The organism is Enterovibrio qingdaonensis, from assembly GCF_028683135.1.
Lineage (GTDB): Bacteria > Pseudomonadota > Gammaproteobacteria > Enterobacterales > Vibrionaceae > Enterovibrio > Enterovibrio qingdaonensis.
Genome location: NZ_JAJUBB010000002.1, coordinates 57,672 through 115,342, shown reverse-complemented (window position 1 = coordinate 115,342; position 57,671 = coordinate 57,672). Strand labels below are relative to the sequence as shown.

Here is a 57,671-nt window from a genome sequence, read left to right as displayed (position 1 = left end):
TTTGCGCCATGGTAGAAGCTCACTTGCGGCTGCATACCTTCCGCAATGCCTTCTGCCACTACGTAGTAAAGCGTCATTAAATAACCAACAACGGCAAACGCAGCGACGCTGACATTGGAGCCATACTCAGCAAACAGCTTGTTGTGAAACGCCACAAGCACGCCGTAGTACATGAACATCGCAAGCGAAGAGCTACCCAATACCACTGTCTGTTTGGCATCACTAATGCTGCTTCGTAGAGGGTGTTTAAATATCTCAAGGTAGGAGTGCTTTGACACCAAATACCCCAACGCCATGACAATGCTCATTAGTTGGGCGACGACAGTACCGATAGCTGCACCTTCAAGCCCCCAGCCAAGCACACCAATAAACACATAGTTCATTGCTATATTGGTCAAAGCACCTGCAACCATCATGCTCGTGGCAACAATTGGACTGTCATCATTTCGAATAAGAAACGGCAGGGCTGACGCCGCGACTGTCGCGATCGAACCAAAAATGAAAACGCTCAGGTAATCATTCGCAAAGCCTTCAGCGAGGCCCGTAACACCCTGAACATGAACCAGAGTTTTACCAAAAAGAAGAATGTAAATGGATGACAATGCACCAAAAACCGCCGTCAACAATAAACCCGTTGTCATAGCTTTGCGTGCTGCCACGAGTTTCCCTTCCCCGCGATAGATAGAAATAAGGCTACCCGCCCCCATTCCAATCATTAAGCCAGAGCCGCCAATGATTGAAATGACAGGCCACGCAATGTTTATCGCTTCTAGTCCTTCCGCACCGACGAAGTGGCCAATAAAGATCCCGTCAACCAAGTAATACAGGCCGTTTACGATCATGGCTGCAATCGCGGGAATGGTGAAACGCCAAAACGTTTTGGTTATTGAAGCAGTAGGATTTACATCAAGGGTGTGCATATAAAGTGTCGTATAGAAAAATCTCGCGATATTATCTTCAGATTCCAGATAGAATAAAGATTATAATCATCCTAAATTCGGATAGGTAACGAAACGATGCAGTGGACTCTTGAACAGCTCAAAGCGTTTGTAGAAGCGGCGGACAGCGGATCTTTCTCTGCTGCGGCAAGAAAATTGGGAAAGGCACAGTCTCGCGTCAGCACCGCCATTGCAAATCTTGAAATAGATTTAGGGTTTGAGCTTTTTGACCGCTCAGCAAAACTCCCTGTTTTGACAGAGGCAGGTCAGGAGATGCTGATCGACGCCAAAGCCATATTGCAGCAATGCCAACGCATGAATGCGCGAGCAATGGCAGTGACTGAAGGTGACCCTGTTGCCTTCACCGTCGCGATCGATGAAGCGGTGCCAATGCAGACCTTCGAAATGCTATTTGAAATGTTGGCAGACACCTTCCCTGACCTTAAGCTCACGATCCTTAATGGTTCGCAAGACGACATCGCGACCTGGGTGAAGGATGAACGCGCTGACATTGGCTTCATCTTCCGTGTTAAGCCGATGAAAGAAACACTAGATTGGTATGACGTAACGACGGTCAACCAAGTACTGATTGCAGCAAATGATCACCCGCTCGCGAAGATTCAACACCCAAGAGAAGACGATTTAGTTAACTACCGCCAACTCGCTATCGTCGACAGCTTAGGTGTATCAAGAGAATTGCCAATATCCCCAAGATACTGGTACGTAGACAGCTATTTCTACATCTCCAATATGGTAATGCGTGGCGTTGGTTGGGCCTTTGTTCCTCAACATATTGCACAAATGGACTGGGTAGATGGCTCGGTGAAAGTCCTCTCGACCAGTGAACTGTCCAGCCCACCATTGCTCACGTTGAGTGCCATCAAACGCAAGGCTAGAGGATGGGACAAAGTCATGCAGTGGATTGATAGCAAACTCACGACCCTGTTTCCTGAGCCATAAAAAAAGCACCCAATGGGTGCTTTTCTATTATTCGTCGTCGTAGGGCTGTAATTTGACACCTTCAAGCAAATAGCCAGCCTGAGCAATGTCGTGAGACACAGTTTGCGTTTTCAGCGTACCTACCACATAAACAACGTCCCACAACTCCTGAACAGGGGCACCTTTATCAAACTTCACGTAGACGATTTGATTCGGCGGTGGTGGGGGAACATGAATGCATGCCCCAAAAAATGGGACCAATAAAAACTCGGTCACCCTATTCGCATCACCTTCCAGAGGAATAACAAACCCCGGGATTCTCACCTCACTGTTGTTAAGTTCAGGACGAACTTTGCCAACCATACTTTGCAATGGCTGATCATTGTTATGATCGATCACGGGCATACCACGATCATTAAATTGATTACGTTCTGATTCTGGGATCAAATCCATCCAATCCAATGTCAGCGCATCTTCAGCAAGCACCAATGTCGGCAAACAAAGGGTCAGTAATAAAAACCATTTTTTCATATTAAATCCGTATGGTCATTCCGTCAGAAAGAGACTGACGGTAAGCACGAAGTGCCGGGACACACCCAACAACAAATCCAGCCACCAGCACAATGCTTAATAGCATCCATTCATATTGGGTCAAAAATCCGAACGAAAGTTGCAATCCATATTGGCTGAGTACAAACGGGGATACCATCTCTACCAGTAAAAACAGTACTACGACACCCGCCACGATACCACATAGCGTCAGAAGTAAGGCTTCACTTACCAACAAAAGGAATACATGCAGCGGCCTGGCCCCTACCGCCCGTAGAATCGCCATTTCACGTCGTCTTTCGTTTAAGCTTGTTAGCAAGCTCGAAAGCATGCCCAACAACCCCGCTACCACCACAAACCCTGACACTACCAACAGTGCTTGCTCTGCTACTGACATCAACCCCCACAATTCATGCAAGGCGATGCCAGGCATAATCGCAGTCAGTGGCTCTGCTTTGTATTCGTTAATGGTTCGCTGCAATGCAAACGTTTGTATACGGCTTTTCAATCCCACTAAGACTGCTGTGATTTGCTTAGGCTGAAGCAAGCTCACATCAATATCTTCTGCGTTAACTTTCGCACCGAAGTTTGCCCCACTCTCCCAGCCTATATGAATCGCTTCAATCGCGGGAAGAGAGACATGGACACTGCGATCCACGGGTGTACCTGTTGGCGCAAGAATGCCAGTGATCACAAAGGGTAGGTTGTCATGTCGACTGAATTTCCTGTCTGCCAAACCGTGCGCAATAACAACCTGATCACCCAGCTTATAACCCAATTTCTTCGCGACTTCTGAGCCAATAACCGTATCAAACAAACCCTCAAAAGGTTTTCCTTCCTTAAAGGTGAGAGCTTGTTTTTTGCCGTATTTGTAATGCTCAAAATAGGCATCTGTTGTTCCCAAGACACGAAATCCTCGGTGTGAATCTCCTAAAGAAATCGGAATAGACCACGCAACTGAAGGGTGTTTTTGGATGTCCTCTGCACTTCGCCAGTCGATATTGTTCGTTGCATTCCCAATACGAAACACAGAATAAAGCAACAGGTTCACCTGCCCAGAACGGGCCCCCACGATGAGATCGGTGCCTGAAATGGTATTAGCAAAACTGTCTTTTGCTTGCGTTCTCACCCGTTCGACACCAATCAACAACGCCACTGAAACCGCGACAGTGAAAACAGTAAGCAATGCGGTGGCTTTTCGGTTCTTGAGACTTTGGATGGCCAATTTAAAAATGGTCATGCCGCATCCACTCCCAATCCGCTTGCAGCGTTGATATCACTCAACGCGACACTGCGATCAAAATGTGATTCCAGTGAGTGGTCGTGACTCACAAATAGCAACGATGCCCCTGCCTTCTCACACTCTTTCATTAACAAAGAAACAAACGTATTTCTTGAATCAAAGTCCAGTGCTGACGTCGGCTCATCAGCCAACACCAAGGCAGGCTTTCCAATCAAGGCTCTTGCAGCCGCAGCACGTTGCTGCTGACCGATACTTAACGACGTCACTGGCTGATGTAAGCACGCTTCAGGCAGCGCCAATCCCAATAAGAGCCTTTTGGCCTCGCCTTCGATATTCCCTCCCGCTTTCTGGGCACGAGATGAGGAAAAACGGCATGGCAAAATGACGTTGTCGATGACTGACAGATAAGGAAGCAAGTTAAACTGTTGAAAGATATAGCCCAGATTATCGGCCCTGAAAGCATCTCGTTCAGCGTTTTTCAATTGGGTAATATCGGTATCTAACATCCTCAACTGACCAGATTCCGCCACATTAATGCCAGAAACCAAGCTAAGCAGCGTTGACTTTCCACTTCCGCTGGCACCTTTGAGAAACACTTTTTCGCCTTTCCCAACCGCAACGTTCGCGATATCAATTTGCCACTCGTCCTGACCTGGCCACCTGAAACGCAAGTTTTCAATTTGCATCATAAAGATAAACAATGGCCTCACTAAGAGGCCTCCAATCAGAATGTAAACGAACGTGCAGCAGGAGAAAGATCGCCAGCAACCACACCTTTATCAGTCAATGCCTGAACGGTAATCTTCTCAGTATTACCGAATGTATCGAACCAATCTGTCGTTACCGTCTTTATTTCAGAAGGGTGACGACAATTAAAGGTGTACTGCGCCGAAAACTCGCCATGCGATGACTCTTTTCCATGGTCATCGTGGTGCTCATGTCCTGCATGATTGTCATGGTCATCGTGATGTTTATCATGGCTATCGTGGTCGTCATGATGTTCATCATGACCATGCTCACTGTGGTCATGGCCCTCATGCTCATCGTGCTCTTCCATCAGCGTTTGTGTCACATTGTGTTCACTTAGCTTACAGCCCGCTGATTTGTTAATTGAAAACAAGCCTGCGACTGCTTCCAGCTTTTCTTCCGCTTCATGAATCAAGTGCGCTTGTTCTTTGTTCTCTGGTGCATGTTCAAAGCCTACGATATCTGCACCTGGTGCCGTGATTTCTACCATCAGCAAATCACCATCCTGCGCAATGTGCCACTCAACCACACCATGTTGGTGCGCATCATGCTGGCGATGAGACGTGTCCTCTGCTGACACTACCGCTGCCATACCCAAAGAAATCGCACTTAGGGCTACTAATCCTACTTTTTTCATAAATACTCCAAAAAAATTAATACGTTAACCATAGAAAACATTATTTCGTTTATTCGGAGGGTCACGCGCATTTGCGATAGGATTACGAAGTGAATAGGAGGAAAACGTATACTCAAACGTTTCAAAATTCCCAATTAGCGGCAAGATTTGTGTAGACGTAGGCGGCGATGTTGAAGGCAAACCGAGTGCACAAAGCACACAGTGGTGGTCAATAGACGTTTCGTGATGGTGGGAACCTTTATGCTCCGCAAACGCAACGCCTTGCCAGCCGATCAATATGGCAAGCAATAGTGGCATTATGTTACGAAGCAGTGTCGACATGTTCCATCAATTCGATAAGACCGTAATGTTATAATATAACATTACATTCCTCTCATTTTGAAGGGCTTATAGGCAGTAAAGGATAATGCTGATAACTCAGAAGAAAAACGAAGTCTAAGAAATGAAAAAGGCCTCGTCATTCGACGAGGCCTTTAGAATTTGGCTCCCCCTGCAAGACTTGAACTTGCGACATACGGATTAACAGTCCGCCGTTCTACCGACTGAACTAAGGGGGAATTGCATGTGTTCCTAGGAACGAAACAGATATTATGGAATGCTCAGGGTGCTTGCAAGCACTAATTTGCCTAAAACGGTGTTTTTCTTGTCAACTGAACAATTTACAATCAAAAATGGCATTCAAACAGCCACTATCCACCTAGCCAGCTAAGATTTTCTCCATCGCCCATGTCGTATTTCTGCCGCTTCCCCCTAAGCTTGGGTGTGCTTTTCCGCCTTTCAAATGTGCGATCAAATTTTCGACGTGATAAAGCTGAACAGCTTCTGGATTAACAATATTGCTAACGAGTGATGTTTTGCCTTCCAAGGTAAATGCCGCTTCACCAAAGACTGAGCAGACGATCTTCCCCTCGCTACCAATGATTTCAACCCGATCCTCCCTTTCTGACGCAGCAAAGTTCCAGTAACCCGATCCCATCACCCCGGACTGAAATGAAAAACACGCTGACACTGCATCTTCCGCTTCATAGTATCCCTGCTGGTTAGCGGCGATGCCTTTTGCATCTGAAATGTCGCCAAACCATTGTTGGAACAAATTCAATCCATGGCTGGCCAAATCGACAAAGTACCCACCACCCGCAATGTCCGGGTTAACCCGCCAATTCGGCATTCCAGCTACATCATCAGGATTGGGGGCTCGATGATACGTCCAGTGTACATGCCTAACCTTGCCAATAAGGCCTTCCGTCAACCACTCCTGAACTACCGCAAACCTCGGTAACGAACGGCGATAATAGGCGACAAACAAGGGAACGCCGGCTTTTTCAAAAGCGGAGAGCATGATGTCACACTCTTTGGTGTTCAGTGCCATTGGCTTTTCTACCACGCACGGTTTACCGGCCTCTGCTGCCATTAAGGCATACCCAAGGTGACTATTAGGCGGCGTTGCGACATAGACTGCATCAACATTTGGATCGGATATCAACGCCTGTGCATCTGATGTGTAACGCGCGATCCGATGACGTTGGCAATAATCTTCGGCTTGCTCTTCACGTCTCGCCATCACCATCTCGAGTGATGAGCCTTCAGCTTGCCAAAATGCGGGACCGCTTTTCCTTTCTGTGACACTGCCACATCCGATCATTCCCCAACGAACCGTTTCATTCGCCATGCATTAATACCTCGTGTGCTGCACCGACTCTGCGCCTGTAAATGAAAAATTAGCCAAAATATCATTTTTGATACAGAAGAAAATATACCATTCCGCTAGCATCTCCAGTCCACTTTTTCATCAGCCCCCAGCTTGGACGCATTGAATAGGCCCTGTGACGCATTTCTTGGATGAAAGGTCTGTTGAATTTAAGCGTTAATGATTCTTGGGAGTACATCAATGCCGTCTCGCAACAACCAAAGCAATACTATCTTTAAAGCTCTCTGCCATTTTTTCTCTTTGGCACTTTTGGTTGCCTTGCCTGTTCTTGTTGTCCAAATCGACATCAACGTCCTTCACAATGGCCTTTCTGAACAGTCTTTAACGGAGTACTTAGAAAATGTCCTCCTGTTATCAACCATAGCGTGCTACGTGTTAATTGCCGTTAAAAAGCCCGATTTTCGCCATTTCGGCGTACTGGTTGCTGGCTTCTTCCTTTGTCTGTTTATCAGAGAGTTAGACAAATGGTTTGATGATAATTTTTGGCACGGCTTCTGGGTTTATCCCGCCGCTATTGTCGCTTCTTCCGCGCTTATATACGCCTTAACCAACAAACTGGCGATGTTGAACAGTTTTGCGCGCTTTGTAAAAAACCGAAATTTCACATTTTTGTGTCTCGGCCTTGCCATTCTTCTCGTGTTTTCACGCTTGTTTGGGATGGGTGAACTTTGGCATAGCATTTTGACTGATGGATATGTCCGAACCGCGAAAAATGTAGCCGAAGAAGGGTTAGAATTACTGGCTTATTTCATCATTCTCTATGCGTCTGTGCGTTATGTTTACGACTACTGCTACCATGGGCAGCATTGCCACGATGCGACTCATCGCGTATTGAGCAAATAGGATATAGGTCACCAGCAATCTATTACCCGCCTTTCCTTAAACGCCTCATGCACTGCGTATGGGGCTTTTTCTTCCTCGCATCGAATTCATAGTTTTTGAGACGATCGAAGCATTCACGATAATCTCAGTTTTGACAACGTCCCTCCGTATTCATCCGTTTTTATACTGACATTTTCTCCAGTGATTTAAGGAAGATATATGAAGTGGTTACTTCCTGTCGTTCTCTTCTCTGCTGTTGGTTGTACTGAAGATGTAAAAAATGAGTACACACAATGCCCTACCCTTCAGAATTATTCTGATGCATTTCTTAACAGCGACTTTTTCCTTGGCTGGCAGCAGTTAGAAAAAGGCAAACACCCTAGGCAGTATTGCGAACATGCATTGCCGTATTTTGAAGCTGGCGTAAAAAACGAAACTGTCTTCGAGTTATCAACGCTTTACCTTGATTTCTGCAGCAATGAACTCACACCATCTCGACTGGATGAAAGCAGTATCTATACCAATCAGCGAATGCCGACCGGCGTTGATTATGACGAATTCAAATGGGTACTGGATCTCGCTTTATGCCACAGCCCTGTAGAGCAATATGCGCTGGGCAGCATGCTATATAACGGCTTCATCACTGATAAAGACACAGAGAAAGGCATCTACTTTTTAACACTCTCAGCAAAACAAGGTCACTTTCAGGCTCAACGTTTGCTCGCTGATGCATTAGATGCCATTGGTGAAAGTGAAATTGCCATGCATTGGCGAGAAAAAGCGACCAAGGACAACGTACGAGCAAGCGATCTTACTGATTAATCACATTGCCCACTACAATTCGTGTGCTTTCGGACGTAAAGTGATGGTATAGACAGAAAAATTAGAGATTCGCATGCCATCTTCTTTGCCCCTTTTCCTTGCGGGGCCGATTCTAAGACGTACAACGAAAAATGAAATTTGTCTGTGGGCGATAACGTCAGAGCCGCTGTTGGCCGATTTTACGGTATTTCACCCAGATGATGACGAACCGTTTTTTTCCCAGCCTTTCAAAGATGCTCACCAACTCGAGTTGGGGAACCAATGCTACGCTGTCCTTGCTGAATTTAAAGCGGAAGGAGCCGTGCCGGTAGACGTCCCCTGTAGCTATGACATTCTATCGGGTGACAAATCGCTGATCGAAGATCTTGAGCAGTTTCTTTATCCAGGGGAAAAGCGGCCTACCTTCACAATCTCTTCGAAAGCAACCAATATTGCGCACGGTTCATGTCGCCATCCGCACCACCATTGCGAAGATGCGCTGGCGGCGTTAGACAGAAAGTACGCCGAGCTCGATGTCTCTCAACGCGCTGACATGCTGATCATGAGTGGTGACCAAATATATGCCGATGATGTCTGCGGACCGTTAATGTATGCTATACGCCAAAGTATCGCGTTACTTGGCTTACACGACCAAGCATTTGACGGTGAAGTGATTAATCACTGCAGCGACCTCGCAACGCACAACACTCCTCTTTATTCCCGTGCGTCTATATTGCCTAAAACACAGGTCAATCACGGTTTCATCAAACGCTTTTTTAAAGCGGCCCCTGAACCCGTTTTTAGCTCGCGCACGGTAGATAACCACCTCATTAGTTTCAATGAATTCGTGGTCATGTATATGCTGGTCTGGTCACCGGCACTATGGCAAGTATTGGCCCTTCCATCCGCACTGGAGCTTGACCTTACTGACGCCAAATTACGAACCCGATGGGACGCCGAAAGCGAAGGGTTGAAACGGTTTTGCGCTACTTTGCCACATGTACGTCGGTTAATGGCGCATATCCCAACGTATATGATTTTTGATGACCATGACATAACAGACGACTTCAATCTCACGGTAGGGTGGGAAAAAGGCATAAGCAGCTCCACGCTCGCACAAGCCGTTATTAATAACGGGATGCTTGGGTATTTTCTCTGCCAAGGCTGGGGAAATGACCCTGCGGCATTCGATGACAAATTCATGGACATCGTCGGTCGCTTTGTTAGCCACCCCGATTTAGAAAATTTTTCACACGTCTCTCAGCTTCTACAGCATTTTGAGCAATGGCACTACACGGTGCCGACCACACCCAAAGTTGTGGTCATCGACACGCGTACTCGTCGATGGCGGTCTGAATCCAGCGATAACAAACCTTCTGGATTGATGGATTGGGAATCACTCATGGACTTCCAACAGGACGTTTTCAACAATGAAGGCGTCGTGGTCGTGTCTCCAGCCCCCATGTTTGGTGTGAAATTTATAGAGACGCTACAACGAATTGTCACCTTTTTTGGCCATCCGTTGGCAACAGACTCTGAGAACTGGATGGCCCACCCAGGTTCCGCGAATGCGTTGCTCAACATTTTCAAACACCCCAAAACGCCGAAGAATTTTGTCATCCTTTCTGGCGATGTTCATTACTCATTCGCCTATGACATTCGATTACGTTTTCGAAAAGGCAGTCCGAGAATTTGGCAAATCACATGCAGTGGTTTTCGTAACCAATTCCCTGAGCCGTTTCTTTCAGTATTTGAATGGTTTGATAGAAAGCTATTTTGGCCTGAATCCCCCTTAAATGTATTTACGCGCCGTAAACGCATGCGTATTGAGCGAAGAAGGCCTGACAACGGCAGCAAGCAATACCTCGTGAATGCATCTGCTGTCGGAGAAGTAAGGTTAAACCTTGATGGCTCTCCTGCAGCCATCGGTTTATTGACAGGTCATGGCGAGCAAGTGACGTTTCTACCTATTGAAAACACGCCACACACGCAGGAAGAGACGTCCCTTGGATCCCTGCCACAGGATTGACTTCGATAGGCGGCTGAGAAATACTCCGCCCTTCGAAATTTGAAACAGGTGCCGCTATGTCTCGTCAACTTCAATACATTTATAAAGGTGAAACGAAAGTCATCACATTTTCGTTCCGCGAATACCACTCAGCACATGAGGCTGCGGCAGCCGCTGAAGGCATCGATCTCAGCGAGTTCTTGAAAATGGAACGTCAGTTGGAAGTCATTGCAGATGGTAAGGCAGTCAAAAACCATCGTGATAGCTACTTTAACAAGCTGGGCTTTGGCAAAATTGTGCTTTTGAAAAAAGAAGCCGAGTCAATCAAAGACAAACGCTAATCCCGACACCAAGCTCAATGGTGACATCATCTATTGGGCTTGGTCTGTTTTCCGCTCTACCTCGCAATAGATATCTCTCACTACCATCCAGTCCCACCTTTAAGAACACGCTACAACTTCTCTTTTTCGCTTCTGTAAAACGGGCAACCGCATCAGTATTTTAGTAAATGGTTTTGTACGCTTTTACTCCAAACATTCGCTGATATCAGTTTGCATAAATGACGTGTCTAGCATCTGTCTTCTTTGAACGTACGTTCGGCATGCTAAAACGTAAGCGCATTAAGGTACGAAGATTAGGCAACAGTGAAAAAATAATCATCACTAACTACGCTTAAACACAACAGATTTCCTATCGCGTCCAAACATGAAATCGGCAGCTTAAAATGTGTTGGACAGAAAAAATTACCAAAACAATGAATCTGGTATCACATCGTCAGGGAAGCTATTTCAATGTGTAAACGCGCTATTAACCTTTTGATTTTACTGTTTGCTTTCATCCATGCCCCGGCAACCCTTGCCTCTGTAGAAAAAACCCAGTCTTTTGAGAAAACGTTAAACGGGGTTCAGTCCATCCTCTATTCGGTGCCCATAAAGGCCAAAGCATTGCTCACGGAATTGGAGAAAGTAGAACTTAAACAGAACCAGCCATTACCTTTGCTCGTCAGGTATTACCTACAAAAATCCACCGTTGAGCTGCTTCTGAATAATCCCGACGATGCGATTGAATCTGCCACGCAAGGTATCGAACTGGCTAAAGGCGACCCACTTTTAAACTCAGACCGCTACTTGATGCAGCTCCGCCTGAGCCAAGCGCGTATTCTAAAAGGCGAAGAGGCCCTGGTACTCGATCAACTTGATCAACTTCTTTCCGAATCACAAGCGTTAAACGATCCCGCAATAACCGCCGAGATCCTTCTGGTCAAAGGACAGGCATACAAAGCTCAAAATGATTACGACGTTTCAATGGCCGCATTAATGAGCTCTTTAGAAGCAGCCAAAAACACGGAAGATCAGATACTCATAGAACGCATCGCCTCTAACCTTGGTGGGATACTGGTACAACTGAATGGATTCGATAAAGCCTCCTTGCTGTTAGAACAATCTTATCAGTTCTTCCAAACACGCAAGATGTCGTTTAACCAGCTTCTCGTGAAGCTCGACATGGCAGAATTAGCGCGAAAGCAGGGCAACAATAAACAAGCCCTTCTGGAATACAAACAAGCCCTTCAAATTGCACAGGTGCTTGGTGATGGTTCTCACCGATTTCGTATTAACCTCCAGATCGCGGACCTTCAGCTTCAGGCTGGTGATACCAAAAACATGATGCGCTATCTGAAATCCACAGATAACCTCAGAGAGCGAGAAACGATCCGTTTTTACATCAGTAAATACAATTACCTCAAAGCCAATGAAAGCCTGATTAATGGCGATTATCCGGCAACCATCGAGATCATTACGCCGCTCATTGCCGATCTCAGCGAGCTCCAACGGCTATATCGCTCTGAGCTTGCTTTGTACCTTGTCGCGTCAAAAGCCTATTTTGGCCTCGAAGACTACAAAAATGCGTATCTGACACTGCTTGATTACCAAAACCGCTTTAATACATTTAGTGCCGATGAGCAGGTCGACAATCTTGGACGGCAGCAAATGCTGTTTAACCTTGAAAAGCTAAAAGCCGAAAACCAGCATTTGAGCTGGAGCAATGTTTTACAGACACTTGAGCTGAAAACGAATGAGCAAAAAGTGGAGTACCTCAATCTGCTTGTGGTTCTCGGTATTGCCGCAACTGTTATCGCGTCATTGATAGCACTTTGGATAAATCGCAGACGCATTCGCTGGGGTAAAATCGCCAATACTGACAGCCTGACTGGCCTGCACAACCGCCGCTACCTCGCAGGTCAACTAGAACGACTGCAAAAGGAGATGGAGACCAACGACACACCTATCGGTTGTCTATTGCTAGATATCGATTACTTCAAAGTCGTCAATGACACTCACGGCCATCCTGTTGGTGACCAAGTGCTAGTCGGCATCTCCGAGCTATTCAAAAACAACCTCAGGCGTGACGATATTTGTTCACGCGTCGGGGGCGAAGAATTTATGATCCTGCTGCCAACAAGTGGCATAGAAGAGACCAACTCCATCGCAGAAGATCTTCGCCAACGCATCAGCGAAATAGCATTCTCCTCAGAAAGCGGTAGCAGTTTTAACGTTACTGCAAGTTTTGGCTCTATCGCTGTCGAAAGTACACAAACGTTGTCTGAGCTATACAGTACCGTCGATAAACTCTTGTATCGTGCAAAGCAAAACGGTCGGAACCGAATTGAAACCTATGCGGCGGCTGAAGATAACAATGCATCGCAATCAACCACGGATGAACCAATGACAATCAATGCTCGATTGTCACGCCGTGTAAGACGATTAAAATTTAGAGTGGCACAACATTTTAGCTGATCAGGCAAAGCGATAACGGCGTAAGATATGTAAAAGTCTGTCGGTGTTAAGCGCACCAATGACCCGCCAAGGAAAGGAGCCATCATGATCAAGTCATTCTTGATAGCGGCAGCATTGACCGCCTTATCCACCAGCGTATTCGGTGATGTCATACAATCAGACAAGCACACATTTAAGGTCGACACGGTGGCTAGCGGACTAAACCACCCCTGGTCACTGGTCTTTCTGCCCGACGGTGACATGCTGGTTTCAGAACGCAATGGCCAACTGGTTAAAATCAATCAAAGTGGCACCAAGACAGCGATAGACGGTTTGCCTGAAAATCTGGTAGCACGGGGACAAGGCGGCTTGTTAGGTCTTGCTTTGGCTCCTGATTTTGAACAAACGGGGACAATTTATATCGCGTTCAGTGAAAGCGGCGAATATCGTAAATCAGGGACATCAGTCGCGAAAGGCACTCTTTCCGGTACAACACTCACCAATATTCAAACCATTTTCCGTCAGTTTCCAAAGCTAGGTGGCGTGCGCCACTTCGGTGGACGATTGCTGGTGACGGATGATGCACTGTATGTCGCATTAGGTGACCGTGGGAACCAAGACAAAGCACAGCAAAATAATTCACACGCAGGCACCCTCGTCCGTCTTAATCTTGATGGGACCGCACATGCCGGCAATCCCTTCTTGGAAGATGCAGATGTATTGCCGGAAATCTACAGTTTCGGCCATCGAAACATTCAAGGAATGACCCTCAGTAACGATGGCAACATACTTTGGACACATGAGCACGGACCGCAAGGCGGTGATGAATTAAATGCCATTAAGCCGAGCACCAATTATGGATGGCCCACCATTACTTATGGTGTTAATTACGGCATTGGAACATCGATTGGTATCGGGACTAAAGCAGAAGGTATGGAGCAACCTCGTCATTATTGGGTGCCTTCCGTTGCACCTTCAGGCATGGAAATGGTTAAAGGTAGCCAGTTTACCCAGTGGACCGGCGATATTTTGCTGGGTTCGTTAAAATTCGGCTTGCTGATTCGCCTAGACATGGAAGACGGTAAGGTTGTAAGTGAAGAGAGGATACTAGAAGGCATGTATGGCCGTATTCGCGATGTCGTTGAAGCTCCAGATGGATCGCTGTTTCTTCTTACCGACAGTGCCAATGGAAAGGTGCTTCGATTAACAACGTTAAATTAGCCTTTATCCGCACAAGTGTAAACATTTATGTACAAGCATAGATTTCCAATTTTGCTGCGAATTAAGTGTGAAATTGGAAGTGCATCTCCAAGAAATTTTTGTAACATCAAAAGTTGCACTCTAAAAGTGATGCTTAGCCCACTGTTTAATAAAGGTTACTCAAGTTTTATTCAACTCGTAGACACCGCATTCTCGGATGGCTATAGTCTCACCATACAAATAAAAACAAAGTCATCTTTGCTTGCTGAAAATGAACAAACCCCGCATTTGCGGGGTTTAGTTCTTTCTGGGGATTGAAAAATTTAACAGCCACCACCTCGAAGAAGATCGCTGAAAACCGACAATAAAAAACACCGCCAAACGGCGGTGTTTTTTGATCTCGCTATCGTGACTATTTCTTCGCTGTTTTACTCTGAAGAACCTCAGCCATGACGGCAGAAAGCTCGTCGTTTGGATCGCCAGAAAGCTCCCAAGTGAACACACCTGCCAAACCTTGCTGTTTCGCCCACTCTGCTTTTGCTTCGATAGACCGTGCATCTTCAAAAGAGATAAAGACTTTCTTCTCCGGGTTCCAAAGATAAGGGGCTTCTGACTCTTCATCGTATCCGTATTGATAGCCCTGAGCCTTGCCGTAGTTCTTTTTCAGGTCCCAGTACATGAAATACCCAGGTTCACCCGTACCAAAGCTTGCGCCTTTCTCCGAAGAAAGATCAGCACTGGTCGTCGTGCCATCAAATTGAGAACCTTCCCAGCCACGGCCATAGAATGCCGCACCCAACACCAGCTTCTCTTTTGGAATACCCAGGTCGATCATCTGCTGAATAAATACGTCAGCCCCCATGCCCCACCAGCTGCGCTCAGTGGCATGCAAGTTGGTCAAGTGACCCGTTTGCGGCCCCCAGCCACCAAGGAAGTCGTAAGTCATTGCGTACATGTTGTCCATCAATGGCGCAACGGTTTTCCAATCCATGTAGGCCGCTTTCTGTCCCACACCAACGGCGGTAGAAAGCTCGTAATCTTTACCTGTCTTCTCAGACAGTGCATTTAATTCTGCTCTTAATGAAGTCACCAAAATCGTAAACGCGTCTTTTTCTGCGAGCTGCTGCTCTTCACCCATTTTGGTTTCTGGGTTCCAAGGTGACGTTGTCAAGCCACCGCCGCCAGGGTATTCCCAGTCAAGATCAATCCCGCCAAAGAAGTCATACTTTGCAATAAGCTCGACGGCTGTTTTCGCAAAGTGCTTAATTGATGCTTCGTCTTTTGCCATAGCATGGAAAGGCTCTGACATCGTCCAACCGCCAAAAGAAGGCAGAATGGTGACGTGAGGGTTTTCTGCTTTCAAATCCGCTAGCTGAGCAAAGTGACCTTCATACGGCACTTTTGAACGGACGCGACCAAAATCTTTCTCAAGTGCTGATTCTTTGTCCACCACAATGGCAGTAAACGGCTCCTTGCCTTTACATGCCTCTCTTACTTGCTCTTGAACGAGCTCTGAAGCTCCAGTGTGAGGTCCACACATGCTTAGGAAAGCATAAATAATGTGCGTTAAATTCTCTGCGGGAATATCATCAACCACATATGGGTTATCTTTGTTTGCGTATTGCCAGTCCGCGAAATAACCACCAACAACGTGATTTTCAGCAAAAGCTGGTGCTGCCAAACAGGCAGTCAATGCTGCACCTGCTATTATCTTTTTCATACAATCTCCTTGTGCTATACACCTAGTAACCGTCTAATTATTAAACGCTTTTACATTGAGAAAACTTTACGGACCCTAGGATTAACAAATTCATACTCATTGCGGTGCTAAGTTTGCGACCACTTAGGTTATTCGCACTTGAAATAGATGTAACAAAAAGAAAATTTGGACTGAAACGCACATTTCTGCCCTGCGTGTCATGATTTGTAATGCGCTTCGACGGTAACAACGATTCCGTTTTATTCATTGAAGCGGTATTCTTTTCGCTCTTTCTGGTTAAACGAATATTGTAGATAGCTGGCAGTATCGACATTCAAGGACAAAACATTGAGTAACCCACTCATTAGCATTGATATTTTTTACGTTATTGAAAGGCTATTGCCAGGAAAGCGGACGGTCGAACTTTTCCGTAACAACACGAAGCACCTTCCTGTCACCACATTGAAACTCGAGCATTGTGATTCGGCATCTGCCCTGCAACTCGCTTTGTATAAATACTGCAAAAACTACGCTTCGTTCTCTCAAGGTCAGCCACTCTCAGACAGCTATGCCATTGACGGAAAGGACGACGAGATCCAACCTGCAACCAATATCATCGCGGGGTTTATACGTGGTGCGTATTGGTGGGTAGAGCATTATCTGGAAATCTATCGAGAAGATTGGAGCGAAGACCAAAAAGCGCGATGGCTGAGAGATTTAAAGTTGTTAGTACAAGTCATTATCGGTATCGGAAATGCTAAAAAGGCGGAGTGGATCATCCGAAACCATAGTGCTATCAAAGCACTTACCTTCAACACACATATCAGTCCCTTCCTTCAGCATTACGACTAGTTTTCCAAAAGCACAATCCTATGTGGATTGTGCTTCATAGACTCTCTGACTGTCGTCGATTCGTCATCATTGCCTTCTATACTTCTGATCTTTGCATCAAATAAGTGCTGAACACACAGGTGAAACGGCTTAAACGCTACCAATACGAACGCTACGCTATCCTTTGTCGAGATGCGTACCCCAAAGCATTTGATCATCTCCAATACGGTTTTTCGCCAAACGGCAGAAAAGACATTACGAACCGTTGGGGGCAGACCATTATTCGCGTTCTATGGCGTGAAGACGGAGATGTTGTCGTCGTGTTTAAAGGCTCACAAAGCGTTTGGGATTGGTTATTAAATTTAGTGTTCGTTCCCAGTCGCGTAGACGCGCCTCAAGATGTCGGACACGTTCATTGGGGCTTTCACTTTCTATTACGCCAGCGCAGCCGCGTTAAACGTCGCTTCTTACACCAAGATTTTGTAAAACTCTCCACCAGCCAACAAGCTGAACTTGAGCAGTCAGTGCAAGGGGGAGACTTTCAGGGATACACCGTCATGGAGTCGATAGAATCAACCGTGCTCCCTCTTTTAAAGCAAGGTAAACGGCTGTCATTAACGGGGCATTCTTCCGGGGGCAGCATGGCTATTATCGCTGCAGAAATACTGGAACAAAAATACCCTAATGCAGTTAAGCGAGTAGTTACCTTTGGCCAGCCTGCTACGGGGTATTGGAACTTCAAGCGTCTGTACCGCCTTCAAAACAAAACTTACCGTATTTGCTGCGACGTCGACATTGTGACATTTCTACCCGGAATTCCGCTGCTGTTTTGGCACGTGGGCGACCTCCTTTGGCTTCATAACGATCGCATCTATCGCAACATGCCTTCTTTTGTTCGCATCATTAGAGTGCTCACCAGTTGGCTAATTCGCCCAATTGCTTATCATTTCATGGACAAGTACATTCGCCGCAAAGACTATTTTGATAAGCATTAACCCATGAGCGCGTATCATATTTGGACCATTGCGCTCAGGTTTAATCCAAAGCATGACGTACCACTTGCCAGCCATCTTTTTCCACGCAAGTCACCTAGCGATAAGAACCTTTCTATTCCGGCGATCTTTCATTTCTCATTCTTTTTTAGTCCCTGTATTCATACTATCCATGATTATGTCTAGTTTTCGATTCACCTGTTTCTAACCCGTATAGTCTTTGAGACTTATCGTGTTTTAATTAAAAAACACCAAAAATCCATATGTCTCATTTGTGAGAAAGACATTCATCCCATCCATCAATACTCTCAAGTCAGTTGTAACGTAGTTTCATTTACTTACTTAAATTTGTCTTACGCAACCAAGAACTATAGCCGGATGATATCGGCAAGACGGTAAGGCGCAGTAACTCTTAAGGGTTCCTAATTTAAGAGTAAGGTTCGCTAACTGGAAAGGATTAAGGTATAGCCCATGATGAAGAAGACGCTGCTTTCTGCTGCAATCCTCGCAGGCACAATGACATCCATGCAAGCAATGGCAAATTGTGCAGGGAACATATATTCCATGAATGCTGGCCGCGGTCATGTTGGTTTATTGATGGATATTCAAGAGCTCAAAAAAATGGGTTCTAACTATTTTGGTGACTCTTCAACACGAGAGGAATATCACTCCCGTGCACTGTTCAGCGCATCATCAATGTCCTACGACCGTATTACCGATCGCCTCTATTACACAAGCGCACCACAGCCAACGTCCTACCATATCGACGACCCAAAAGCCGATGTAACCGCTGATGAATATAAGAGTCTCGATCTTCACGCCAGAACGCTAAAACCCTATCAGCTAGCCTACATGGATCCCGCGACAGGCAACCATGTTGCAGGCCCTACAGTAAACAAACAAATCCTGAGAATGGCGTTTAATCCAGACTCAAGCGAGCTCTATGCATCTGACTCTCAAACCATTTTTAAAGTGGATCCTTCAACCGGTGCAATTACACATATTGGCAACTTTCCGCAAGATTTAAAAAATGGCGGTTTTACTAACTGGGGTGACTTTGTATTCCAAGATGGTGAGCTTCTATTTGTCACCAACAACCGTACGTTTTCGGTGAATACCACCAACGGTTCGTTGACAATGAAAGCCTTCCACTTCATTGACTTTGTCACAACTGCAACCTTGGATCAAAACGGTCAAATGATGGTAGCGGCAAAGAACCAGAACGTATCAGGCAACGTGAATAGCAATATGCTGTTCCGCTTGAAGCCATCTACGGGTGAAAAAGTCTTGGTCGGTCTGTTTCCTAGCCGCATCAGTGCGATGGGTACGGTAACATCAGAAGACCACACCTGTTATGACAAAACGGTATTCCCAAGCGATGAGAAATCCGAGGTGTCGGGTATTTCCGCCAATGCAAGCTCTGTGAATGAGGGTTCTACGGCTTATTTCACTGTTTCGTTTGATAAAGCGACAGCCAATGACACAACCAAACTGACCTTAGCCTTGGTCAACGGCAGTGCGGTGCTTAACAGCGACTACCGCAATACGGTTGCCCTGCTTTACTCTGACAATACGACAGGCTCAGCAACCCTCTCTTCTACTGGAACACAAATTACCCTTCCGAAAGGCGTGACTAGCGTGCGGGTCGGTGTACCTACGGTGAATGACTCAACACATGAAAATAACGAGTACTTCACCATGCAAGGCTGGATCAATACCGATAAGAGTGACCAAGGCTCTGCAAACGTCACCATTATTGATAACGACCCAGATGTGCATACTCTGCTAACTCAAGCAGCACAAAACAGTGGTGTCTGGTGGCATGGTAGCCGTGGCGGGAATCTATTTACGAAAGATCAATGGATTCGAGGCGTACACGCCAGAATTAACGGTACGATCCCAGCAGGCACAACCTTGGAATTCTATAAAACTAATGGATTCCTTCGTAGCTACACCATTAATGGCGGTGGCCTGTACTATGAACAACATAGTAATCATGAGCGTTACTACTATGCAGGCGACATCGCATGGGCACGTTTGAAAGGGCCAAATGGTCAATACTACAACGTGAAAACAGGACACCGAGCGCAGTTGCATTGGAACAAAGACGTTAACTGTTCAAACGGTTGTTGGTCTCGCATTTATAACTAAGCAGACACATTGATTAAAAAAGGAGCGAAATATCGCTCCTTTTTTTTTTATCGTTTTGACTTGCTGCGCTGCAGAAACTTATCGAGTTCATTCGCGAACATTTGGCGATCCTGTTGGCTTATTGCCGCTGGTCCACCCGTTTGGATACCGCTCGAACGCAGCGTATCCATAAAATCACGCATATTAAGACGCTGGCGAATGTTTTCTGGGGTGTACAATTCACCTCGCGGATTCAAAGCAACACCTGACTTCTCAATAACCTCAGATGCCAAAGGAATATCCGCCGTAATCACAAGATCACCCGCTTCTACACGACGTACGATTTCGTTATCAGCAATATCAAAACCCTTTTCAACCTGCACGCTACGAATGAAGCGAGAAGGCGGAGTTCGCAACGCCTGATTCGCCACTAAAACCAACGGTGTTTCCGTGCGGTCTGCCGCACGATAAAGGACTTCTTTAATTACTGTTGGACACGCGTCAGCATCCACCCAAATCGTTGTCATAATGGTCTATCTCAAAAAAGTTTGAACGAACAGTATCAGCGAGGGCTTTTTAGCGCAATCAAAGCCTGTTATTCAGGCTTGCCCGCCGGTTGAGACGCATAGAACGCTGCGATGTCCGCCATGTCTTGTTCAGACAATACCGTCATCTGTTGTTTCATCATCAACCCCAATGCGTTTGTACGCTCTCCGTTTTTGTAGGCCAGCATGGCGTTATAGAGGTAAACAGCATTTTGACCGTTGATGTGAGGGTAAGCGTCAACGTTTGTATACCCCGTCGCACCGTGGCAAAACTGGCAAGTATACGCTTTTTGTTGACCCAATTCGGCATCGCCTTTTGGTGCTGCAATCGCAGTTCCTGTTGATAACACCAGAGCAAAGAATGATAACGTTTTTAGTTTATTGAGCATGCTTGTTTCTCCTTAAAGCACGCCTAGCATGTATCACATGTGCCGTCTTCACCTTGTGTGGGATCAATCAAACGCTGTTATTCATTCCTAACCACATATTTTCCGAGCTAGCGCAAAGGTCATATCCATCAGAGTGCGCATGAAATCTTGTTTTATGTCGTTTTTTTAGCGTATGTCGTCCATATGACATCTTTTCTTCATTCCGTGTTCACTAACATTTAACAATGAAGCACCAATATTTGCTTCCGTATTGCATACCCAAACACGCTGAAGTAACTCGGTTTTAGAAGGAGTCATCATTCTCTTAACCATCGAGTCCTCACAGCATGAGCCATTCTATATTATTGGCCCTCGATGCCTAACTGGATGCATTGGCACATTCCCTATGGGCAAATCGAATACTGCATCTTCTCGCTGTTTGGGAACGTAGAAATGTCGTGTAAATAAAATAAAGGAAGATACCGTGAGCGAACATACTCAACACAACGATCAGCGTGAATTGGACCACGAACCCGAATTTAACCGCTTCATTGATGCAGCCATGAACCGTCGAAACTTCCTACGCACCGCCAGTGCAGCGGGTACGGTTGCTTTTTTTGCAACGGCTCCCGTTGCTAAAGCTGTGGCTGAATCCATGGACAACAGCAAATTAATGGGCTTTACCGCTATTCCTGCTTCAACCGCAGATACGGTTATCGTGCCTGAAGGGTACGTCGCGGAACGCGTTGTCTCTTGGGGCGACCCGCTGTTTCCTACCTCACCAAAATTTGCACAGAGCAACGATTCGAAAGCACAAGAAATGCAATATGGTGACAACACAGACGGCATGACCTTCTTCCCATTGTCCGAAGATCGCGCCGTTCTCGTTGCGAACAACGAATACACCAACAACGAATATCTCTATAAACACCAAGGCAAAAACATCACCGCTGATGACGTACGTAAGTCTCAAGCTGCTCATGGTGTCTCTATTATCGAGTTGGTTAAAAAAGACGGAAAATGGCAAGCGAATGTGGATGGTCGCTTGAATCGAAAAATCACCGCATACACGCCGATGGAAATGACCGGCCCCGCTGCAGGCCATGACCTGCTAAAAACAGCCGCGGACCCATCAGGTAAGAAAATCCTTGGTACGTATAACAACTGTGCAAACGGCCAAACGCCTTGGGGCACGTACCTCGCGTGCGAAGAAAACTTCAATGGATATTTTGCTGCCTCTAAAGAGGTAGAGCTCAATGACGAATACAAACGTTATGGCGTGAAGAACAAAGATTGGGGTTACGACTGGTGGAAACACGATGACCGTTTCGATATTTCCAAAACCCCGAACGAGCCGAATCGCTTTGGTTGGGTCGTTGAAATCGACCCGATGGACCCAAATTCAACACCAAAGAAACGCTCCGCACTAGGACGCTTCAAACACGAAAACGCTGCGATGACAATCAATGGCGACGGGCATGTTGTGGTCTATCTGGGTGATGATGAACGCGGTGAACACCTTTACAAGTTTGTCTCCAAAAATAAATACACTCCAGGCGACTTAGCCGCTAACCGCAACCTGCTCGAAGACGGTACCTTGTATGTTGCCAAATTCACCGGCAAAGAAGGTGACCTAAACGGTCAGGGCGAATGGGTTGAACTGTCGTTTGGCCAAAATGGGTTGACGCCAGAAAATGGCTTTAACAGCCAAGCAGAAGTCATGATTTTTGCGCGCAAAGCAGCGTCTCACGTTGGGGCAACAACCATGGATCGCCCTGAGTGGGTGGCGGTACACCCCGACAACAAAACTGCGTTTTGTACGTTGACCAATAACAAATACCGCGGTGCGAAAGAGACGCAACCACTCAATATCGCTAATCCTCGCGAGAAAAATCCGTACGGTCATATCATCCGTTGGGCACCAAAAGGTGGCGATCACACCGCGTCTGAATTTGATTGGGATATCTTTGTGATGGCCGGTAACCCTGAAGTACAAGAAGGTCTGATGGCAGGTACGCCGAACGTGAACAAAGACAACATGTTTAACAGTCCGGACGGTATTGGATTTGACGCGGCAGGTCGCCTTTGGATTCAGACTGATGGTAAATACTCAAACGAAGGCAAGTTTGCTGGAATGGGTAACAACCAAATGCTCTGTGCGGACCCAAGTACAGGGGAGATTCGCCGATTCCTAACCGGCCCTATCGCATGTGAAATTACCGGCCTCGCGTTCTCTCCAGACTACAAAACCATGTTTGTCGGCATTCAACACCCCGGAGAAAGCCTTGCGCCCTCACACTTCCCTGATGGTGGCGATTCCATTCCACGTTCAACAGTGATGCGCATTACACGGAAAGATGGCGGTGTTATCGGGGCTTAAGCCTGTATCAAAATCTACGCCCCGACATGTCGGGGCTTTTTTGTCGCTATGTTTCACTCTAAGCGGGATTGAAGCCTAACCGAACGCATACTGGTGCTGCCATGAGATAAACCCAGCACAGGGAAGTCCAGCATGTCGTCCTCCTGACGCATGCCGAGTGTATACAGCAATGGCCAAAAGTGATCGGGGGTAGGAATCCCCATTCTTACCTCTTCTCGCATTGAGAGATAATCAAGTAACGATGCAATGTCTCCTTGCACAAGACAATGTGCTATTTGGCTGTCAGCCACGAGTGCCCACGGATGTGCCATTGATTCTTGTCGGTCAAACAACGCAAGGTTATGAACGACATTTCCACTTGCAACAACGAGGATATTTTCGTCTCTCAAAAATCGAAGTTGTTGTCCGCGCTCATAGTGCTGCTCTTCAGTTAAAGTCAAATCCAAGCTCAGCTGAAGCACTGGGATTTCGGCATCCGGATACATATGCCTTAAGACTGTCCAACTGCCATGATCTAAGCCCCATCGTCTGTCCAAGGACAGTTCGAAAGGCACGTTTTCGGCTATTTGCCTTGCGATGTCAGGAGCCCCTGGCGCAGGGTAATGAATATTTTCCAATCTCTCATCAATGGGTCCAAAATCATGAAGCGTGTGAGGATTAGCTAACGCGGTGATCCGCGAACCATTCGTTACCCAATGAGATGATATACAAAGGATTGCTTTGGGTACTGGAATGTCTTCGGCAATGGCCTTCCATGCCTGAGTGTATCTATTGCCCGTCAACGTGTGCGTTGGTGCGCCATGACCAATAAAAAGCGCGGGCAGTGGTGCATGTCGATCAAAAGACATACGCATCTAAACGTCCTCGTTTAAGAGTGTAAACCTCGATGCATGTGACAACGTCACATTTATTATTTAGTTTCTCCTATCCCACACTAATGATCTGGTCTTTATAAAAAAACAGTTTCTGCCGAAATGACTATTCGTCAAAATAGAACAATCCAACATAACGCGTTTTCGTTCATCACTCGTACTGATCACTATCAAGTCGTACTAAATCTACCTGCGACTGTCTTAATTAGTCCTTGCTTATGCACCTCGACTCGCTTCGAACCCTCTTACTTTGTCGCTATTGCAAGATTCCAACGAATATTCATATGCATACAGCGGCAAAATATCCCACACCTGTTAGCGTTATTTCTGGACAGTGATTCGTACGGTAAATCTGACGGATCACGTCCAACGATTTACTCACACAAGTACACCAAATAGGTATCTGAGCCTTACTACCCAGAATCTTTAATTTAAGAGGTTAGCAATGAAAAGGACATTACTTGCAACACTCATGTTGGCTGCCGGAGCGTCTGCACCTGCGATGAGCGCGCAATGCGACGGCGATCTGTTTACCATGAATGCAGGCCGCGGTGCTGTCGGCGTTCTGGTCGATGTCGACGAAGGAGCAGCCCGAGCAGGCGGAAGCTACTTTACTAACGCGGTGCTTCGGGCCGAACTCAATTCTCGTGCCTTATTCGCCGCGTCAGCCATGGCGTATGACAGTTCAACTGACCGTATCTATTACGCCAGTACACCGACCCCCCAAAGCTACCATATTGCAGCGACAAACAATGGTGACTTCACCGCTGAAGAGTTCCAAGCTCTCGGTTTGCATGCAAAAGGGCTAAAGCCTTTTCGTCTAGCTTACTATGACGTTCAACTGGGAACGCATCATGATGTCGGAACAACGCGCTTTGAAATCAAACGCATGGCATTTGACCCGGATACAAACACACTTTATGGCTCAGATCGCGCAAGGCTATTTACCATCGACGCATCGAGCGGCACACAAAGCCAGATCGGTCTGCTTGATGCCAGCCTTCGAATTGCTGGCTTTACCAATTGGGGGGACTTTATATTCTCTGATGGAGACCTATTGTTCGTCACCAATACCCGTGCATTTTCTATCGACACCGGTGACGCAAGTAGCCAGTTGGAGTTCTTCCATAAAGTCGACTTGGTTACCGCAGCAACCCTCGATCAGAATGGCGAAATCCTCGTTGCAAGCAAAAACCACAATGTTTCAGGGTCACCGAATACCACCAACCTTTGGCTACTAGACCCGCCTGCGATGCCAGGTGATTTTGCGGCTGAAGCTTATGGTGGACTTGTCCCTATGCGTGTAGATGCCATGTCAATGACGGACTCAGGTACTAACGACTGTTACCCACCTCAGTTTGTTGATTAGCCCAATTTTGGCGACACTTGTACGCCTTTCCGGTTTTCACCAAACAGGAGCCAGCCTAACGGCTGGCTTTTTTATGCATTGTCGTGGGGAGTGAGAGGGAAAAAGAAGTGGAAGACCCATGCAGGCCCAATGAGAAGAAACTGAACATCTTTAAAAAAAGAGGGCTTTTTCCCTTCAATATGATGTCCGACAAATTGCAATATCCACAGCACGACAAACATGGCGATTGAGAGAACAAGAATGTCGATGTTTGCACTTTGGAGCTCTACCAACACCATGGTACAAAACGCAGAAAATGCGGCCATAACAACAAACGCTTTGAATGACAACACCAGATAAAACACCAAGACCATTGCCAACACAATGAAGTACGGTGCTATCGCTATGTCCGAGAAATGCGATGAGGGGATCTCCCAAAGCAGGCCAGCGACAGAAAAGAAAATTCCCGGCACTGCCACTTTGTGGATTTTTTGATTGATGGGGTTCTGATGACTTTCCCCATACTCTTCAAACCATTCTTCGAGTGATTTCATCCTTGACGCCCCTCGCGCAGTTAATCGTGTTCTCGCACCATATAAACAAAGTGCTCGTCCTCGCGTACATACTCAAACCCAAACGCACGGTAGAGCACTTCAACACGGTTTCCTTGCAAATAGCATAAGCGAACTGGCTTGCCCATTTCCTGCGCGATAGCGAGATTTTCTTTCAAGATGTGACTGCCTATACCTTTTCCCTGATAGGCAGGCAGAATGAAAAACCGAGAGAAATAACAATGGTCTTCATGAACCTCAAAGAGGAAACAGCCAATTGGTTGGCCATCATGTTCAATAATTTGTGGTAATGCGGCAGCGAGTTCTTCCTGATGGATGCTAAATTGCAACGCTTCGTCCCAGCCCCAAATCCGCGCAACAGAATCACCTTCAGCCGCTTTTTTAAGATCGAAGAGAAAATCAAAATCGTCATTAGAGGCAAGACGATGTGAAAGGATATTCATTTGGATAAATCACGAGAGTGTTGAAAATATATCAAGAACAACTGGTAGTACCGACAAAACCAACAGACCTGACATGGCGTAATTAAACACCGCCCTTCGCGTTGGCGATGTCAGCACCTTCTTGAGTGCCGAGCCGAATAATAGCCAAATGCCGACGCTAGGAAAGGAAATGAGGAAAAAAGTTATCGCGATGGTCAGATTTTGCGCGTAATAGCTCTCACCAAGGGTTGTAAACGCCGCAATAGCACCGGTAGCCACCACCCATGCCTTGGCATTTACCCATTGAAAAAGTGCACCTTTAAGGAACGATAGCGGTTTTGCTTCACTGCCGACGGAAGAAAGTTCTCCAGAGCGGGCAATGAGATACGCAAGATAAAGGAGATAGGCAGTTCCCACGCATTTAATGATGAAATGCAACTCAGGAAACGTTTGGAATATTTGCCCAAATCCAACACCGACGAGAAAAAGCATCAGCGCGAACCCAAAACAGATCCCGCACATGAGTGGTAAACTTCGTCGAACGCCATAATTCGCGCCCGACGACATTAATAGCAGGTTATTCGGCCCAGGAGTGGCTGACGCAGATATGGCAAATAACGTAACCGCAACAATGTACTCCATGAACAATCCTCCCTGACCTTAAGATCAGATGGAGTGCGGTTGGTCGGTTTTCAAGGAGGATGTAAGCGCAATATCAAAAAAGGCACAGTAACTGTGCCCTTCATCAATCTTGGGGTCGATTACGCAACGCCATGACCTTTTGACGCTACCCAAATGCGATACCACTGTTCGTGAGACAGGCTGATTTTAGTTGCTTCAACCGCTTCCGCGACACGCTCAATTTTTCCGCTTCCAATAAGCGCAACAGGTTTTGAAGGTAACGCCATCACCCATGCATACGCAACCTGATCGATGCTGCTTGCGCCAACTTCGCCGGCCACTTGTTCAAGTGCCGTTCGCACTCGCAAGGTTTGCTCATCGGTACCATTGAACAGGCGACCACCGCCAAGAACCGACCATGCCATAGGTCTAACACGCGCTTGCTGAAGCATATCTAATGAGCCGTCTTCCAACGCACTCAAGTTAAATGGATTGATTTCGATTTGGTTGGTCACCAACATATCCGGTACGCGAGATTGCAACAATGCCAATTGAGAAGGCGTAAAGTTTGACACACCAAAGTGTGCGACTTTTCCGCTTTGTTTAAGTGCATCAAACGCGTCAACCACTTCATCAGCATCCATCAGCCAATCTGGGCGATGGATCAGAAGCACATCGATGTTCTCAATGCCCATGCGAGACAACGACAAGTCAACAGAATCCAAAATGTGCTGTCGGCTCGAGTTGTAGTGAGACACTTCTGGGCGACCATCAACCGGAGGGACTGGCACAATGCCACATTTAGTGATGATTTCAATCTCATCACGAATGCTTGGCTGAATCTTAAGTGCTTCACCAAACAAGGTTTCACAAGGTGGTCTGCCGTAAACATGCGCATGATCGACAGTTGTAATGCCTAAATCCATGTGAGATTTCAAAAAGGTCAATCTTTCCTGAGGGCTCATCCCCCACTCAGCCATACGCCAGTAACCCTGCACAAGTGCCGAGAAAGAAGGCCCCTCTGGTGACATAAGAACGTTTGAAACTAGGGACATAACAACTCCAATTTGCTAATTACGAATCTGGTCGAGTAAAAAATTTGCGGTTAACCGCTTTCTCGCGCAGATAAAGGTAGAACGGCAATCCAAAAGAAACACCAATGACGAGTGTACCCGCAATAGCCAGCGTTCGGTAACGGATCTGGTGCCGATCACCATCGGTGATAATGAATACTATCAGGGTGATAGCAGCAATAACAACATCGACCCAAGCAAAGATGCTAACCGGATTTCGTGTGAGATCGGCAATAAATTGGGACGGATTTACACCATTTTCGATTAACCACGGCAAAAAGGCTGCATAAGGAAAAATCGCCCCCATAATTGCAACAGTCAAATAGAAAAATGGCATCCTTCCCTCCGGAGTTTACCGTGGTTTCGTTAATCCATAGATCGCGTGGTCAACAATCCGTCCATTGAGGTTTTCTGCCTGAGTGATAACCCCCTCAAGAGAGAACCCTAACCGCTCGCATAGTCGACGACTTGGCGTATTTCCCGTTGCTACGGCTATCTCGATTTTCGTCAGCTTTAACTGATTAAATGCAATATCCGTCAGTGTGGTGACGCAACGTGATGCGATGCCTTTTCCTTGAAAGTCCTTACTTAGCCAATAGCCAATCACCACTTTCTTCAATGATTGAGAAATCACGTTAAAACTGACGTTTCCAACGACTTCGCCCTTATATAACATGGCACAAGTCATCGACTTACCTTCCGCATACCCTTTTAGCGACGACTCGATAAACGCGCTAAAAAACGCCTCACCATCTGCATGTGGCGGCCACGCCAGCCATTCTGCCAAATAGTCTCGCTCTCGCTTTACAATCGAAAAGTAGGACTTTGCAAAAGAAGGCTGAACCAACGCCAGAGCAACATCTTCATCGACTTGGGAAATAAACACAGGAAACCCCCTCATAACGCTATTGAAACTCACGATAGCAAGTCTCTATACCCAAACAACTTGAACCCTGCATCTTCAGGTTGTTTGGGTATATATGTTCAATAAAAACGCGACAAACAGAACACCAAAATGACTAAAACTTGCCTCAACACCAAAAAACAGCACTCAGGTGCAACTTTTTTAGTTTAAGACCAAATAAAACATGATATTTATCATGTCGTTAACGAAAAACCACACATTTCATTAAGAAAAGTGTTTCTACTTAAGCACATCCGAAGATAGTATGACGGAAGTCACAAATTGTCTCTTAGCGAAACACGTCATCTTTCACTCAATATTGAGTGCAATAAGTTAGACAAAAACAAGCAAGAAAGCTTATCACCTCAGTTTTTCGCACTCAGCGAGCCATTTTCGATATCTTTTCTTATTTTGTTTTGGGTTAACACTTACGATGACTTTAATTGATTTTGCGGACTCCGCTTGGTCCGTTGTCCCGCCATTCTTGGCGGTTGTCCTTGCCGTAACAACGCGCCGCGTACTCCTGTCTTTAGGCGTAGGTATCTTGTCTGGTGCCTTCATGCTCAGCGACAACTCCGTCCTTGGCGGGTTGCACTACCTTGCAGGAAAACTACTTAACCTTGTTTGGACCGACGGCGCAGTGAACGCTGACAACGTAAACATGATCATTTTCATGCTACTGTTGGGTTCGCTGATCAGCTTGATGAGCATTTCGGGTGCCACACAGGCTTTTGCAAATTGGGCCGAGAGAAAATGTGCAACACAACGAAGTGCAAAATCTCTGACCGGATTGATGGTCTTCATCTTTTTTATCGATGACTTTTTCCACTGTCTTTCTGTTGGTGCGATATGTCGCCCGATCACCGACCGCTTTAAGATATCTCGCGCAAAACTTGCTTACCTTCTTGACTCAACGGCGGCACCAATGTGTGTGCTTATGCCGATCTCTTCCTGGGGCGCATATATCATTGCCCTGATTGGTGGCGTGCTTACCGCTTTAAGCATCACTGATATCAGTCCTATTGGTGCATTTGTCTCCATGGTGCCGATGAATTTGTACGCTATTTTCACCCTTATCATGGTTGTCAGCGTCATCGCATTCAAACTTGATATCGGTGCAATGAAAAAGCACGAAGACATGGCGATGGAAGGACAGCTTTGGGATGAATCTAAAGGCCGCCCTAAAGGATTAGACGTTCAAGTAGAAAATGCGGGTAACGGTGGCATGATTGATATGGTGCTGCCAATCCTGACACTGACAGGGGCAACCGTGTTCTTCATGGTGCAATCTGGTGCGGAGTACCTATCCAGTCACCATCTGCCATTCGCGTTAATCGCCGCATTGGAGCATACCAATATTGGTTCTTCACTGGTGTACGGCGCATTAAGCAGTCTTGCGGTGTCAATTCTGTTAGCTCTTCGTCTAAACCTAAGCACCAAAAACTGGCTTCAGGCGTTGCCTAAAGGCGTATCTGCGATGATGCCAGCCATTATTATCCTGTTCTTTGCTTGGACAATTGGTGCCGTCGTGCGCGACATGAAAACAGGTATGTACCTCGCGTCTCTGTCTGAAGGAAACCTGCCATCCGCCTTGCTGCCAGCGGCAATCTTCCTTCTCTCTTGTGTCATGGCATTTGCGACGGGCACCAGTTGGGGTACGTTTGGAATCATGTTGCCTTTGGCAGGTGATATTGCGGCAGCAACAGACATTGCAATGCTTTTACCGATGATGTCCGCAGTGTTGGCTGGCGCGGTATTTGGTGACCACGCATCGCCTATTTCCAGTACCAGTATTCTGTCGGCGACAGGTGCGGGTTGTCACCATATTGACCACGTGATGACGCAACTTCCTTACGCCGCCACCGTGGCGTTCGGCGCGCTGTTGGGCTATCTCGCTATCGGGTATACACACTCAGCATGGATGGGCTTCGCTGTTAGCAGCATTTGGTTTGCTGTGTTCTGTGCATTTGCACTGAGAAAACAAAAAAGCCGAGGTTCGGAACCGGTTCTGTCTTAAGATAAAAAAGTGTTGCTAAAAAGGGCGTTTATACGCCCTTTTTTATTCTCAATCATAGGTAATTGGCCACTTCAATCAGGTTACCGTCAGGGTCACGAAAGTATATAGATAGGATATTTCCAACGGCCCCTGTTCTTTGCACTGGTCCTTCTTCAACAACGACACGCTGACGAGCAAGGTGGGCCTCAATATCATTTAGCGGGGTTTCGCTGATAAAGCATAAATCGGCACTGCCGGCTTGAGCATGTTGCGCATTCGGCTTGAATTCTTTGCCTCGTTGATGAAGATTAATCTTCTGGCTACCAAATTTGAGTGCTTTTCGACCATCGCCAAACGAAACAACCTCCATGTTCATTACACGCTGATAAAACGACAGCGATGTTTCAATGTCATTAACCGTCAACACCAAATGATCCAACCGAGAAATCTGCATTTTTAACTCCGCCTAGCCATAGGATGATCTGAATTCAACTCAAGCAAGTCCCACAAATTTCCGTACAAATCTTGGAAAACGGCAACCGTTCCATAATCAGCTTGCTTGGGCTCTCTAACGAAGTGAATCCCCTCTTTCACCATGCGCTGATAATCTCGCCAGAAGTCGTCGGTGTTCAAAAAAAGGAAAACACGACCGCCAGCCTGATTACCGATGAAGCTAACCTGTTCCGGCTTAGACGCTCTTGCTAGTAAAAGCGTAACGCCTTGAGAACCCGGAGGAGACACGACCACCCAACGTTTGTCCTGCTCAGGCTGATAAGTGTCTTCTACCAAGTCAAATTGAAGCTTATTAACATAAAAATCAATTGCTTCATCATAGTCTTCAACCACGATTGCAACATGGACGATGGCTTGTTTCATCGGTAATACTCCACCACTAGGACAAACAGAGAGTGTAAAAAAATCCGCAACCTTATTCTGTCTCTTTTCGCTGAAAGCATCTCAACTATTAAACAACGAAATAAAATTCATATCTATTAACGGCATCACTAAAAACGGTTTAAAAGAATTAAATTAGCACTAAAAAATTCACATCCAATTCAAAAGAAAACCTCATGCGCGAATTATATTAACCTTCAATATTAGTGAGTTAATACACCATCACAAAAAATTATCACTAATACCATTATTTTTTCCAATCATAGCAATCGAAATATTCCTTTATATGTTTTTCACATCCTATTTCTATACTCACCCCAATGAGAGGAGAAACAGCCACAGAAGTAAAAAACACCAATGAATCATAACCGTAAGATTTTCCGACTCGTCATGACCTTATTTGATTATGAGGTAAAATTACGTCACCCAATAAATAACGAGGGATTTAGTAATCTCTAATAAAAGTAAAAGCCCCTTTCAATCGTTTAATTATCACCGATATTACGTTCGGAAAAATCGAACAAGTTTCACAGTTACATCAATTAAAAACATAGTCGCAATGTAGAAAAAGGAAATATACACATGTTTAAACAAACACTTTTATCTATCGCATTGTCGAGTGCGTTAATTTCAGCCCCATCTATGTCAGCTGGCGACCCAAAATCAAATCAATTTTGGTGGCCAGACCAACTGAACCTCGCCCCACTTCGTGATCATGGGCAAGCGTCAAATCCAATGGGCTCAGACTTTGATTATGGGGCAGCATTTGAAACCCTCAATCTTGCTGATGTTAAGAAAGATATCGCCACTGTGCTTACCAACTCACAAGATTGGTGGCCAGCCGATTACGGCCATTATGGTCCCTTTTTCATTCGAATGGCATGGCACGCTGCAGGGACCTACAGGGTCAGTGATGGACGTGGTGGCGCAGGCGGAGGACAACAACGTTTCGACCCCCTTAATAGTTGGCCCGATAACGGTAATCTCGACAAAGCGCGTCGATTACTTTGGCCCGTTAAGCAAAAATACGGGGCTGCCCTTTCGTGGGCGGATCTGATGGCACTGACGGGTAACGTAGCCCTCGAGTCTATGGGATTCAAAACCTTTGGCTTTGCGGGTGGCCGAGAAGATGATTGGGAACCAGATTTTGTCTATTGGGGTCCCGAAGAAGCCTGGCTTGATGACCAACGCCGTGATGAAAAAGGCAATCTGATTCAGGGGCTAGGTGCAGTCCAAATGGGCCTTATTTACGTGAACCCTGAAGGCCCAGGCGGCAACCCTGATCCAATCGCTGCAGCGCGCGACATTAGAATGTCCTTTGGCAGAATGGCGATGAACGATGAAGAAATTGTTGCGCTAATTGCCGGTGGCCACACCTTCGGGAAAGGTCACGGTGCACACAAACCTGAAGAGTGTTTAGGCGCGGCACCTGCCGGTGCGCCGATTGAAGAGCAAGGCTTTGGTTGGAAAAACACGTGTGGTGAAGGTAGCGGTAAAGACGCGATCACCAGCGGGCTAGAAGGCGCGTGGACAGTGACCCCTACTCAATGGACAACGAATTATCTTGATAACCTCTTCACGTTCAATTGGGTTCTTTCAGAAAGCCCCGCAGGTGCAAAACTGTGGGTTCCAGATACCGACGCGGCGGCTCAAATGGTGCCCGATGCGCATGACCCTAACAAACGCCACGCACCTATCATGTTCACCACCGATTTAGCCGTCAAAGAGGACCCACAATTTCGAGAAATCGCAGAGAATTTCCGTAAAAATCCTGACGCCTTCGAACTTGCATTTGCAAAAGCCTGGTTCAAACTTAACCATCGAGATCTGGGACCACGTGCGCGCTACATTGGTGATGAAATCCCCGAAGAGATCCTTGTGTGGCAAGACCCCATTCCTGATGTGAATCACCCATTGATTTCTGATGCGCAAGCCGAGCAGATTAAATCTCAAATCCTTGCTTCCGGATTGAGTGTTCCAGAACTTGTTCGCACAGGTTGGGCGTCAGCCGCCAGCTACCGAGGAACTGACATGCGGGGCGGGGCAAATGGCGCACGATTAGCCCTCGCTCCGCAAAAAGACTGGTCCGTTAACGACCCGGACGCATTGCAGCGCGTGCTGAAAACCCTGAAAAACATCCAAAAAGACTTTAATGCTTCCTCAGGAGATACCAAAGTATCGCTCGCTGACGTTATCGTGCTTGCTGGTAATGCGGGCGTTGAAAGAGCAGCCAAAGAAGCAGGGGTCGACATCGATGTTCCCTTTACTCCCGGCAGAATGGATGCCTCTCAGGATATGACTGACGTGCAATCTTTTGCGGTTCTAGAGCCAAAAGCTGACGGTTTCCGCAACTATTACGATAGGTCTGCTAACTACAAATCACCGGCTGAAATGCTGATTGAACGTGCAGATTTGCTGACGCTCACTGTACCAGAAATGACCGCTTTGGTCGGCGGTATGCGCAGCATGAATGCTAACAGCGACGGTTCTTCTAACGGCGTGTTTACCGACAAACCAGGCTCGTTAAGTAACGATTTCTTCGTAAACCTGCTTGATATGTCAACGGTATGGGCTCCATCTCAAAATCAGGAAGGGATCTACGTCGGTTATGACCGTGCTTCTGGTGATCAGAAATGGACAGCAACGCCAGTTGACCTTATTTTTGGCTCAAATGCTGAATTACGTTCAATTGCGGAGGTTTACGCGTCAAACGATGCACAGCAGAAGTTTGTAAATGACTTCGTTGCAGCTTGGGCCAAAGTCATGAACAACGATCGTTTTGACATGAACTAATCGACTGCCGCATTTTCTTTGTAAGTGGCATATTGTTAAGCAATAACGCCCTGAATCTGTCAGGGCGTTTGTTTATTACCGAACGATGTTAGTTTTCCAATACTGGTACAAGCCTGTGATATCAGATGAACAAAGGAAGGCCATGCCGCCCTTCAATGCTTCATCTGGCCAGTTCCACCAAGCCATTTCTAACAGCATAGCGATCTCTTCGTCGGAGAAGCGAAACTTAATGTGTTTAGCTGGGTTGGATCCAACCACTTCATAGGGCGAAACGTCTTTCGTGACTACCGCTCGGCTGGCGATGACTGCGCCGTGTCCGACTTTCACACCAGGCATAATCATGGCTTCTGATCCAATCCAGACATCACTGCCGATGACAGTGTCTCCCATGCGTTTAAACGCATCTTTCGCACCGTCAAAATGCGGGTTATCTTGATAAAAGAAAGGGAAAGTAGTGGCCCAATCCATTCGGTGACCTTGATTTCCTGCCATCATAAACACCGCACCAGAACCAATAGAGCAAAAATTACCGATGACAAGCTGATCCACGTCTGTGCGATCGGGCACCAAATAACGCGCACACTCATCAAAACTGTGTTCATGGTAATAACCCGAGTAATAACTGTGGCGACCTACAATAATGTTGGGATTGGTAACTTGCTCTTGGAGCGACTTGCCTGCAAACGGGGACTCAAAATAATTCTTCATTTCATTCTCAGAGCTAACGGCAAGCAGAACGCTTAAACGACTGCCCTGTTATATCTCACAGTTTGTTGCCGTATCGTGATTTTTGACAACAACCCATTCTGGGTTGATGGTAAAGTGGCGACTTCACAGGATTTCGAACTAAAAGCCTATAAAGTTAGTGTGTTAGGGTAGTCTCTTGTTAGTAAAAAAACTTCTTCTCCAAGCTTCAGCCACGCTGGCAGGTCTATTTACGTTTGCTGCTTACTTCAAGATTCTGCAAAGTACTTTAAGCCAAGAAGCACTTGGTAACACCCTGATGTGGCTATTTGACGTCAGTTGGATACGCGACTTTCTCACCGCTCACCCACGCATTGACTTCAATACGCTTTCTGTCCTTGCTGGGCTGCTGCAATCAACCACTTTATCGCTGATCGCTGCACTCATCGTGTTAGTGATAATGAAAGGCTTACCACGTCTTATTCCTTTCAGTGATTACGTCGTACTTGGCACCTTGATGGGTAGTTTGTATTACATAGTGATAGCCATGTTTGGCTATCACCTTGCACTAAAAGTGAGTCCTTACAGTCTCTATGCCAGTCACTCCTATGGAACGCTCATTACTGTACTGACATGGACATTGCCATTTGTCATCGCTTTATTGACAGTCACAATGCGTCTGAGAAATACAACGAGTAAGGTTTCACGTATCAATAAGCCGCTAATTTAAAGCATCACACCCAACGTTGATAACGCCCGACGCGCCTGTGTAGTATTTACAAACACAATCGCTTCAAACCCAACTGCTTTGGCACCATCAACGTTTTGCTGCACATCATCAAGAAACACAGATTCTTCAGGAGTAACACCGTACTTTTCTGCCAACCGATTAAAAATATCTGCACAGGGCTTCAAACACCCTTCTTCGGCTGACACGACCTCACCATCGAAAAGTGCCCAAAAGTCGTAACGCGTTTGCAAATGACTGACGATTTCATGCACATTGTCTGTCAATGCAAACACCTTGTATCCCGCTGATTTTGCAGCTTTCAAGAGCTGTACCGAGCCATATAGAACAATCTGCGTTTCTTTAATGTAATAAAACAGCGCGTCTGCTTCAGTTTCCGATATGCCCGAAAGCGCAATGATGTCTGCTTTGGCTTCAGATTCCGTCAACTCCCCACGATTGAGTGCCAGCCAAGTGTCACTCCTGAAAATGGTTTCTGCTTTGTGCCGACTTTGTTCATCGTCACCAAAGGTCAACCTTGCGATTTCCGCTGGTGACCAGCGCACCATGACATTACCAATGTCGAAAATAATATTTTTGATTTCCCTTGATGGCATATAACCTCGCTTTGAGAAAGAAAATGGCACCGTATTGTGTTTGATACGCACACAATTTGTCTGCGTTAATTACGATTACATGACCAAAATCTTTCACACACTATCAACTATCAGCCGCACAAGGCCTGTGCGTTGCATAACAAAAGACTATTGTTAAACCATCTCCAGCCTTCCTTCCACCGACTCGCTCAAAGAAAACAAACGGTTAGGTTCCTTGCATTCAATTTCATCGCCAAACGCACAACCACAAAGCACTTTTTCTATTTAGGCCATATTCGCAGTCAGTTAACGCATCTAGTCTGAATGTACTACCCAAATTGTTCATTATGCGGGTACTCCTACGCTTCAGAATTGAGGTGAAAACATGTGGAAATCAATTCGTAATCTCGTTGCTAAGGTGTTTCCTATGACAGTAAAAATACATCCTGCCGTCGATAGCGGTGTAAAGCACACTGATGTCCCTGGTTTTTCAGGCGGTAAACTTACCTGCCAATGCACTGACAACCCTGTCGTTGTTAGCGTTACGGCACAAACTGCGCACAATCACGTATGTGGTTGTTCAAAATGTTGGAAACCTTCAGGCGCAGTCTTTTCTCAAATCGCCGTTGTTTCAAAAGACAACGTGAGCGTCGACCAGAATGAAAGCAAGCTCTCGGTGGTAGATGCCAGTGCAGCAATTCAACGACATGCCTGTACCTCTTGCGGTGTGCATATGTATGGCCGTATTGAAAATACTGGGCACCCATTTTATGGCCTCGATTTCGTGCACACTGAATTGTCAGATCAGGACGGTTGGTCTGCCCCTGAGTTTGCTGCATTTGTGTCCTCAATCATCGAATCAGGCACCCCGCCAGAGGACATGGGTGCCATTCGTCATCGTTTGACAGAGCTCGGTCTTGAACCTTATGACTGCCTGTCTCCACCACTGATGGATGCTATCGCGACTCACGTTGCCAAATCGCACGCAAATTAACCATTGAATGTGCAATAAACCGATTCTCCTTTGGGCTGGCTATACCAGCCTTTTTTTCGTCTCAACCTAATGCCAACATTTTTCTCAACGCAATTCAGGCAAAAACACACGCAATGTACCGATATATAGACAATCCCAGCTAAAAAAGTCGCATACAGTGACGTATTCGCCTTTCATCTGGAATACGCCTTCATGCCGCACTCTCATTCGCCTAGTCTCTTTCGTCGCGCCTTTAACAATGTCACTTCCATCGTCACTCAAATTCTCGCACTGCTCGCTCGATGGATACGCAGTTTGTTTGAAACCGGTGAAATTACCCTGGATTTGGAATCCATTGGCGAAAGTCCTGAGCAGGCAAAAGCCAAATGGCGTAATGACCGAGCCAGCGTTGTTGCGATGGCTGAGCGTAACCAAATCAAGCTGGAACAAGCGTTGCGACTACGTGATGCAGCAGGAGACTTGGTGCCTCCAACAAAAGAGCGTTACGACTTTCATGTGGTCATTGGTAAAGGCTATTTCCCTATAGTGGGGAACCTTCTTATCCCTGTCGGTGCAGGAACATTTCGTGGACAAGGGTGTTATGTAAGGCGCAAATCCTTACCCTCGGCGTTCAAAGGCGTCACAACGCATCCCACGGCACTATGCCCAATTGGTGGGTCTGACAATAACGGCATCCTCACGCAATGTGGCTCAAGTCGCGTGTTCGACTTCGCGATTAGCGGATGCTTAAAAGATGAAGGAGACGGCGGTAATGGCATGATCTTGGGGCATACTCCCCCCGAGCCAGATACCGTCGGCAATGCCAAACCTAATGTGGCGCAATACTGGGCAGGTCAACCCAACCGTATGCCACAAAAACGCTTTGGTGAGCCTCAAATTTGGACGTCACTGACCAGCTTTAACCTCAAAAACAGCCAAGGGCAGACTGAGATCACCGTGCCAGCAAAAGGGACCTACTCTGCCCCAAAAGACGTTTTACTCGACGACACGGTGGACATTCCGCTGGTTAGGTGGGTACGCGCCTTTGATGCAAACGGCAAAGAAGTCGCCCGCTATGCCAACAGCGGTAAAAAGCTGGATGGTAAACTGGTGGGTATCAACGCTGATGACCGCCAAACCACAGGCAGACCTAGAAAAAACGGAGAGACCCGCGTTTACAACCTCCCCATTTCTGAAACAGATAAAACCACCACCGTTATCGTGCCACTTGGCTTACCAGTAACCACAAAAACGGTGGATGTCTCTTTCTACAATCTGGTCACTCACCATTCGCTTCTGTCTCAAATGACGCCTTACCTTACAGAGAATTTTTATACCAATGCGAGAGCATCTTATAACGAGTTTTTAAACATCGTTGTTGAGGAAATGCCTTGGAATGGCTTTGTAGGCATTGACGGTGCCTACAACACACACATCGATCTCATGGCCAGAGAAAACGGATTGGATGGCTGGTATTTTCCCGGTGGCTACGAAGACTATATGCACAACAGTTTCATTGGTTGTGCCGCGGTAAACAACGAGGGATGGGGGCTCTACCTGTCACAACCTACACTTGCCAGCCGCAGCGGCGCGGATAACAACCAGTGGCCTAATGCCGAGGGGGAATTAGTCGTACACCGCAAGTGGACGTACATCGCCTCTTCCAATGATTTGGGTAACTTTGATGGTTATGGTAATCGCGGCGGCTCACTTTATATGGGTGCTAGCTCTAACTCCATGCAAACAGGCAGCATGGAGCACCATTTTGACAGCCACAATATCGACCCTTTTGGTACCTCTTCAACGGCACCGCGCGCCGATTGGAATCCAATGCGCTGGACCAGTTTAGTGGTGTTTACTGCTGATTCCCGACAGAACGATATCGTGATTACCAGCACGCCCACAGATTCTCGACGCGTCACCTACTGCAAGGCACGCCTCGAACATGAATCGCCGTCGCCAAGCAACCCTGATTCCAATATTTACAGCGGGTTAAGCGGTAATCACTACTGCCATCCAAGACCCGATACCTTTGGTTCACTGATTGATGTACGACCTCCATCTATCGCTCATCTCCACCTCACACCTTATGATGAACACGAGCGAGCAGGCGGTGACATGCAGGCGAAACCGGGAGGCCCCGGCGAGTTACAGGGGTTATTTTCCGGCATTCGCAAAGTTCTGTTTCGTCCCTGGGTATATGAAATCACCCCCATCAAGAACCACTTACCTCACGGCTGGAACGTCGTGTTCTCCGCGAAAGACAAAAACCTTCCGGGTGCGGGCAAAGACGTCACATTAAGTGCCGACGCATTGGGGCTTGCAGGTCAGCATGCTCTAACCACACTGCATTTTGGGTCTCACCCCTACAATTTTAAAGGATTCACCATAGAAGCCGGACAGGTGAAAACACTTCTATTCGACATTGCCACACTCAGCGAAGACTTTGACAACATTGATATGAACTTACTCAGCGTTGGTGTGAACTACCTGTTTGACGAGCTAAAAAAGACTCCCGGGTCGCCTTCCCCCAAATTACCCGCCAGCCTCCTGCTTATGCCCGCGAGGGTGAGGTTATGGAAAAATGCTGCTGGAACGAAAAAGTTTTACGTTGAATTACCAGTGTTCAATACCGATAGCAAATCGCTTAGCTACCCAAGCACGGCAAACCAGTTTCACTATTTTAAAATCAAAGTAGAGACGGCCAAGATAGATAATGCGATTTAGAAAAAAGGCATACTTGCGATAAGGGGAGCCCCTTCTTTCGTTTCCATTGACGGAAGTGAAGTGTTCAATTGGCGCACAAATTCACTCTTTCCCACTTGGAAAGAGATCACTGACGGGAATTCCTCAATAAAATTAGGGGTTTTGCGGTGATAATGGTGGACCAAGGAGTCCATGAATGTCTGATAAGTTTCCTCTTCGTCCCGTCCTACTTGCCTGTTTGATTGTCAGTATTGGTCAACTAAGCGTGGGGTTGTTGTTCCCTGCGTTGCCTTCAATTGCTCAGCACTTTTCGTTAAACGCAGAACAAGTACAACGTCTCATTTCGTATTATCTTTTGGGTTTTGGCCCCTCGCAGCTTTTGTATGGGCCGCTTTCAGATGCCATCGGGCGAAAACCTGTGCTTCTTATCGGGATTGCCATTTCCATTGTCGGCTTAACCTTGACCGTCATGGGGAGCGACCATTTTTCCTTGCTCCTTTGGGGACGCTTTTTGCAAGGATTAGGCGCAGGGTGTTGTGCAGTATTAGCTCGCGCATCGCTTCGAGATAGTTACTCATACCAACACCTCGCTCAAGCGATGACATGGTTGGGCATTGTGGCGTCGTTTTGTCCGATCGCAGCTCCCGTGATCGGGGGTTTCGTCAACCATCATTTTGGCTGGCTCTCGGTCTTTATCGTGATGCTCAGCTACATCGCGCTGGTTTGGCTGACCCTCATTGTTTGCTTTACCGAAACCATTAACACCAAAAGCCATGTTCCTCCCATTAAACACGTTTTACGTGATTACAAAAAGTTAATCACCTCCAGTTATTTCATCAGTTTTTCTGGCATCGGCTGGGTCAACTACAGCATGGTGGTGGTTGCGATTTCACTCATTCCCTTCGTGATGCAAGTACAAATAGGTATGACGAGTGATGCCTATGCCATGTGGGCGTTAATTCCTGCCTTTGGGCTGTTATTGGGTGGGGGTATCTGCAACAAACTTCGACCACGATTGGGCTCGGAAAACATGCTAAAAATAGCCCCTTGCTTACAAGCACTCGCAGGGCTTTGGCTTATCATTGCGCCATTAACACCTGCTTCCGTTATTGCAGGACAATTTTTAATGGTCGTGGCAAATGGTATTGCATTTCCCTGTGCACAGTCGCAACTGCTACTTCCATTTGGCAGAAAGGCAGGCACCGCAGCTGCTTTGGGTGGAGCCTTGCAAATGGTTAGTGCTTCTCTGCTCAGCATGACGTTGATGATGCTAGGAATGAGCAAAGCGTGGCACCTCGGTGTCCTACTCATATGTGTCGGTGCCATCGGCACCTGCTTAGTAAGAGCCGGGTTCTCTGAAAAAAATCGTCTTGATGATGAGGGGAATTTTAAAGAGGCACTGTAAAGTGCCTTCTTTTCCGTGCCACTTTTAAACAGATGAGAATACAAAATTCACACGCACCACATATCCTGACTATAGGTCATTCGTTCGTTTTAAACGATTTATGCTTTCCAACTAATTTTCCGAGCAAATTACTCGCATAGATAACCTCTGCACCTGTCCAACTAACAATACAAACTGTCCACCTCGCCTCTTTATACTCAAAATCCTTAAAAGGAAAAATAGCAATGCTCCTTCACTGCTTAAATGTATACGCAGTGTTGAAGTAATAAATGGCTAGGTATCAAGGATAAAGGTATGTCGCAAAAGGAAGATCAGAAAAACACATCTAATAGCCCTAACACTGCCGCTCTGACATCAGAGAGTATTCAGCCAGAACGCGCTCTAAATAGCGCTAGTGAGATTCTTGGTACTGATGTAAGGGATGTATTGCGGGGTGATGAAAACAACAACACGATCTATGGGTTTGGCGGCAGCGACCTGCTTTACGGCGAAGGGGGTGACGATACGATTTATGGCGGCGACCATGATGACAGAATCGAAGGTGGTGATGGTAATGACGTCATCCACGGAGAAGGTGGTATCAATTCGCTCTTTGGTGGAAACGGCGAAGACACGTTATTTGGCGGAGACCGTGAAGACAGCCTGTTTGGCGAAGAAGGAAATGACGAACTTTATGGGGGTCAAGGTCACGATAGACTCTGGGGGGGAAATGGCAGTGATAAACTGTTTGGCGGCGGCCACAACGATCAACTCTACGGGGAAGACGGGAGTGACGAGCTCGCCGGTGGAGATGGAGACGACGAGCTAGACGGCGGAAAAGGTAGCGACACGCTCTGGGGCAATGAAGGTGATGATGAGTTAACCGCAGGCTTGGGTAATGACTACCTTGACGGCGGTGACGGGAATGACGAACTCGATGGTGGAGAAGGTAACGACATACTTTTAGGTCAATCTGGTGACGATTTACTCATAGGCGGCGAAGGAAAAGATACCCTAGACGGCGGCTTGGATAATGACTCTCTAGATGGTGGCGCGGGGGACGACACACTCCTCGGAAAAGAGGGTGATGACACACTTTATGGCAAAGACGGAAACGATACCCTCCTTGGCGGCGACGGCGACGATACCTTAGTTGGAGGAAGAGGCGTTGATCTTGCTGTCGGTGGTGCTGGCAACGATACCATTTCCTTCAGCGAAACAACCATTGGTGGCGGTGGCAATGATCATATCCGCACTAATGGCTGGTCATCAGATACCGCGTCGGGCGGACGAGGCAATGACTGGCTAGAAAGCTTTGGCAGCGACACCATTGGAGGTGGCAGTGGAAACGATGTTCTGGTTAGTCTCGGAGACGACGATACGTTACAAGGTGGCTTAGATGATGACATCCTGCAGGTCGAGGGTCGCTTAGGCCAAAACACAAGGCTCTTTGGCGGTGCTGGGAACGACATATTAGGCGGCAATGAGAACAACCAATTGCTAATCGGCGGACAAGGTGCGGATACATTCCTTTTTGGCAATGCCATTTTTGATGTTAACGATGAAAACAGTGTAAATACTCCCTCTATCGGCCACGACCGCATTGTCGATTTTGAAAGCGGCACTGACAAAATCTGCATTGATCCTCGGCTGGCAGCAAGCTTTGAAGACCTGCTTATTGAGCAAGTCGGTATTACCACCAAGATCACACTGGCCGATGGCGACACGATTACGCTCAATAACACCCAAGCTGCATCATTAACGGCCGAAAACTTTACATTCTCTTACGCCAGTGCATTCAGTGATAGTCTTGGCGACCTCGAACAAACCGCGGGGTCTACCTATCTCTATGCGGAAAATGGTCAAATAAATCAATATACTTCAGGACTGAATCTAATCGGTGATGATAAAGCCAACAGACTTTCTGGACGCAGCGATAGCAGTCAGTATCTTGATGGCGGAGCTGGAAATGACTTCCTTTTAGCGTATGGAATATCCGACACGCTCGTTGGTGGCGAAGGACACGATACATTTTTTCTGCTGGATGCTTTCATCGGACAACGAGCCCAGTTCACTCGTCAAGTAACCCTCCAAGACTACGACCCAGCACAAGATAACCTCGACATCTATTTGCGCACGAGTGACTTTCGTCATTTCGATGCTGCAAACCCGACGTTTGAAATGACGCAGGTTGGCGAAGATGTTCTCGTAGAATTTAATGATTCGCTTCATGTTCTATTTAAAAACCGAGATCTGGCTACGTTTAGTGTCGAAGATTTCAATTTCACTGTTTACGGAGATGACAACGGCAGCACCTTAATAGGCGGCAATGGCGAAGACCGCTTAGTCGGAGGCCATCAGTCAGACTCGCTCTTCGGCATGGGCGGTAATGATATTCTACTAGGGGGCTCCAGTGGTGCAGACACGCTATATGGTGGCACTGGAGACGATGAGCTATACGGTCGCGTAGGCCCTGATGCACTTTATGGCGGCGCAGACAATGACAAGCTCTTTGGTGATGGTGGTCTTGATACACTGGATGGCGGCGCAGGTAGCGACACCATGACGGGTGGTACAGGAATAGACACGTTTCTCTTTACTATCGCGACACTTGAACCAAGCGTGTTGGACGAAGACATCATTACCGACTTCGATGTAGGCACCGATAAAATCGCCATCGATTATATTAACTTCGCCCAGTTAAATTTCGACGATTTTCTTATCCAACAGCAAGATGATGATACCGTGATCACGGCTCGTATCGCTCAAAACGAGGACGATACATTCGAACACCTATTCAATGTTCGCCTTCTCGATACAGATTCAAGCACCATCAGTGTTGATGACTTTGATTTCTTCCACTCGAGCTTCTAGCTTACACACAAGCAGCACTTCGGTGCTGCTATTTCTCTCCCCTTGGAACAAATCAAAAAATGCATGTGAGCTTCAAAACATATTCGCTTGAAACACTTTGCTACGGCTTCATTTAGCTGACTCTTCCTGCTAATAATGACCGCAATACTGGTCAGTAAGAAACTGACATGTTTGAGCCCATTTTGGAAGATGATGACATTCGAATCGGCGTTTCCGCCCCTTCAATGATCGGGGAGGATATTGACCTGTTTATCCCGTTTGATGCCCTTTCTGCATCTAGCATTTCAGAGAAAAAGCTCGATTTATTGTTTTTATGTGGCGTGACACCTGAACAGGCGAAACCAGTAATCAACGCTACCGATCTTGGCAATTGCGTTATCGCTTATGTAGAAAGCACAACCCACAATATCGATGCCATTTGGCATGCGGTACGGAGCATCAAAGGCAAACTCGACAGCAAAGAGATGCCAAACAACATTGATGTCACTGACATTCGAACGCTACTGAACAATTCCCACCACCTCTTTGCATTCGACAACAAAGCCGCACTCGTGGATTTTGTGTGGGGTAATCAAATTGGCGACGCCACAGGTGTGATATATCTGGCGCACGGCGATATCGACCTTGAAGATTACGGAAAAGTGAATAAGGAAATATCCGATGTACTTCCGCCCTATGCCGTCTTTACTTCAAGCATATTTTTTGCAGGCAACGATGCGTGTTCGGCTCTGGTCGGTGTAAAAAATTCGGTTCTCGACTAGGCATCAAGAACCTTCGGTTTTCGATATTTCGAGCAGCAGCAGGCTTATGCTTTCATCCTTTTTCATCTACATAAAGATATATTGACGGTAAAGGGCATCTAACGTTTGCCGCAAGGTTTCAACTGCTGCTTTATCACCGTCACCACACGCGCGTAATAACTCTCTTTCAGAAGCAGTAATACGTTGGCAAAGTTCTTCAAGAGTCGCACACATGGTAGGGTCGTTTGGAGACTCTCCAGTTGCCACAATCGGGTCTATCGTTCTGCGCGAACTTTGCGGTTTGACTTGATGCTCCACGTTGTAAGCGATTTGCTTCTCTCGGCGGCGATTAGACTCGTCCATTGCGCGTTGCATCGCGGGCGTCACTTTGTCTGCATAAAGAATGGCTTTCCCCTTTGCATTCCTCGCTGCACGTCCAATAATTTGTATCAAGGCTTCGGAAGAACGAAGAAAGCCCGCATGATCGGCATCAAGTATGGCAACCAAAGATGCTTCCGGTATGTCTAACCCTTCCCGCAGCAGATTAATGCCGACCAGTACATCTAACTCTCCTCGCCTGAGTTGACGAATGATCTCTATGCGGTCATCGGTTTTTACATCACTGTGGATATATTGGCTGCGAGTGCCTTCGCGCTGCAAATGTAAGTGCAATGCCTCTGCACTTTGCTTAGAGATTGTTGTAATGAGTACACGTTCGTCGCTTGCAATGCGCTCTCGAATATTACGCAATAAGTTTGATTGGGTGTCCGCTAACGGCACTATCTCTATTTCCGGATCGAGCAATCCTGTTGGACGTATGACTTGTTCAACCACTTCACCGCCTGACCGGCGCACCTCATATTCGCCGGGCGTCGCTGAAACAAAAATGGTTTGGGGTTTGATTTTTTCAAACTCAGCAAAGCTCAGCGGTCGGTTAGATTTGGCGGAAGGAAGACGAAAGCCGTAATCAATCAAGGTGTCTTTTCGGCTTTGGTCGCCTTTATACATGGCATGAATTTGCGGCACCATCACATGGGATTCATCAATGAACAACAAGCCCCCTTTTGGTAAGTAATCCAAAAGAGTGGTTGGCGGTAGTGAGGCATCGCGATCAACGAGATAAGACGCGTAATTTTCGACACCACTGCAGTAACCCCGCAGTCGTAACATCTCCAAATCGCGCATGGTCCGCTCATAAAGCCTCGCCGCTTCAGTTACTTGGTGGTTGCGACTCAACTCGCCCGTTCTTACTTCTAACTCCGCTTCAATGGCTTTGCACGCGCGCTCAATTTGATTTGGCGAGGTCGAATACAAGGTCTTGGGAGAAAACCGATAATGGTCGAGATCCGCTATCCATTCTCCCGTCGCATTGTCCAGCATCTGCAACTGCGTAATCGTCTTCGAATTGTCGAGTTGAATGTGAATAGCTGCCGACTCAGAATCGGCGGGGAAAATATCTACGTGATGTGCGTCAATCCGATAACTCCCTCGCCAAAGCGATTCCCGCGCAGGCTCATAGTGTAACTTGGCCAAACGCGCTTCCAATTCCGGCATCACGAGCTTTTCACCGGGCTGAAGTGGGATTTGAAGCGCTCGGTATGCATCTGGCGAGCCCAAACCGTACACCGAGGACACCGACGCCACGACAATGACATCTTTGCGCTCAATCAGTGCTTTGGTGGTTGACAGCCTAAGCCGCTCTAGGTGTTCGTTAATGGCAGAGTCTTTTCTGATAAAACGGTCGCTTCCGGGAATGTAGACTTCCGGCTGATAGTAGTCGTAATACGAGACAAAATATTCCACCGCGTTCTGTGGGAAAAATGCGCGCATTTCATGATACAACTGCGCCGCCAACGTTTTGTTGTGGGCCAAAATGAGCGTCGGACGTTTCAAGCGATGAATGATATTGGCCATGGTGAAGGTTTTGCCAGAGCCCGTTACGCCTTTTAATGTTTGGTGGGTTTTTCCCGCCTGAACGCCCGCAATTAACTTGGCAATCGCTTCGGGTTGGTCTCCCGCTGGCGCATTTTTGGCGTGCAGTAAAAACGTTTCCTTCACCATGCTTACCTCTACTCGACTATCAGTTTTTCCAAGTAAAGGGGGCAGGAAACAGAGTGTCAAACCGACAAGCGTGTAATATTTGCGAATACCACACCTGTTTTGGTATCTCCTCTACACCGTACATTGCGACAGCATGCGCGGTGATTTCTTCAAGAAAAATTCGTCAACGGTGAGCGTGTTTTAGGTATTGCGAGTAGCGGCGCATTACTCGACCAATATTGCTTCAAGTGGTGTGTAAACGCCTTCACTAATCCATTATTGATTTGCGAACGGTGGTAAACCAGCCATAGATTCCATGTGGGGAGCGGAGCATCCACGTTGATTACCTCAAGAAAGGGATCATTTTCGACAACGAATTCGGGCAATAACCCGATGCCCGTGCCGCTTCGAATGAGTGCCGCCGCACTCATATAGCTGTCGACGCTTATCGATGTCTGGCATTGCAATCTTTTCTGTCCCAACCAACGTTCGGCTGGCAGGTGAGCAAAACTGTCATTAAGACAAATCCAATTGGTATTTGCGTCGTTTTCCAAACCGACTCGCTTTGCAACCTGAAACTGGAAGTGGCTGAGCTTTACGCCGACTAACGATTCATCAGGCGAATTCGTTGCACGAATGGCGAGATCTGTACTGGCGAGGCGAAGATCTGCATTCATGGCACTGACTTTTATATCAAACTGCACATCGGGGTGTGAGGCCGACAAATCCCCCACGATTTCGGAGACACTCGCCAGAGAGATATCGCAGCAACTCAGTGACAACGCGCCAGCAAGATCCTCCTTCTTCTGTTTTATCCAAAACAGAATGTCATTCGCGCGGTCATCCATTTCTTTCACGAATGCGCCCAACTGCTGGCCATCTTTCGTAAAAATGATCCCATTGGGTCGGCGTCTTATCAAAGGGACACCGACGATGTCTTCCAACCGAGAGATACGCCGACAAACCGTCGAGTGACTGATACTCAGGCGTCTCGATGCACCGGACAATGACCCTTCGTTCACTACAGCATGATAGATTTTCAGGTCATTCCACAGTGGGTCTGCATTTTTGCAATTGCGCATTGCACCAACCTCCATGTTCGAAGGCGTATTTTCAACCTAGAGTGTGTAAACCTCAATCGTCCATTGGAAGGAGCTTTGGATATGAAACTGTATGATCTAGAACTGTCAGGCAACTGCTACAAAGTGCGTTTGTTTTGCGCATTGAACCAAATCCCATTAGAAGTTTACGCTGTTGATTACCTCGCAGGTGAGCATAAATCGGGTGCTTACCTAGCGTTAAATCCGTTAGGTGAAATCCCGCTTCTTGCCGATGGTGATTTTCTCATTCGAGACTCCCAAGCCATATTAATTTACCTTGCACAAAAGCATCAGCTTACCGAATGGTGGCCTCAAGAGGCAAAAAGCCAAGCCCTTGTCGCTCAATGGCTTTCGTTCGCGGCAAACAATATCGCAAGAGGCCCAAACGATGCACGTCTGCATGACTTGTTTGGAATTTCGTTAGATGTCGCATCCGCACGCCAAAATGCACTGAGCTGTACCAACATTCTTGATAATCATTTGGCCACGCATCGGTGGCTCGTTGGCGATACCCCAACACTCGCTGATATCGCTTGCTATCCCTATATGGCGTTGATGCACCAAGGCGGCGTACAAGCCAATTCATTCCATCACCTCACACGTTGGATGAATGACATCAAACATATGGAAGGTTTCATTACTATGCCAGGCATTGAATGATGAACTGTCAGCTTCGTATTCAAGGCATTGAGCACGTTGGCATTCGAACCCGAAACAGAGAAGCATCTATCAATTTTTATGATGCGCTTGGGTTTAGCAATCTGCTCATGCTTCCTGAGCACAATGCCTGCGAAATGGAAAATGATGCTGGTGTGAGGGTGAATCTGATCTTCAGTGGCAACGGCCAGTATCATGACGCACACAATGTGTTACTTGATGCCAAAACCAAGTACGCGGGAATCACCCATGTCGCGTTCGTTATCAATTCCATGAGCGCATTTTTGCAGTTTTGCCAAACGCAAGGCATCTGCATTACTGAAGGGCCGGTGAAAATAGGTGAACGGCGTGTTGCCTGTTTTATCCGAGATCCTGACGGCACGGTGCTGGAGTTTAATGAATTATCATAGAAGCCCAATGTCGCCCAGATTGTTACTACAACCATTCGCGTGTTTGCACCATATGCTGTTAAACGAGAATAAAACCCCAAAAGAGGCATTTTCAGCCTCTTTTTATCCAGAAAGCGTCCTTTTCAAATAACGCCTTTTAAGCCACTAAATTATTTTTCTGGCATGAGCATATTAACGACACGCTATAAGCCCGCTAAAACGCCGATTTACCCCCTTAAAACAGCCAAAAACAGCACTCGTAAAATACTGTTTTTAAACATGTTTATTTTGACGATTTTCTCTTGGTGTAGTGATAGTCTTGCGGCGAAGTCATTAAGGAATTGCTATGGACACGCATCAACACACTTACTCTACCCAAAACTTTTCGCACCAAGATTTGAGCGGGCTTACCTTTACCGACTGCACTTTTATCCGATGTGATTTTCGGCGAGCAAAATTACGTGAAACGTCTTTCATCAACTGCAAGTTTACTGAGCAAGGCGATATTGAAGGCTGCCATTTTGGTGCAGCCGATCTTCGTGACGCCAGTTTCAAACAGTGTCACCTCGCGATGGCTAACTTTACGTATGCAAACTGCTACGGCATTGAATTTCGTGAATGCGATTTGAAAGGTGCCGATTTTCTTCGTGCGAGTTTTGCCAATCAAGTCAGCAACCGAATGTACTTTTGCTCGGCATACATCACCGCCTGCAACCTCTCATACGCTAACTTTGAAAGTGCGTGTTTGGAAAAGTGCGAACTGTTTGAAAATCGCTGGATAGGCGCAAACCTCCAAGGAGCCTCATTAAAAGAATCCGACCTCAGCCGTGGTGTTTTTTCCGCCGATGCGTGGGGGCAATTCAGTTTTCAAGGCGCGAACTTGTGTCATGCAGAGTTGGAAGGACTAAACCCAAGACGGGTAGATATGTCGGGCGTGAAAATTGCGGCATGGCAACAAGAACAAATTCTGGAAACGTTAGGCATTGTGGTGTTCCCAGACTAAGCCACTCATAAACCGTGACATTGCGGCATAACTTCTCGCTATGCCGCAATTTGTACTTACGCAGACTCAACCCGCAACATCACTGAAAACCAAACTTGCCGTTTTCATTTTTCCACTCACTACGCGGTGGAATGGTTTCTATGGTGTCCCAATGCTCTACAATTTTTCCGTTGTCAACACGGAATAAGTCATAGAATGCCACGTGCTCGTTAAGGAATGTGCCTTCGCTGATCGCGAGAACAAAGTTACCCTCACCGATGATTTTGTGGTTTGCGGAGTAAGACATTGGCATACCCTGCTCAGCCAATGCATTTAACGCATCCCCCAAACCACTCAAGCCATCCGCGACCATTGGGTTGTGTTGCAAATACGCTGTGTCATCATTGTCGATAAAGTCGTTAATGCGCGCCATGTTACCTTCCATCAAAATGGTTTTCACAAAGTCAGCGACTACCGCTTTATTTGCCTCTGTCTTATCTAGATCGCGGATTTCCGTTGTGCCATCAAGTTGTGTCCGACCGCTTGGATTGGGCGGTGCAATCTCTTGTAGGTTGTCCCAATGCTCGACAATCAACCCATCCTCAAACCGGAATACATCAAAGCCAACCTTGGGGCCGAAGAAATCATACTCTGTGTGCAAAACCACGTAGTTATCATCCTCAAACGCACGCTTCACATCAGCTTGTGCACTTCCCTCCGGCAGTGCTTTCATTACCTCTCCGAACCCTTCTAACCCATCACCAACCGCTAAGTTATGTTGGATATATTTATCAGGGTTGATGTATGCAATAGGCGTATGGTCACCCGTTTCGATGCTGCTGATCAGAGCGACAGCTTTCTCCTTGTTTGAAATGGCTTCTTCGGCGGTCATCGCGTTGCAAGCGGCAACGCCCATCACACCCGCAACCGCGGCAGAGCGAAAGAGTTTGTTCGTTATCGTTTTCATTGTCTCGTCCTTTTTTACGTTGGGCTTGGAGGCAATGTTAGGGATCCAAAGGGGCGTTGAGCAGAGTGGAAATAGGCAGAAAAATGGTAAATATCGAACCATATGAAACTGGCATACCGAAAAGCACTTAAACTTTAATCAGTTAAGGTAGTGCTTTCTGAACTCACTGGGCGTCATGCCCGTTTCCTTTTTGAAATACTTCACAAAGTTACTTGGGTCATCAAAATTGAAGTCGTAGGCCAGTTGTTGGGAGGTAACTTTGTTGATCACTAGCCGACGTTTTATCTCAATAATCGTGAATGCATCAATCATCTGTTTGGCCGTGAGTGATGTTGACACTTTACAAATTTGATTCAACGTTTTGTATGTTATCGCGGCCTGATCGGCATACCAATTCGCGTCACGAATCTGTTCATAATTTTGCTGAAGAAGCACCATAAAACGATACAAGGTTCGGCTTTGCGATGGGGAAAGATTTTCAACCTCACCGACTGTTTTCAAACGTCGGTGGAGTAAACTCAATGCAGAAAAGAGATACATGACAATAAGCGGGTCACCCTCTTCGCAATAAAGTTCAGAGGCTATTTCAGCCAACAATGCGGTCGTACGCGCACGGTTGGTTTCATCCAAATACAATACGGGAGAATAGTGGCTATTCAGGTGTATTGGCGTGTAACTCGGTAAACGCATATTGGCATGCACATTATCAAGATAGGTTTGGGTAAAAAGAAGGAGCTTTCCTTCAGGTTTGCTGGACAAGTCAAATGCGGTGACTTGCTCTTGCTGAACACTCACCACTGTACCGGGTCCATAGGCGTATTCTTGAAAATCCACCATATGCTTGCCCGTCCCTTTCTCAAATAACACCAGCATAAAAAACGACAACCGATGTGGTGCACAAGGATCGTGGTCTTTTATGTCTCTGCCGTAGAGTGAAGACAACTCAATCACTTCAACACCAGATGAAGAAGTACTACCTAACCTAAAGTCGATAAGCGGTATAGCCATTAACGTCTCTGGATGTGAGTAACCAATGTAACTATTTTAGTCCACCCAAGACTCAAAAATTTTCTCCACATTCAGATAACTACCCGTTTTCTTCGTGCTATTCCCACCGCTCCCTTTTAGAAGTAAGAGAAAAGCCCATCGATTCTATTAACTGCACACAATGAAGCCACTAAAGGCAATCAAAACAAACATCACCAAACCTCTCTAATTTTCTCAATATCTGCCGCGTTTCAACGCGCGACAAATCTGTTTTACCAATATTGACAAACCACTCATCTAAAATGTAATGTTATAACATCACAATCAATTAAATTAAGTTTACGATGAAAGGATCTCATCCCCCCATAGTTGAGGCTGTTGCTCTTGAGGCAAAGAGCTCTGCTGGCTGGCGAGCACTATCCAATGCGACTTTTACCGTTAATCATGGGGAGTGCGTTGCTATCATCGGCCCTAATGGGTGTGGCAAGTCGAGCCTGTTGAAAGTTCTAACCGGTGAATACCATCTCGAACATGGCCGGTTGTTAATTGACGGGAAACCAACAGATTCCTTAGACCGCCAACAAATGGCGAAAAAAATTGCTGTGGTTACCCAGCACGAACAAGTAGATCCGCGATTGAGTGTGCGTGAATATGTCGCCCTAGGCAGGGTTCCACATACTTTTTGCTGCTCCCCTGAAGAGCACGAACGTGCAATTCAACAAGCACTTGTCGACATAAGGCTCACCGACAAAGCTAAACGATACTTCGGCTCGCTATCTGGGGGGGAAAAACAAAGAGCCAGCATTGCTCGCGCTTTTGCTCAAGAGCCAACACTGCTCTTACTCGATGAGCCTACTAATCACCTCGACCCTCTTGCACGACTGGAAATTCTTGCGCTGGTTAAGCAAAAGCGCATCGCGTCCATTGCTGTTTTGCATGACCTGCCGCTTGTCACGCCTTTTGCAGACAAAATTATCTTAATGTCTGAACAGACCATCGTGATCAGCAGTTCCCCTAACGTCGTGATGCAAAATAGATTTATCACGCCCGTATTTGGCTTAAGAGTGATTCCACTCAGCCACCCTCTAATCGAAAACACGATTCATCATTTTGAAGCCGAGTCGTCCCACCACACTTTGTCATCCATAGGAGCCTTACAATGAAATGGTTTTCAACAATGGCGATATTCCTTCTTTTTCCTTTTACAGCGGTTAACGCAAAAACAACGGAGTATCCTGTCACCGTAGAAAGCTGTGGCAACCCTCTCACTATCCAGCAGCGGCCAAATGCAGCTGTGTTTCATGATATCAATATGAATGAAATGGCATTCGCACTTGGTCTTGAAGCCGATATGGTAGGTGTGTCTGGAATTACCGGCTGGTATAAAATGTCACCCGCGCTCAAACAGTCACTGGGTGATATTCCTGAACTCGCACCGAAGTATCCAACACTGGAAACCCTGATTGCGTCTAAAGCGGATTTTTTCTTTGCTGGGTGGAACTACGGCATGAAAGTAGGCGGAGAAGTCACCCCTCAGAGCCTAAAGCCTTACGGCATCACTACCTTAGTACTTACAGAAAGCTGTATTCATACAGACAAACAAAGTCAGTCGGCAAGTATGGATTTACTCTACGATGACATAGAAAAGCTCGGTGTGATCTTTGATAAGCAAGATAAAGCAAAGGCGTTAATCAAAGAATGGAAAGCCCGCGTTCATGCAGTCACCGAAAGAAAGCAAACCTCTACTCAACCCCCTCCCAAGGTATTTTTGTTTGATTCAGGGGAAGACAAACCTTTCACGGCAGGAAAGTACGCAATGCCAAACGCCATGATAAAAGCGGCGGGCGGGCATAATGTCACGGATACGATGGAAACCAGTTGGGCAAGAACCTCTTGGGAGAGTGTCGCCAGCGCGAACCCGGATATCATCATTTTGCTGGACTACCAAACAGCTACTGGCGCAGACTCACTAAAGCGATTTTTGGAACAGCACCCACTCATGCAGCACACTAACGCCGTTACGTCACAACGCTACGTCAAGCTGCGGTATGAACAATTGACACCAGGACCAGCCAATATTGACGCGATTGAAACGCTATCAAACGCCTTCTTTCCCGATAATTAGCGTACATATGGCTATCAATGACCGTAAATAATTACCGAGTGGCCTGGTCTGTAGGCTTATTAGTCTTACTGATCGCGTTTTTGGCGAGCTTACAATTTGGTTCTGTTCCCCTCACGATACGCGATGTATTAACAGGCCTTCAGTCCCTGTATGACGAAGAGATGAGCATAACAAGCCGAATTCTGGTCGATGTTAGATTGCCGCGAGCTTTGCTCGCGCTAATAGCGGGGGCTGGCCTCGCATTAGTCGGTGCGCTTCTTCAAACGGCTACTCGAAATGACCTGGCAGATCCCTTTTTGTTCGGTTTGTCATCAGGAGCGTCAGCAGGCGCTGTTCTCGTGATCACTAAGCTGGGTGATACGATCGGAATTTGGTCTCTCCCGCTTGCCGCATTTACAGGCGGAATAATCTCAGCAGGCGCAGTGCTTATGTTGTTTTCAATGCAACGTAAGCAAGGAGATAACAACCTTGTACTGTGCGGACTGGCGATATCATTTCTTTTTGGTGCTTTAACCAGTTTTCTTATTTATTCAGGGGATCAGAGAGCCGCCAGCTCAATCTTATTTTGGACCATGGGGGGATTGGGATTAGCACGGTGGGACAATCTGATTTTTGCTAGCTTGGGGCTGCTATGTGTAATCGCACTAATCCTGTTACGTTACCGAGAGCTAGATACCTTACTGGTGAGTGAGCAAACTACGCACTCTCTGGGTATCAATGTGCACAAATTGCAGCGAGAGATCTTCCTGAGTTGCGCATTTTGCACTGCCTCTATTGTAGCACTCACAGGCGTTGTTGGGTTTATCGGGCTTATGGTCCCTCACCTTGTGCGGCCATTTTCAGGTATGACCCACAAACGCTTGCTGCCTTTAGTGGCACTCTGGGGTGCCGTTCTACTCACCTTGGGTGATTTAACAAGCCGCACGATCTTGGCACCACAAGAGTTACCTGTCGGAATTGTCACGGCAGCACTTGGCGGTATTTTTGTACTTTACCTCGTTAGAAAGCCCCTGCCAGTTTGAGCTGAAGTAAACTCCGTAACAACAGTTAACAAGATAAATCTCTTTCATACCTACCCACGATGTAGGTGACATACCCCACTTTAAATACGCCCGCAAAAATGATTGTTCCGATATGTGCAATCGCTTGTTCAATAATCGTGAAATGTTCTGCGTAGGGAAAACTGATCAGGATTGTCGCCGTCATCACAGCCGAAGAGAGGATCATTGCAGCCCCACCGATACCGCTAATTTGCTTAAAATTCATAACCACCCCTTAACGTGTATCTCACATGCATGTTAAGGGGTGTTGTGTGGCACGTCAAATCCACATCGGTATTTTCTTAATCGAAATCCTGGCATATCCTTGATTCAAGGACATGCCTCTTCCTAAGTTATTGACCGACAATCAATTTAAAGTTGGAAAGTAAATCGACAGACTGCTTACCTGCCGAATACGTCTTCCTCTATTGGCATTTTGCGGTAGCAATAGCACAACATTCATCAATATTGGACAATAGGCACGCCATGACCTCACCATCCAATTTGTTTTTAAAAACCATTTCTTTCATTAGGATCAAAGCGTTTTCAGAACTCAATGCTGAGCGATAAGGTCGATTTTGCATCAATGCCTGAAAAACGTCTGCAACTGCAATGATTCTAGAAGGAAGCTCAATGGCTTCTGCTATTTTCCTGTTTGGATAGCCCGAGCCATCTAAACGCTCGTGGTGATCAGCTGCCCATCGGCAAATTTTTGAATCTGGGAATACTTTGTTAAGTGCCAATTCTGTGTCTGTTGTATGGCGCTTTATATGGACAAACTCCTCACTGGTTAGCGGCCCCTTTTTATTCAAAATTTCATCTGGCGTTTTAAGCTTACCAATATCATGTACCAACCCAGCAACGTAAATCATTGCTTGCTCTCGTTCAGACAAGTCCATTTTTTCACCCAAGAACAGGGAAAGATCTGCCACTTTTTGCGAATGTTGGTAAGTAAAAGGGCTTTTGGCATCAACAATCTTGGCCAGAAACATAGCTACTTCAGTCATCTCATCTAACGTGAGTAGCTGGTCATAGTTTGGGTCATTATCAAACGACAACGCTAATGATTCGATATGGTCAGTTTCCATTGAAAACCAAAATCCCTCTTTAAGGATCAGGCCGCACATGGCTTCAACCATCACATCATTAAACAGAAAACCTGCTTGAGTTCGAATATTCTCTGCAATGTAGGACTGGTGTAACGTGACCAAATTTTCGTGACAATTTCCAATATATTTGGCTCTTAAATAGTCGACCCTATCAGAGAGGAATAACAAGGCAGCGACATCTTTCTCATCATCGGTGATGCTCTCATGTACCAAATGCTCCCACGGCGTATGGTGGTAACGAATAACATTCGCGAAGCTGGCTAACACTCCACATTGATATAAGGCCTCATAACCGCGTTCACAATGCGCTTCAGCACCCTGAGGAACCATCTCTTTGAGTAAAAGAAGGTGCTCTTGGCTCTGGGACACGCCACAGTCATGAATTAAGCCTGCAAAAAAACAAAATTGAACTTTCTTTTCCGGCCACCCCAGTCGTTCTGCACATTTATATGCCGTGTAAGCAACACGATGACCATGATACAAATCATCGATACCGACATAGTCGAGAGCTTTGGCAAAAAGAAGCATTGCATGCCTTAAATCTATCTGAAACCCCGTATCTTCATGTGTTTTCAATAGTGCCGTCATTTGTTGTTCCCGTCCCTTGCATGCAAAAATTAAAAATCAAATACCCACATACAAACTAATGACTTAATATTAGCACCCGCTATTAATAACAACATTGTTATTAATAGGTTACGCGTTGTCATTTCCCTTCACATAGCGATGAGACCACTAAAAAACCCTCCCCAGTCATATGGGAAGGGTCTGCACCTTATCATTGT

53 protein-coding genes and 1 tRNA gene (1 of these 54 only partly in view) are annotated in these 57,671 nt (G+C 46.6%); 26 read left to right on the top strand and 28 right to left on the bottom strand.

Annotated elements, in window-relative coordinates:
* Positions 1-920, bottom strand: partial view of an MATE family efflux transporter gene (locus LRP49_RS03480; RefSeq protein ID WP_274140252.1) — the 5' portion only. It extends 445 nt beyond the left edge of the window; the window shows 920 of its 1,365 coding nt (coding positions 1-920); it begins with the start codon at positions 918-920; its stop codon lies beyond the left edge, outside the window.
* Positions 921-1,016: 96 nt separating this feature from the next.
* Here LRP49_RS03480 and LRP49_RS03475 point away from each other — a divergent pair, with 96 nt between their 5' ends.
* A complete protein-coding gene (locus LRP49_RS03475) occupies positions 1,017-1,898 on the top strand; it encodes a LysR family transcriptional regulator (protein WP_274140251.1) in 882 nt (293 codons plus the stop codon).
* A gap of 27 nt (positions 1,899-1,925) precedes the next feature.
* On the opposite strand, the gene LRP49_RS03470 is transcribed toward LRP49_RS03475, so the two are convergent.
* From LRP49_RS03470 to LRP49_RS03440, 7 genes are all read right to left on the bottom strand, one after another.
* Positions 1,926-2,408 (bottom strand): DUF3299 domain-containing protein, encoded by a 483-nt coding sequence (locus LRP49_RS03470; protein WP_274140250.1) that lies wholly within the window; start codon positions 2,406-2,408, stop codon positions 1,926-1,928.
* A 1-nt stretch (position 2,409) separates the two neighbouring features.
* Complete coding sequence (locus tag LRP49_RS03465; RefSeq protein WP_274140249.1) at positions 2,410-3,666, bottom strand: ABC transporter permease; 1,257 nt, start codon at positions 3,664-3,666, stop codon at positions 2,410-2,412.
* Positions 3,663-4,358 carry an ATP-binding cassette domain-containing protein gene (locus tag LRP49_RS03460; protein WP_274140248.1) on the bottom strand — a complete coding sequence of 232 codons (696 nt, stop codon included), beginning with the start codon at positions 4,356-4,358 and terminating at the stop codon, positions 3,663-3,665. Before LRP49_RS03460 ends, LRP49_RS03465 begins: the two co-directional genes overlap by 4 nt.
* 35 nt (positions 4,359-4,393) lie before the next feature.
* The gene (gene zrgA, locus LRP49_RS03455; protein ID WP_274140246.1) at positions 4,394-5,053 is read right to left on the bottom strand and encodes a zinc uptake protein ZrgA; all 660 of its coding nucleotides are present in this window, start codon (positions 5,051-5,053) and stop codon (positions 4,394-4,396) included.
* 24 nt (positions 5,054-5,077) lie between these two features.
* Positions 5,078-5,374, bottom strand: a complete 297-nt coding sequence (locus tag LRP49_RS03450; RefSeq protein WP_274140244.1) for a hypothetical protein — start codon at positions 5,372-5,374, stop codon at positions 5,078-5,080.
* Between the two features lie 160 nt (positions 5,375-5,534).
* Positions 5,535-5,610 (bottom strand) — tRNA-Asn (locus LRP49_RS03445).
* Between the two features lie 140 nt (positions 5,611-5,750).
* Positions 5,751-6,722 carry a Gfo/Idh/MocA family protein gene (locus tag LRP49_RS03440; protein ID WP_274140241.1) on the bottom strand — a complete coding sequence of 324 codons (972 nt, stop codon included), beginning with the start codon at positions 6,720-6,722 and terminating at the stop codon, positions 5,751-5,753.
* Positions 6,723-6,941: 219 nt separating this feature from the next.
* On the opposite strand from LRP49_RS03440, the gene LRP49_RS03435 reads away from it, so the two are divergent.
* From LRP49_RS03435 to LRP49_RS03410, 6 genes are all read left to right on the top strand, one after another.
* Positions 6,942-7,604 (top strand): hypothetical protein, encoded by a 663-nt coding sequence (locus LRP49_RS03435; RefSeq protein ID WP_274140239.1) that lies wholly within the window; start codon positions 6,942-6,944, stop codon positions 7,602-7,604.
* A gap of 198 nt (positions 7,605-7,802) precedes the next feature.
* Positions 7,803-8,405, top strand: coding sequence for an SEL1-like repeat protein (locus LRP49_RS03430; RefSeq protein ID WP_274140237.1), 603 nt, complete (start codon positions 7,803-7,805; stop codon positions 8,403-8,405).
* A 73-nt stretch (positions 8,406-8,478) separates the two neighbouring features.
* A complete protein-coding gene (locus LRP49_RS03425; protein ID WP_274140235.1) occupies positions 8,479-10,413 on the top strand; it encodes an alkaline phosphatase D family protein in 1,935 nt (644 codons plus the stop codon).
* A gap of 56 nt (positions 10,414-10,469) precedes the next feature.
* The gene (locus tag LRP49_RS03420; RefSeq protein WP_274140233.1) at positions 10,470-10,733 is read left to right on the top strand and encodes a DUF2960 family protein; all 264 of its coding nucleotides are present in this window, start codon (positions 10,470-10,472) and stop codon (positions 10,731-10,733) included.
* A gap of 450 nt (positions 10,734-11,183) precedes the next feature.
* Positions 11,184-13,187 (top strand): GGDEF domain-containing protein, encoded by a 2,004-nt coding sequence (locus LRP49_RS03415; protein WP_274140231.1) that lies wholly within the window; start codon positions 11,184-11,186, stop codon positions 13,185-13,187.
* 84 nt (positions 13,188-13,271) lie between these two features.
* Complete coding sequence (locus tag LRP49_RS03410; protein WP_274140229.1) at positions 13,272-14,387, top strand: PQQ-dependent sugar dehydrogenase; 1,116 nt, start codon at positions 13,272-13,274, stop codon at positions 14,385-14,387.
* Positions 14,388-14,778: 391 nt separating this feature from the next.
* Here LRP49_RS03410 and LRP49_RS03405 read toward each other — a convergent pair whose 3' ends face one another.
* Positions 14,779-16,086, bottom strand: coding sequence for a glycoside hydrolase family 18 protein (locus tag LRP49_RS03405; RefSeq protein WP_274140227.1), 1,308 nt, complete (start codon positions 16,084-16,086; stop codon positions 14,779-14,781).
* Positions 16,087-16,413: 327 nt separating this feature from the next.
* Here LRP49_RS03405 and LRP49_RS03400 point away from each other — a divergent pair, with 327 nt between their 5' ends.
* The 3 genes from LRP49_RS03400 to LRP49_RS03390 all read left to right on the top strand — a co-directional run bounded on the left by LRP49_RS03400 (position 16,414) and on the right by LRP49_RS03390 (position 20,039).
* Positions 16,414-16,917 (top strand): hypothetical protein, encoded by a 504-nt coding sequence (locus LRP49_RS03400; protein WP_274140225.1) that lies wholly within the window; start codon positions 16,414-16,416, stop codon positions 16,915-16,917.
* 119 nt (positions 16,918-17,036) lie between these two features.
* Entirely contained in the window at positions 17,037-17,891 is an 855-nt protein-coding gene (locus tag LRP49_RS03395) for a lipase family protein (RefSeq protein WP_274140613.1), read from the top strand.
* Between the two features lie 468 nt (positions 17,892-18,359).
* Positions 18,360-20,039 (top strand): hypothetical protein, encoded by a 1,680-nt coding sequence (locus tag LRP49_RS03390; protein WP_274140223.1) that lies wholly within the window; start codon positions 18,360-18,362, stop codon positions 20,037-20,039.
* A gap of 47 nt (positions 20,040-20,086) precedes the next feature.
* On the opposite strand, the gene LRP49_RS03385 is transcribed toward LRP49_RS03390, so the two are convergent.
* Complete coding sequence (locus LRP49_RS03385) at positions 20,087-20,545, bottom strand: YaiI/YqxD family protein (RefSeq protein WP_274140221.1); 459 nt, start codon at positions 20,543-20,545, stop codon at positions 20,087-20,089.
* A gap of 68 nt (positions 20,546-20,613) precedes the next feature.
* A complete protein-coding gene (locus LRP49_RS03380; RefSeq protein WP_274140219.1) occupies positions 20,614-20,952 on the bottom strand; it encodes a c-type cytochrome in 339 nt (112 codons plus the stop codon).
* A gap of 541 nt (positions 20,953-21,493) precedes the next feature.
* Between LRP49_RS03380 and LRP49_RS03375 the strand changes: the two genes are divergently transcribed.
* Complete coding sequence (locus LRP49_RS03375) at positions 21,494-23,311, top strand: PhoX family protein (protein WP_274140612.1); 1,818 nt, start codon at positions 21,494-21,496, stop codon at positions 23,309-23,311.
* 53 nt (positions 23,312-23,364) lie between these two features.
* Here LRP49_RS03375 and ygiD read toward each other — a convergent pair whose 3' ends face one another.
* On the bottom strand, positions 23,365-24,165 hold the full coding sequence (gene ygiD / locus LRP49_RS03370) for a 4,5-DOPA-extradiol-dioxygenase (protein WP_274140217.1): 801 nt from the start codon (positions 24,163-24,165) through the stop codon (positions 23,365-23,367).
* Between the two features lie 463 nt (positions 24,166-24,628).
* Between ygiD and LRP49_RS03365 the strand changes: the two genes are divergently transcribed.
* Positions 24,629-25,552, top strand: a complete 924-nt coding sequence (locus LRP49_RS03365) for a hypothetical protein (protein ID WP_274140215.1) — start codon at positions 24,629-24,631, stop codon at positions 25,550-25,552.
* A 71-nt stretch (positions 25,553-25,623) separates the two neighbouring features.
* Here LRP49_RS03365 and LRP49_RS03360 read toward each other — a convergent pair whose 3' ends face one another.
* The 6 genes from LRP49_RS03360 to LRP49_RS03335 form a co-directional block, all read right to left on the bottom strand.
* Entirely contained in the window at positions 25,624-26,085 is a 462-nt protein-coding gene (locus LRP49_RS03360) for an Mpo1 family 2-hydroxy fatty acid dioxygenase (protein WP_274140214.1), read from the bottom strand.
* Between the two features lie 20 nt (positions 26,086-26,105).
* Complete coding sequence (locus LRP49_RS03355; RefSeq protein WP_274140212.1) at positions 26,106-26,546, bottom strand: GNAT family N-acetyltransferase; 441 nt, start codon at positions 26,544-26,546, stop codon at positions 26,106-26,108.
* A 9-nt stretch (positions 26,547-26,555) separates the two neighbouring features.
* Entirely contained in the window at positions 26,556-27,167 is a 612-nt protein-coding gene (locus LRP49_RS03350) for a LysE family translocator (RefSeq protein ID WP_274140210.1), read from the bottom strand.
* Between the two features lie 119 nt (positions 27,168-27,286).
* A complete protein-coding gene (locus tag LRP49_RS03345) occupies positions 27,287-28,201 on the bottom strand; it encodes an aldo/keto reductase (RefSeq protein WP_274140208.1) in 915 nt (304 codons plus the stop codon).
* Positions 28,202-28,220: 19 nt separating this feature from the next.
* Positions 28,221-28,556, bottom strand: coding sequence for a DUF2834 domain-containing protein (locus LRP49_RS03340; protein ID WP_274140206.1), 336 nt, complete (start codon positions 28,554-28,556; stop codon positions 28,221-28,223).
* A gap of 15 nt (positions 28,557-28,571) precedes the next feature.
* Positions 28,572-29,105 (bottom strand): GNAT family N-acetyltransferase, encoded by a 534-nt coding sequence (locus tag LRP49_RS03335; protein WP_274140204.1) that lies wholly within the window; start codon positions 29,103-29,105, stop codon positions 28,572-28,574.
* 451 nt (positions 29,106-29,556) lie between these two features.
* On the opposite strand from LRP49_RS03335, the gene LRP49_RS03330 reads away from it, so the two are divergent.
* Positions 29,557-31,140: a Na+/H+ antiporter NhaC family protein gene (locus LRP49_RS03330; RefSeq protein ID WP_274140202.1), complete on the top strand. Its 1,584-nt coding sequence runs from the start codon at positions 29,557-29,559 to the stop codon at positions 31,138-31,140.
* Between the two features lie 52 nt (positions 31,141-31,192).
* Here the strand turns inward: LRP49_RS03330 and LRP49_RS03325 are convergent, their stop codons facing one another.
* Together LRP49_RS03325 and LRP49_RS03320 are read right to left on the bottom strand one after the other, a co-directional pair.
* Positions 31,193-31,573 carry a VOC family protein gene (locus LRP49_RS03325; protein WP_274140200.1) on the bottom strand — a complete coding sequence of 127 codons (381 nt, stop codon included), beginning with the start codon at positions 31,571-31,573 and terminating at the stop codon, positions 31,193-31,195.
* Positions 31,574-31,575: 2 nt separating this feature from the next.
* A complete protein-coding gene (locus LRP49_RS03320; protein WP_274140198.1) occupies positions 31,576-31,995 on the bottom strand; it encodes a VOC family protein in 420 nt (139 codons plus the stop codon).
* 600 nt (positions 31,996-32,595) lie between these two features.
* On the opposite strand from LRP49_RS03320, the gene katG reads away from it, so the two are divergent.
* Positions 32,596-34,806, top strand: coding sequence for a catalase/peroxidase HPI (gene katG / locus LRP49_RS03315; protein WP_274140196.1), 2,211 nt, complete (start codon positions 32,596-32,598; stop codon positions 34,804-34,806).
* A gap of 75 nt (positions 34,807-34,881) precedes the next feature.
* Here the strand turns inward: katG and catB are convergent, their stop codons facing one another.
* A complete protein-coding gene (gene catB, locus LRP49_RS03310) occupies positions 34,882-35,514 on the bottom strand; it encodes a type B chloramphenicol O-acetyltransferase (RefSeq protein WP_274140194.1) in 633 nt (210 codons plus the stop codon).
* A 175-nt stretch (positions 35,515-35,689) separates the two neighbouring features.
* Between catB and LRP49_RS03305 the strand changes: the two genes are divergently transcribed.
* Positions 35,690-36,220, top strand: coding sequence for a hypothetical protein (locus LRP49_RS03305; RefSeq protein WP_274140192.1), 531 nt, complete (start codon positions 35,690-35,692; stop codon positions 36,218-36,220).
* Here the strand turns inward: LRP49_RS03305 and LRP49_RS03300 are convergent.
* Positions 36,217-36,834, bottom strand: coding sequence for an HAD family hydrolase (locus LRP49_RS03300; RefSeq protein ID WP_274140191.1), 618 nt, complete (start codon positions 36,832-36,834; stop codon positions 36,217-36,219). The two genes, LRP49_RS03305 and LRP49_RS03300, sit on opposite strands and share 4 nt — an antisense overlap.
* Positions 36,835-37,240: 406 nt before the next feature.
* Here LRP49_RS03300 and gfa point away from each other — a divergent pair, with 406 nt between their 5' ends.
* The 5 genes from gfa to LRP49_RS03275 all read left to right on the top strand — a co-directional run bounded on the left by gfa (position 37,241) and on the right by LRP49_RS03275 (position 45,511).
* Positions 37,241-37,807 (top strand): S-(hydroxymethyl)glutathione synthase, encoded by a 567-nt coding sequence (gfa, locus tag LRP49_RS03295; protein WP_274140189.1) that lies wholly within the window; start codon positions 37,241-37,243, stop codon positions 37,805-37,807.
* Between the two features lie 192 nt (positions 37,808-37,999).
* On the top strand, positions 38,000-40,513 hold the full coding sequence (locus LRP49_RS03290) for a hypothetical protein (RefSeq protein WP_274140188.1): 2,514 nt from the start codon (positions 38,000-38,002) through the stop codon (positions 40,511-40,513).
* Positions 40,514-40,688: 175 nt separating this feature from the next.
* A complete protein-coding gene (locus tag LRP49_RS03285; RefSeq protein ID WP_274140186.1) occupies positions 40,689-41,897 on the top strand; it encodes a multidrug effflux MFS transporter in 1,209 nt (402 codons plus the stop codon).
* 294 nt (positions 41,898-42,191) lie between these two features.
* The gene (locus LRP49_RS03280; protein WP_274140185.1) at positions 42,192-44,750 is read left to right on the top strand and encodes a calcium-binding protein; all 2,559 of its coding nucleotides are present in this window, start codon (positions 42,192-42,194) and stop codon (positions 44,748-44,750) included.
* A 167-nt stretch (positions 44,751-44,917) separates the two neighbouring features.
* Positions 44,918-45,511: a hypothetical protein gene (locus LRP49_RS03275; protein WP_274140183.1), complete on the top strand. Its 594-nt coding sequence runs from the start codon at positions 44,918-44,920 to the stop codon at positions 45,509-45,511.
* A gap of 66 nt (positions 45,512-45,577) precedes the next feature.
* Here LRP49_RS03275 and uvrB read toward each other — a convergent pair whose 3' ends face one another.
* Both uvrB and LRP49_RS03265 read right to left on the bottom strand, forming a co-directional pair.
* Positions 45,578-47,551 (bottom strand): excinuclease ABC subunit UvrB, encoded by a 1,974-nt coding sequence (uvrB, locus tag LRP49_RS03270; protein ID WP_274140182.1) that lies wholly within the window; start codon positions 47,549-47,551, stop codon positions 45,578-45,580.
* Positions 47,552-47,700: 149 nt separating this feature from the next.
* Positions 47,701-48,612, bottom strand: coding sequence for a LysR family transcriptional regulator (locus LRP49_RS03265; RefSeq protein ID WP_274140181.1), 912 nt, complete (start codon positions 48,610-48,612; stop codon positions 47,701-47,703).
* 81 nt (positions 48,613-48,693) lie between these two features.
* Between LRP49_RS03265 and LRP49_RS03260 the strand changes: the two genes are divergently transcribed.
* From LRP49_RS03260 to LRP49_RS03250, 3 genes are all read left to right on the top strand, one after another.
* Entirely contained in the window at positions 48,694-49,290 is a 597-nt protein-coding gene (locus LRP49_RS03260) for a glutathione S-transferase family protein (protein WP_274140180.1), read from the top strand.
* On the top strand, positions 49,287-49,697 hold the full coding sequence (locus LRP49_RS03255) for a VOC family protein (RefSeq protein ID WP_274140178.1): 411 nt from the start codon (positions 49,287-49,289) through the stop codon (positions 49,695-49,697). Before LRP49_RS03260 ends, LRP49_RS03255 begins: the two co-directional genes overlap by 4 nt.
* Positions 49,698-50,022: 325 nt before the next feature.
* Positions 50,023-50,679 (top strand): Qnr family pentapeptide repeat protein, encoded by a 657-nt coding sequence (locus LRP49_RS03250; protein WP_274140177.1) that lies wholly within the window; start codon positions 50,023-50,025, stop codon positions 50,677-50,679.
* Between the two features lie 79 nt (positions 50,680-50,758).
* Here LRP49_RS03250 and LRP49_RS03245 read toward each other — a convergent pair whose 3' ends face one another.
* Complete coding sequence (locus LRP49_RS03245; protein ID WP_274140175.1) at positions 50,759-51,625, bottom strand: nuclear transport factor 2 family protein; 867 nt, start codon at positions 51,623-51,625, stop codon at positions 50,759-50,761.
* Between the two features lie 138 nt (positions 51,626-51,763).
* On the bottom strand, positions 51,764-52,633 hold the full coding sequence (locus LRP49_RS03240) for a helix-turn-helix domain-containing protein (RefSeq protein ID WP_274140174.1): 870 nt from the start codon (positions 52,631-52,633) through the stop codon (positions 51,764-51,766).
* Between the two features lie 323 nt (positions 52,634-52,956).
* Here LRP49_RS03240 and LRP49_RS03235 point away from each other — a divergent pair, with 323 nt between their 5' ends.
* The 3 genes from LRP49_RS03235 to LRP49_RS03225 are packed head-to-tail and all read left to right on the top strand — an operon-like array spanning position 52,957 to position 55,759.
* Positions 52,957-53,775: an ABC transporter ATP-binding protein gene (locus tag LRP49_RS03235; RefSeq protein WP_274140173.1), complete on the top strand. Its 819-nt coding sequence runs from the start codon at positions 52,957-52,959 to the stop codon at positions 53,773-53,775.
* Positions 53,772-54,737 (top strand): ABC transporter substrate-binding protein, encoded by a 966-nt coding sequence (locus LRP49_RS03230; protein WP_274140172.1) that lies wholly within the window; start codon positions 53,772-53,774, stop codon positions 54,735-54,737. Before LRP49_RS03235 ends, LRP49_RS03230 begins: the two co-directional genes overlap by 4 nt.
* A gap of 17 nt (positions 54,738-54,754) precedes the next feature.
* Positions 54,755-55,759 carry a FecCD family ABC transporter permease gene (locus tag LRP49_RS03225; RefSeq protein WP_274140171.1) on the top strand — a complete coding sequence of 335 codons (1,005 nt, stop codon included), beginning with the start codon at positions 54,755-54,757 and terminating at the stop codon, positions 55,757-55,759.
* A gap of 25 nt (positions 55,760-55,784) precedes the next feature.
* On the opposite strand, the gene LRP49_RS03220 is transcribed toward LRP49_RS03225, so the two are convergent.
* Positions 55,785-56,003: a hypothetical protein gene (locus LRP49_RS03220; RefSeq protein WP_274140169.1), complete on the bottom strand. Its 219-nt coding sequence runs from the start codon at positions 56,001-56,003 to the stop codon at positions 55,785-55,787.
* Between the two features lie 199 nt (positions 56,004-56,202).
* Complete coding sequence (locus LRP49_RS03215) at positions 56,203-57,474, bottom strand: HD-GYP domain-containing protein (RefSeq protein ID WP_274140168.1); 1,272 nt, start codon at positions 57,472-57,474, stop codon at positions 56,203-56,205.
* Positions 57,475-57,671 lie beyond the last annotated feature (197 nt).

Excerpts from the sequence above, each read along its gene's own strand:
- LRP49_RS03475 (WP_274140251.1), top strand. The coding sequence starts at position 1,017 with ATGCAGTGGACTCTTGAACAGCTCAAAGCGTTTGTAGAAGCGGCGGAC.
- LRP49_RS03470 (WP_274140250.1), bottom strand. The coding sequence starts at position 2,408 with ATGAAAAAATGGTTTTTATTACTGACCCTTTGTTTGCCGACATTGGTG.
- LRP49_RS03465 (WP_274140249.1), bottom strand. The coding sequence starts at position 3,666 with ATGACCATTTTTAAATTGGCCATCCAAAGTCTCAAGAACCGAAAAGCC.
- LRP49_RS03460 (WP_274140248.1), bottom strand. The coding sequence starts at position 4,358 with ATGATGCAAATTGAAAACTTGCGTTTCAGGTGGCCAGGTCAGGACGAG.
- zrgA (WP_274140246.1), bottom strand. The coding sequence starts at position 5,053 with ATGAAAAAAGTAGGATTAGTAGCCCTAAGTGCGATTTCTTTGGGTATG.
- LRP49_RS03450 (WP_274140244.1), bottom strand. The coding sequence starts at position 5,374 with ATGTCGACACTGCTTCGTAACATAATGCCACTATTGCTTGCCATATTG.
- LRP49_RS03440 (WP_274140241.1), bottom strand. The coding sequence starts at position 6,722 with ATGGCGAATGAAACGGTTCGTTGGGGAATGATCGGATGTGGCAGTGTC.
- LRP49_RS03435 (WP_274140239.1), top strand. The coding sequence starts at position 6,942 with ATGCCGTCTCGCAACAACCAAAGCAATACTATCTTTAAAGCTCTCTGC.
- LRP49_RS03430 (WP_274140237.1), top strand. The coding sequence starts at position 7,803 with ATGAAGTGGTTACTTCCTGTCGTTCTCTTCTCTGCTGTTGGTTGTACT.
- LRP49_RS03425 (WP_274140235.1), top strand. The coding sequence starts at position 8,479 with ATGCCATCTTCTTTGCCCCTTTTCCTTGCGGGGCCGATTCTAAGACGT.
- LRP49_RS03420 (WP_274140233.1), top strand. The coding sequence starts at position 10,470 with ATGTCTCGTCAACTTCAATACATTTATAAAGGTGAAACGAAAGTCATC.
- LRP49_RS03415 (WP_274140231.1), top strand. The coding sequence starts at position 11,184 with ATGTGTAAACGCGCTATTAACCTTTTGATTTTACTGTTTGCTTTCATC.
- LRP49_RS03410 (WP_274140229.1), top strand. The coding sequence starts at position 13,272 with ATGATCAAGTCATTCTTGATAGCGGCAGCATTGACCGCCTTATCCACC.
- LRP49_RS03405 (WP_274140227.1), bottom strand. The coding sequence starts at position 16,086 with ATGAAAAAGATAATAGCAGGTGCAGCATTGACTGCCTGTTTGGCAGCA.
- LRP49_RS03390 (WP_274140223.1), top strand. The coding sequence starts at position 18,360 with ATGATGAAGAAGACGCTGCTTTCTGCTGCAATCCTCGCAGGCACAATG.
- LRP49_RS03385 (WP_274140221.1), bottom strand. The coding sequence starts at position 20,545 with ATGACAACGATTTGGGTGGATGCTGACGCGTGTCCAACAGTAATTAAA.
- LRP49_RS03380 (WP_274140219.1), bottom strand. The coding sequence starts at position 20,952 with ATGCTCAATAAACTAAAAACGTTATCATTCTTTGCTCTGGTGTTATCA.
- LRP49_RS03375 (WP_274140612.1), top strand. The coding sequence starts at position 21,494 with ATGAACCGTCGAAACTTCCTACGCACCGCCAGTGCAGCGGGTACGGTT.
- ygiD (WP_274140217.1), bottom strand. The coding sequence starts at position 24,165 with ATGCGTATGTCTTTTGATCGACATGCACCACTGCCCGCGCTTTTTATT.
- LRP49_RS03365 (WP_274140215.1), top strand. The coding sequence starts at position 24,629 with ATGAAAAGGACATTACTTGCAACACTCATGTTGGCTGCCGGAGCGTCT.
- LRP49_RS03360 (WP_274140214.1), bottom strand. The coding sequence starts at position 26,085 with ATGAAATCACTCGAAGAATGGTTTGAAGAGTATGGGGAAAGTCATCAG.
- LRP49_RS03355 (WP_274140212.1), bottom strand. The coding sequence starts at position 26,546 with ATGAATATCCTTTCACATCGTCTTGCCTCTAATGACGATTTTGATTTT.
- LRP49_RS03350 (WP_274140210.1), bottom strand. The coding sequence starts at position 27,167 with ATGGAGTACATTGTTGCGGTTACGTTATTTGCCATATCTGCGTCAGCC.
- LRP49_RS03345 (WP_274140208.1), bottom strand. The coding sequence starts at position 28,201 with ATGTCCCTAGTTTCAAACGTTCTTATGTCACCAGAGGGGCCTTCTTTC.
- LRP49_RS03340 (WP_274140206.1), bottom strand. The coding sequence starts at position 28,556 with ATGCCATTTTTCTATTTGACTGTTGCAATTATGGGGGCGATTTTTCCT.
- LRP49_RS03330 (WP_274140202.1), top strand. The coding sequence starts at position 29,557 with ATGACTTTAATTGATTTTGCGGACTCCGCTTGGTCCGTTGTCCCGCCA.
- LRP49_RS03325 (WP_274140200.1), bottom strand. The coding sequence starts at position 31,573 with ATGCAGATTTCTCGGTTGGATCATTTGGTGTTGACGGTTAATGACATT.
- LRP49_RS03320 (WP_274140198.1), bottom strand. The coding sequence starts at position 31,995 with ATGAAACAAGCCATCGTCCATGTTGCAATCGTGGTTGAAGACTATGAT.
- katG (WP_274140196.1), top strand. The coding sequence starts at position 32,596 with ATGTTTAAACAAACACTTTTATCTATCGCATTGTCGAGTGCGTTAATT.
- catB (WP_274140194.1), bottom strand. The coding sequence starts at position 35,514 with ATGAAGAATTATTTTGAGTCCCCGTTTGCAGGCAAGTCGCTCCAAGAG.
- LRP49_RS03300 (WP_274140191.1), bottom strand. The coding sequence starts at position 36,834 with ATGCCATCAAGGGAAATCAAAAATATTATTTTCGACATTGGTAATGTC.
- gfa (WP_274140189.1), top strand. The coding sequence starts at position 37,241 with ATGACAGTAAAAATACATCCTGCCGTCGATAGCGGTGTAAAGCACACT.
- LRP49_RS03290 (WP_274140188.1), top strand. The coding sequence starts at position 38,000 with ATGCCGCACTCTCATTCGCCTAGTCTCTTTCGTCGCGCCTTTAACAAT.
- LRP49_RS03285 (WP_274140186.1), top strand. The coding sequence starts at position 40,689 with ATGTCTGATAAGTTTCCTCTTCGTCCCGTCCTACTTGCCTGTTTGATT.
- LRP49_RS03280 (WP_274140185.1), top strand. The coding sequence starts at position 42,192 with ATGTCGCAAAAGGAAGATCAGAAAAACACATCTAATAGCCCTAACACT.
- LRP49_RS03275 (WP_274140183.1), top strand. The coding sequence starts at position 44,918 with ATGTTTGAGCCCATTTTGGAAGATGATGACATTCGAATCGGCGTTTCC.
- uvrB (WP_274140182.1), bottom strand. The coding sequence starts at position 47,551 with ATGGTGAAGGAAACGTTTTTACTGCACGCCAAAAATGCGCCAGCGGGA.
- LRP49_RS03265 (WP_274140181.1), bottom strand. The coding sequence starts at position 48,612 with ATGCGCAATTGCAAAAATGCAGACCCACTGTGGAATGACCTGAAAATC.
- LRP49_RS03260 (WP_274140180.1), top strand. The coding sequence starts at position 48,694 with ATGAAACTGTATGATCTAGAACTGTCAGGCAACTGCTACAAAGTGCGT.
- LRP49_RS03255 (WP_274140178.1), top strand. The coding sequence starts at position 49,287 with ATGATGAACTGTCAGCTTCGTATTCAAGGCATTGAGCACGTTGGCATT.
- LRP49_RS03250 (WP_274140177.1), top strand. The coding sequence starts at position 50,023 with ATGGACACGCATCAACACACTTACTCTACCCAAAACTTTTCGCACCAA.
- LRP49_RS03245 (WP_274140175.1), bottom strand. The coding sequence starts at position 51,625 with ATGAAAACGATAACGAACAAACTCTTTCGCTCTGCCGCGGTTGCGGGT.
- LRP49_RS03240 (WP_274140174.1), bottom strand. The coding sequence starts at position 52,633 with ATGGCTATACCGCTTATCGACTTTAGGTTAGGTAGTACTTCTTCATCT.
- LRP49_RS03235 (WP_274140173.1), top strand. The coding sequence starts at position 52,957 with ATGAAAGGATCTCATCCCCCCATAGTTGAGGCTGTTGCTCTTGAGGCA.
- LRP49_RS03230 (WP_274140172.1), top strand. The coding sequence starts at position 53,772 with ATGAAATGGTTTTCAACAATGGCGATATTCCTTCTTTTTCCTTTTACA.
- LRP49_RS03225 (WP_274140171.1), top strand. The coding sequence starts at position 54,755 with ATGACCGTAAATAATTACCGAGTGGCCTGGTCTGTAGGCTTATTAGTC.
- LRP49_RS03220 (WP_274140169.1), bottom strand. The coding sequence starts at position 56,003 with ATGAATTTTAAGCAAATTAGCGGTATCGGTGGGGCTGCAATGATCCTC.
- LRP49_RS03215 (WP_274140168.1), bottom strand. The coding sequence starts at position 57,474 with ATGACGGCACTATTGAAAACACATGAAGATACGGGGTTTCAGATAGAT.